Raw genomic sequence first — 57671 nt, forward strand, 5'->3', positions numbered from 1 at the left:
GCCGCCTGGTCGCGCAGCCGCTGCAGCATGGCGGCGGTGGTCTGCGGGTCGAGCAGCGACTGCCCGGAGGCGACCGTGCGTACCGCGCCCACCAGATCGGAGCCGTGGATCTGCTTGAGCACGTAGCCGGAGGCCCCCGCCATCACCGCGTCGAACAGCGCGTCGTCGTCGGCGAACGAGGTCAGCATCAGGCAGGCCAGCCCCGGCAGACGGGAGCGCACCTCCCGGCACACGTCCACGCCGCTGCCGTCCGGCAGTCGCACGTCGAGGATCGCCACGTCGGGCCGCAACGCGGGGACGCGAGCGATGGCCGACTCGGCCGTGCCGGCCTCGCCGATCACCTCGATGTCCTCCTCGGACCCCAGGAGCGCCGCGACACCCCGCCGCACGACCTCGTGATCGTCGACGAGGAACACACGAATCATATTTACGACGCTATCCGACCGCAGGCTTGGAGATGGGCATCGCCGCAGGTCAGATGCGACACTGAGAGATGTGGAGAGCGAGCGTCACCCGTTGATGCCGCAGATGCGGCTCGATGAGCTGCTGGCCGAGTTGCAGATGCGGCTCAATGCCGTGCTGGCCACGCGGGACCGGGTGCACGCGCTGCTCGAGGCGATCGTGACGGTGGGCGGCGAGCTCAGCCTGGAGGCCGTGCTGCACCGCATCACGGAGACCGCGACGAAGCTGGTGGACGCCAGCTACGGTGCGCTCGGCGTGGTCGGCAAGGAGCACACGCTCATCCAGTTCATCCCGGTGGGACTGACCGAGGAGGAGACCGCCAGGATCGAGCACTGGCCGCGCGGCCTGGGCCTGATCGGCCTGCTGATCAAGGATGAGCGGCCGCTCAGGTTGGCCCGCATCGCCGACCATCCGGAGTCGTACGGCTTCCCGCCCGGCCATCCGCCCATGGGCGCCTTCCTCGGCGTCCCGATCCGGGTGCGGGAGGAGGTTTTCGGAAACCTTTACCTGACCGAGAAGCGCGGTGGCGGCGAGTTCGACGAGGAGGACGAGGCCATCGTGATAGCGCTGGCCACCGCCGCCGGCGTCGCCGTGGACAACGCCCGACTGTACGAGGTGTCGCGGCGGCGTGAGACCTGGCTGCAGGCGTCGTCCGAAGTGAGCACGAGCCTGCTGTCCGGTGCCGACCTGGGCCAGGTGGTGAGCCTGGTGGCGGCTCGCGCCCGGGAGATGACCGACGCGGACCTGGTCGAGGTGCTCGTGCCCGAGCCGTCGAGGCAGTCGCTGATCGTGGAGTTCGCGGCGGGTGAGGGCGCGGAAGAGCTGCCGGGCGCCGTCTTCGTGGTGTCGGAGACGCTCGCGGGTCAGGTGTTCACCGAGGGCGAGCCGATGTCCGACGCGGACATGCAGAGCGCCCCGCGTCCCGGCTCGCCGCTGCGGCGGCTGGGGTACGGGCCGGTGCTGATGGCGCCGCTCGGGAACGCGCCGAGCGTGCGCGGGGTGCTGGTGCTGGCCAAGCGGACCGGGCGGTTGCCGTTCAGCGATGCGGATCAGCAGATGCTGCAGGCGTTCGCCTGCCAGGCGGCGATCGCGTTGGAGCTGGCCGAGGCCCGCCGCGACGCCGAACGGCTGGGCCTGCTGGAGGACCGCGACCGCATCGCCCGAGATCTGCACGACGTGGTCATCCAGCGCCTGTTCGCGACGGCGATGACGCTGATGAGCACGATCCGGCTGGTGGAGCGGCCGGAGGCGGCCAAACGGGTCCAGCACGCGATCGACGAGCTGGACGAGACGATCCGGCAGATCCGTTCGTCGATCTTCGCACTGCAGGGTTCCGCCCAGGCCGCACCCAGCCTGCGCGGGCAGATCGTGGCGCTCGTGGAGGGCGCCGCCGGCCACCTGGGCTTCATGCCGGGCCTGCGCATGGAAGGGCAGATCGACACCCTGGTTCCCGAGCCGGTCGCCGAGCATCTGCTGGCCGTGCTGCGCGAGGCCCTGTCCAACGTGGTCCGCCATTCCCGCGCGACCCGCGCCGATGTTCTCGTCCAGGCCGCCGATGCCGAACTCGTCCTCATGGTCACGGACAACGGCGTCGGCCTGGGCGAGACCGGACGCCGCAGCGGCCTGCGCAACGTGGAGGACCGGGCCGCCTGCTTGGGCGGCACCGCGGGGTTCGCCGGCTCCGAAGAGGGCGGCACCCGGCTGTGCTGGCAGGTCCCGATGTGAGGCCGGCTCAGTCGGCGATGCGGCGGCCGGACACCTGCTCCGCCTCGACCACGATGTAGTGGTCCCGGTTCCCGGGCGCCCAGGCCGTCAACGGCAGCTCCGCCAGCCGGTCGCGCTCGGTCGGGTCCGTCACGGCCCGCGCGAGCCCCACCGCGGTGACGGACCAGCCGGTACGCCGCTCCAGATCGAAATTGTCGGCCTCGAACGCCACCACGGCTCTTCTGGTGGCGGCGGCCAGCTTCGATCCGGTCGAGGTGCGGATCACGATGGAATGGCCGTCGAGATGGAAGTTGACCGGCTGCACGGCCGGCAGAGCGTGATCGGTGAACACGATCCGCCCGATCGGTGCCGTGGACAGCAGGTCAAGGCACTCCGCGCGCGAGAGCACCTGAAGTCCGGACGAGTCGACCTGCATACCCTCACCCTCTCTGCTCGGAGCCCGTCAGCGTAGAGGCGAAAGTCCCGTCCTACAGAACAGCCAGTCCGTCAGCCCCGCGTCCATGGCGCCGGGCACGCTCGTCACCATCGACGGGACCGGTGGAGAGGTCGCCGTCGGCAGCCCTCGCAGCGCCGCAGAACGCCTCAGAAGCGCCCACTGAGCAGGTGCTTTGCGGGCTTGCCGAGGAGGCCGTCCAAGCGCGACTCTTAGATGAGCGGGTCATCGCTTCGGGGGAGGTTGCGATGAGCGCATACGGCACGACCATCCCTGCGGCGCGTCCCCGGACGCTGACGGTGGGCGTGGAGGAGGAGTTCCTGCTGCTGGACCACGCCGAAGGCCGTCCGGCCCTCGCCGCGCCGGCGATCCTGGCGCTGCTCGACGGCGACCCTTATGTCAAGGCCGAGGCCATGCGCTACCAGCTCGAGACGGTCACCGGCGTGTGCACGGACCTGGCCCAGGTGGCGGAGGAGCTGTCCCGCCACCGGACGCTCGCCTCGCGTGCGGCGGAGGAGCTCGGCTGCCACCTGGTCGCCTGCGGCATCGCTCCCCGGCAGGTGCCCGGCCTGTCCGCCCTCACGGCCGACGCCCGCTACCGGGAACTGGCCGCCCGCCACGGCTCCCTGGTCGCGAGCTCCTGCACCTGCGGCTGCCACGTACACGTCGGCATCCCCTCCCGCGAGCTCGGCGTGCAGATCCTCACCCGGCTCCGGCCCTATCTGGCCACCCTCCTGGCGCTCAGCGCCAACTCGCCCATCGCCGACGGCGGCGACACGGGCTGGGCCAGCCGCCGCCACCGGCAGTGGAGCCGCTGGCCGACGGCGACGCCTCCCCGCGTCTGGCGGTCGGCGGCCGACTACGACGCCGCCGTGTGCCGCCTGATCCGTCGCGGCCGTGCCATGGACGAGCGGAGCGTGTACTTCCACGCCCGCCTGTCACCGCGCTACCCGACGGTGGAGCTGCGCGTCATGGACACCTGCCTCTCGGTCGAGGACACCCTCCTGATGGCGGCCATGGCACGGGCGCTCGTCGCCCTGGCCATCGCGGACGTGAACCGCGGCGTGCCCGTCCCCGCGATGAGCGACAGGCGGATCGTCGCCGAGCTGGACGCCGCCGCCCGCCACGGCCTCGACGCGCCGGCCGTCGATCCGTACACCTCGCGCGTCATGCCGCACCGCGACCTGCTGGAGAGCCTCCTGCCGCGCCTGCCCGAGCCCGAACCGATCGCCCTGCTCCTGCGGGGCCTCGCCCTCCGAGGCACGGGTGCGGCCAGGCAGCGGACGATGTGGGCCCAGGCGGGCTCACCCCGGCGCTTCGCCCAGCTGCTCGCCGGCGCGACACAGGCTCGAGCGTGAGGGTAGGGGTCGACATATGGGGATACGCACGTGGCGGGCCTGTCGCGAGGGAGGGGTCATGACCGTCGAATCGCTGACCGCCGAACAGGTCATGAGCCGGGTCCTGGTGGCCATCAAGCCGGACGAGTCACCGTTGATGGCCTGGGAGCTGATGCGCCGCGCCGACGTGCATCACCTGCCGGTCGTCGACGGACGGCACGTGCTGGGCATCCTGACGCGGGAGCAGGTGGCGGCGTCCTGGTCGGGCGGGCCGCAGGAACAGTCCGGCCGCCAGGTGCGGACGCTGCTGGGGCGTGAGCGCAGACCGGTGGTCCGGCCGGACACCCCGTTGGCCAGGGTGGCGGGGACGATGCTGGACGCCGGGTGCGACGCCGTGCCGGTGGTCGACGGCGGCGGGCTGGTCGGCCTGGTCACCGCCTGTGACGTGCTGGCGGCCGTCGCCGGACGGGTCCGGCCGGCCGAAGGAGCCGGTGAGATGGTCACCGGGATGTTCCACCTTGAGCCCGTCCTGCCTCCGACGCCCTCGCCGGGAGGCACCTGACGAAGCCGCTCACCTCACCGTGAGCCGCTGACCCGTTCCGGATTCGCACGTTCCGGGTACGGCGGACGGCATGAACACGATCGGCATCGTGCGGGACCGTCTTCTGGCCGCCCTGGCGGACTCGGCGGCCCCCGTGGACGCGCCGGGCCCCGGCGGGACGTGGCCGGACATCGACTACGCGGGCCGGGACGTGGCCGTCTGGGAGCCGTTCGAGCACCTGCGCCGGCTGGCGAGGCTCGCCCGCGACGCCCCCGCCCAGGCGTTACGCGCCCTCGACGTCTGGCTGGAGCTCGATCCCCACTGCCCCAACTGGTGGTACAACCAGCTCGGCGCGCCGCGGCTGCTCGGTGACGCCGCCCTCCTGCTGCACGCGCGCCTGTCCGCAGGCCAGAGCTCCCGTGTGGCGCACGTGCTGGAGCGGGCGGCCTGGGACCGGATGGCGGGCCAGAACCTGCTGTGGGCGGCGGAGGTCGCGATCCGCCGCGGCCTGCTGACGGGCGATCTCGACGTCCTGTCCGACGCGTTCGGCCGCGTGGAGGCAGCGCTGGCCGTCGGGGAAGGCGAGGGCATCCAGGCCGACCAGAGCTTCCACCAGCACGGCGCCCAGCTGTACTCCGGCGGCTACGGCCACGCCTTCGCCAGGGACGCGGCGGCGCTGGCCGCCCTGGCCGCGGGGACGCCGCCGGCCTTCTCCGGCCGGGCGCTCTCCGTGCTCGCCGACTTCCTCCTGGACGGTCAGCGGTGGATGGTGCACGGCGGGCGGTACGACATCGCCTGCATGGGACGCGAGAGCTCCAGGCAGGGCAACTCCGGGCAGGCGCGCGAGCTGGCCGCGGCCGCCCGCGCCCTGACCGACGCGCCCCGGCGGCAGGAGCTCGCCGACTTCGCCGACCGTCTCGACTCCGGAAAGCCGCTGGTCGCCGGTGCGCGCTACTTCTGGCGCTCCGACTACCTGGCGGTGCACCGTCCCGGCTGGTCGGCGGCGGTGAAGACGTCATCGACCCGTACCGTGCTGTCCGAGGCCGGCAACGGGGAGGGGCTGAAGGGCCGGCACCTCTGCGACGGTTTCACGCCCCTGTGGCGTGCCGGGCGCGAGCACGCCGAGCTGTGGCCGGTGTGGGACTGGCGGCACCTGCCGGGCACCACGGTCGTCTACCGGGCCGGCCCGCTGCCGGTGTCCTCCGGCTTCGACGAGGACGCCGGGGGATCCGGCTTCTCGGGCGGCCTGTCCGACGGCGAGTACGGCCTGGCCGCCATGCACCTGCGACGGGACGGGCTCGAGGCACGCAAGGCCTGGTTCTTCTTCGCCGACGAGTACGTCGCCCTGGGCGCCGGCATCAGCTGCGGCGACGCGGACGCGCCCGTGCACACCACGATCGACCAGAGCGCGCTGACGGGCCGGGTCGTCTGCGACACCGCCGTGGTCGCGCCGGGCTGCACCACCGTCTGCCCGGACGCGCGCCGGATCCACCACGACGGCGTCACCTACGTCTTCCCCGAGCCGGCCACGGTGACCGTACGCGCGGGCCTGCGCCAGGGCAGCTGGGCCGAGCTCAACCGCTCCCAGTCCGACGCCCCGCTCAGCGCCCCGATCCTCGAGCTCTGGATCGACCACGGCGTGCGGCCCGGCGACGCGTCCTACGCCTACATCACGGTCCCCGGTGAGGCCGGCGCCCCGGAGGCGATCAGCGTGCTCGCCAACACCCCGCGGCTGCAGGCGGTACGGCACAGCGCGCTGGGCGTCGTCCAGGCCGTCTTCCACGAGCCCGGCGTGCTCCGCGTGCCCGGCGGCCCGGACATCACCGTCGACCGCCCTGTCCTGCTCCACCTCCGGGAGGCCGGGGGCCACCTCGCCCTCGCGACCGCCGGCCCGTACGGGCACGGGCCCGCCGCCGTGGTCGGCATCCGTCACGGCTAGGGGAGCAGGGAGCGTCCCAGATCGACGATGAAGCGGGCGAGCGCGGCCCGCCTGCGGAACAGGTCGTGCAGCTCGGGGGTGGGCTCCTGGCCCAGAAGCTCGATGGGGATCGCGGTCCACGCGCTGCGCAGCACCAGCGCGGCGACGTAGCCGAAGGAGACCTCGCCGGGATCCGCGACGTCGGCCGTCGCGGCGGCGTACGCGGCCTCGATCGCCTCATGGACGGCCGGCAGGTCCGCGGGGTCGAGCTCGCCGGTGTGCGCGCGGCCGACCAGGAGCTGGCCGAGGTCGAAGCCCACGGCCGCCGGGTACGGCCAGCCCCAGTCGACGGCCACGAACTCCGCCGAGCCGTCGGCCGGGACCAGCAGGTTCATGGGGCCGGCGTCGCCGTGGACGTGGGTGTGCGGGAGGCGGTCCAGGGCGTCCAGCAGCAGGTCGATCCGGTCGGCGAGGGCCAGGAGGTCGGCTCGCAGCAGAGGGTCGGCGTTGGCGGCGACCAGCGGATGGCGCCACGTCGCCGGGTCCCGCAGGATCGGCAGGAACAGGCCGGCGACCGGACCCGCGCAGTAGTAGTGGAGGCTGCGGTTGAGCGGCTCGCGCGGCGCGGCCGAGCGGCCCGCCACGGGCCGGGCGGCGGCCAGGTCGCCCAGCAGGCGGGCGGCGACGCGGTAGCGGTCCAGGTCCCACGCGGCGGGAGCGACCGGCACGTCCTCCAGCCACATGACGAGCCGGTCGTCCCCCAGGTCGTCCAGCCGGTACATCCGGGGCAGCCGCAACCCGGCGGGAAGCGGCGGGCGGGCCAGGTAGACGTCCGCGTCGGCCCGCCAGGGGAAGTGCGCGAGCGCCGCGGCCCGCGTCTCCTCGGGTATCGCCGCGAACAAGGCCGAGTGCTTGATCGCGTGGATCGACTTGACGAAGAACGACCAGCTCACGCCGCCGGTCGTCGTGCCGCGCACGCGGTGGAGCGAGGCCGTCGACAACGACCCGGGACCATGGTGAAGCAGCTCGACGTGCTGCTCGGCGATCTCGGCCAGCGGGTCGCCGAGGCTCGCGCGGACGAGGTCCGTCAGGCCGGTGGTCAGCGTCACGGTCATGGGCCCCAGCATGCTGGGTGCGACGGCGCTCTCGCATGAGCATGGCCTACTCAAATACGCTTTCGCCGTGGCAGCCTCCTGGCCGTTCATCGGGCGTGCGACGCAACTCGCGGAGATCAGCTCCGCCTCCCGGGGCGTGGTCGTCGCCGGTCCGCCGGGGACGGGCAAGAGCCGCCTGGCGGCGCAGGCCGTACACGGTCTCGACGGGGTCGCCTGGGCGCGGGCCACCGCGGCCGCCGCGGAGATCCCGCTGGGTGCCTTCGCCCCGCTGCTCCCCGCCACGCCGCCCGCCGGCAACCCGCTGGGCTGGGCGGCCGCCGCGCTGCGCGCGCCGGTGCTGGTGGTGGACGACGCCCACCTGCTCGACCCGGCCTCGGCCGCGCTCGTCCACCACCTCGTGACGCGGGGCGGCACCCGCGTGATCGCGACGCTCCGCAGCCGGACGCCCGTGCCGGACGCGGTCCTCGCCCTGTGGAAGGACGATCTGGTGCCGCGGCTGGAGCTGGAGCCGTTCTCCCTGGAGGAGACGGAGGCCGTCCTGGAGGCCGCTCTGGGCGGCCGGGTGGAGGCGGCGACCGTGGCCCGGCTGTGGCGCGCCAGCCAGGGCAACGTCCTCTACCTGCACGAGCTCGTGCTGTCCGGGATCCTCACCGAGGACGGGGACGTGTGGCGCTGGCGTGGGCCGTTGACGATCACGCCCACGCTGCGCGAGACCATCGCGGGCCGCATCGGCGAGCTGACCGCGCGGGAGCGGGAGGCGCTGGAGCTCCTGGCGTACGGCGAGCCGCTCGGCGCCGACCTGCTGGCCGTCCTCGGCTCCCTCGACGCCGTCCAGCACCTGGAGGACCGGCAGCTCGTCACCGTGCAGGCGGACGGCCGGCGGCTCCAGGTACGGCTCGCGCACCCCCTGTACGGCGAGGTCATCAGGGACGGCTGCGGCGTGCTGCGCGCCCGCACGATGATGCGCCGACTGGCCCAGGCGGTCACCGAGGCCGGGCTGCGACGGCGCGAGGACGTGCTCAGGGTGGCCGTCTGGCGGCTGGACAGCGGCCTGCCCGGCGATCCCGGGCTGCTGCTGGCGGGCTGCGAGCGCGCCCGGGTCGTCCGGGACCTGGAGCTGGCCGTACGGCTCGGACGCGCGGCCGTGGCCGCGGGCGGCGGGACGCCCGCGCTGGCCGCGCTGGGCACCGTGCTGTTCTACACCGACCGGCACACCGAGGCCGAGGAGATGTACGCCACCGCCTGGGCGGCGGAGATGACCGAGGTGGCCCGGACCGACCTGGGCGTCCAGCGGGCACTGAACCTGACCGTCGGGCTCGGCGACGTCCCACGGGCACGAGCCGTCCTGGAGGAGACCACCCGGCTCGCCGGCGGCGACGGCGCGCGGCAGGGCATCCTGATCATGCGGGCCGTCCTCGCCGCACTCACCGGCGACGTCGCCGCCGCAGAGGACCTGCTCGCGCGGACGCGGGACCTGGGCCCGCTCAGCCCGCACGGCGAACGCATGATCGGCGGGGCCGACGCGGCCGTCCTGCTGGCACGGGGCCGGGCCGCGGAATGCCTGGCCCGCGTGGCGGAGGCCCGCGCCAGGCTCGCGAAGGAACCGGACGCCATGCGCAGCCTCTCCGCCGCCCTGACCGGCTACGCCGCGAACGCCGCGCTGCTGCTCGGCGACCTGGACAGCGCCGAGCGGTTCGCGGATGAGGGATACGACCTGGGCGGCCGGTTCGGCAGCTGGACGCGGGCGATCCTGGAGTTCGGCACAGCGAAGGCCCGCGTGCTGCGGCTGCGCGGCCGGCTCACCGACGCGCTCGCCTGGGCCCGCGACACCGTCGCGCGGCTGCCGCCCACCGGCGTGCTGGCCGGAGCCTGCCTGGGCGAGCTCGCGCACGCGTACGCGCTCGTCGGCGACCTGGCCGCGGCCGAGGAGGCCCTGGCGCGGGCGGAGGCCACGGGCATGCCGATCGGCCCGTACGTCGTCCTGCCCCTCCGCTTCGCCCGCGCGTGGACGCTGGCCGGTCGCGGCGACGCGGCCGGGGCCGTCGATCTCTGCCTGGAGACCGCCGAGAGCGCGCTGCCCTGCGACGTGCCGTTCGCGCTGCACGACGTCGTCCGGCTGGGCCGTCCCGACCTGGTGTCCGCCAGGCTCGCCGCGCTCGACGTGGAGAGCCCGCTGGTCGCGCTCTTCGCACGGCACGCCGCCGCCCGCGACGGCGCGGAGCTCGACGCGGTCTCGGAGGGCTTCGAGCGGCTCGGCCTGCTGCTGTACGCGGCGGAGGCGGCGGCGCAGGCGGCCGCCCGCCACCGCGAGGCCGGGCTGTGGCGCGGCGCGCGGGCGGCGGAGACCCGCGCCTGGCGGCTCTCCCAGCGCTGCCAGGGCGCCCGCACGCTCGCCCTGATGGACCTCGACGTCCCGGGCCTGACGCCGAGGCAGCGCGAGATCGCGGTGCTGGCCGCCCAGGGGCTGACGAACCGCGAGATCGCCGAGCGGCTGGTCGTGTCCGTCCGCACCGTGGCCAACACGCTGTACGCCGTCTACGACAAGACCGGCGTCAACGACCGCGCCGCGCTCGCCGCCATCCTGAATCGCTGATCATCTCCTCAAGAGAGGAAGAGCCGGCGCCCGCACGCCGTTGAACGCCACCCCGAAAACACCCCAAAGCACCAGTAACTTGCAAATAAGCCCTTCAGCTTGGATGCGGTGCTGACACGTCGAAATGGGCAGTCAACTTCCTGATGCTTCCCGTATGGGCGGATTGCGATGCTGGCGGCATGGGCCGCCCACCGGCGGCGCACATGCACCTGGAGAGAGCGAGTGAGCATGCCCGATATCAGCCTCTCGCCGGAGGCCAAGTACCCCACCGCGATCGAGGAGAGCTACGCCGCACTCCAGTGGATCTCCGAGCACGGGGCCGAGCACGACCTCGACCCGGCCCGCATCGCGGTGGCCGGCGACTCCGTCGGCGGCAACATGACCGCGGCGACCACCATCCTGGCCAAGCGGCGCAACGGGCCGAGGCTCGCCGCGCAGCTGCTGTTCTACCCCGTCACCGACGCGAACTTCGACACCGGCTCCTACGAGCAGTTCGCCACCGGTTACTTCCTCAGCCGCGACGGCATGAAGTGGTTCTGGGACCAGTACACGACCGACCCCGCCCAGCGAGCGGAGATCACCGCCTCGCCGCTGCGCGCGAGCCTGGACGAGCTCGCCGGTCTGCCGCCCGCGCTGGTCATCGTGGCCGAGGCCGACGTGCTCCGCGACGAGGGCGAGGCGTACGCCGCCAAGCTGCGCGCCGCCGGCGTCCCCGTCACGGCCGTGCGCTACCAGGGGATCATCCACGACTTCGTCATGGTCAACGCGATGCGCGACACGCACGCCGCGAAGGCGGCCACCCAGCAGGGCGGCGAGTTCCTCCGCGACGCCCTGCGCTCCTGAGCGCCGGCACGCCCGACCATCAGGTGATGTGGCGCAGCAGCGCCGCCACGATGTCGTTCACCTCGAACGTGATGGTGCGCCCTGATCATCGCATGTCGTTCTGGATCGTGTACGCCTTGCCGGCACGGGCGTCCCAGCTCAGCACGTCACCGTCGCGGCGTGGGCGCACCTCCTGGCCCTGCTCGTCGCGGACGCGGTAGCGCCCGGCGATGAACGGCGACCTGACCCTGATCGGGCCGGTCCTGCCCGGGCGCACGGTGACGGTGTCCGGGGCGCCGTCCTTCCAGGCGGCGTCCACGGTGACGTCGCCGTGGGCGCGCAGGCCCGACACCGAGCCGTCCTTCCAGGCGGACGGCAGCGCGGGCAGCACGTGCACCACGCCGTGTCGGCTCTGCAGGAGCATCTCGGCGATGCCGGAGGTGGCGCCGAAGTTGCCGTCGATCTGGAACGGCGGGTGGGTGTCCCACAGGTTGTCCAGCGTGGAGCTCTTGAGCTGCTCGGTGAGCATCTTGTGCGCGTGGTCGCCGTCCAGCAGCCGCGCCCAGAAGTTGATCTTCCAGGCCTTGGACCAGCCGGTGCCGCCGTCGCCGCGCGCGTTCAGCGAGACCTTGGCCGCCTCGGCCTCCGGCGTGCCGGCCGCGATCTGGTCGCCCGGGTGCAGGGCGTACAGGTGGGAGACGTGCCGGTGGGTGTCGGTCCTGGAGTCCCAGTCGCTCTTCCACTCCTGCAGCTGCCCCCAGGAGCCGATGCGCAGGCCCGGGTCGAGCGCGGCCAGGGCCGCCCGCACCTCGTCCTGGAACGCCTCGTCCACGCCGAGCTGCTCCGCCGCGGCCAGGGCGTTGGTGAACACCTCGCGGACGATCTGCTGCGACATCGACGCGCCCGCGGAGAAGTCGCCGTGCTCGGGGGAGTAGCTCGGGGAGACCACGAGCCTGCCGTCACGCGGGTCGGTGTGCAGGAAGTCCAGCCAGAACTCCGCCGCGCCCTTGATCACCGGGTACGCGGTCTCGCGCAGGTAGCCCAGGTCGCCGGTGAAGCGGTAGCTGTCGTACAGGTGCTGGGCGGTCCAGGCGGCGGCCTCGGGGAACCAGAACGAGGTGGCGTAGGCGTGCACGCCGGTGAAGCCGAAGGGGTTCGTCTCGTTGTTGACCACCCAGCCGCGCGCCCCGTACATCTCCTGAGCGGTCTTGCGCCCCGGTGCGACCAGGGCCGCGATGTAGCGGTCGTAGGGCCGCGTGGTCTCGTGCAGATGGGTCTGCTCGGCGAGCCAGTAGTTCATCTGCAGGTTGATGTTGACGTGGTAGTCGGCCGCCCAGGGCGGGCTGGTGGAGTCGTTCCACACGCCTTGCAGGTTGGCGGGCAGCACGTCGTTCTCGCGGGAGGAGGAGATGAGCAGGTAGCGGCCGTAGGCGAAGAACAGCGCCTCCAGCGCCCGGTCACCGGGCGAGTCGCCGCCGGTGTAGCTCTGGCGCAGCCGGTCGGTGGGGACGGCCGGCGCCGGGCCGCCGAGGTCCAGCCGCACGCGGTCGAACAGCTCGCGGTAGTCGGCGACGTGCGCCTTCTTGAGCTCGTCGTAGCTCTTGGCGGCGGCGGCGTCCACCGCGGCGGTGACCTTGGCGTGCGGGTCCTCGCCCCTGTAGGCGGGGTAGGTGTCGGCGTAGTCGGTGCCGGCCGACAGCACGAACACGGCGCTGTCGGCGCCGGTGACGGTGATCCTGTCCCTGTCGTCGGTACGGGTGCCGCCCTCGGCGATCACCTGCACCTGGGCCTCGAACGCCATCCCGTTGTCGCTCAGCCGGCCCCGGATGGTGAGCCGGCCCCCTCTGGCCGTGACGGTCTTGTCGTCGCGCGGCGAGGTGTGCCGCAGCGTGAACGACACCTTGCCGCCCTGGTCGGCGGAGAGCCGTCCGACGATCACGTTGCCGGGGTTGGCCGCGAAGCACTCGCGCGTGTGGCGGACACCGTCCGCGGTGTAGCCGACCCGGGCCACGGCCTCCTCCAGGCTCAGCTCCCGGCGGTAGGCGGTGGGGTTCTCGGGCGCGCCGGCGAAGTCGAGGTGGAGATCGCCGAAGGTCTGGTACGCGCCGAAGCCGGTCTTGGCCTGGCCCAGCTTGGCGGCCACGTCGTCCGGCGCCATCCTGCCGTCGCGGTCGATCTGCCGCTGGACCTCGGCGACGGCGTCCGGGCGCGGGCTCTTCCAGTTGCCGTGGTCGTAGCCCGGCGAGCCCGGACCCCCGGTCCATAACGTCTTCTCGTTGAACTGGATCTGCTCGGACGCCACGCCGCCGAAGATCATGGCGCCCAAGGGGCCGTTGCCGATGGGCAGCGCCTGGGTCTCCCAGTCGGTGGCGGGCCTGTCGTACCAGAGGGTCAGGTCAAAGGTGGTGCTCACACCGTCAACCTTCTCAAAACGGACGCCGTGCCCGCCACGGGTGACTACCGCTCCTCGTACGTGATCTCGTACTTGGCGGCGATGCGGTTGAGCTTCTCCGGGTCGAGCTGTCCGTCAGTGGTGGTGGCCTCCGGCCCGGCCTCGAAGAGGTCCTCGAGGTAGCACTCCCATCCTCCGGGCGTGGAGATCTGGATCACCCGTGGGGGCGGAGCCCTTGCGCAGGGCGTGCGGGACGCCGTGCGGCAGCAGCACGAACCCGCCCGCGGCGACGTGCTCGACCCGGTCGTCGAACTCGACCTCCAGCACGCCGTCGAGCACGTAGACGCATTCGTCGGCGACATGGTGGACATGGCGGGGGATGTCGCGGACCAGCCCGGGAGCTGTTCTCCGAGCATGGTCATGACGTGCAGATGTCGGAGGTCGCCCGGGTGGCCGGAGTCGGCGTCGGGACCCTCTACCGCAAGTTCCCGACCCGTGAGGTGCTGATCGAGGCCGTCGCGGAGCAGCGTTCCGCCGAGATGCTCGCCTTCGCGCGGGCGCGATGCCCGGCCGAGTCCGATCCGGTGCAGGCGCTCGACCTGTTCCTGCGCCACGTCGGCGAGGTGCTGGCGGGCGATCGCCGGACGCGACGACCGCGGACGTCAACATGGTCGTTTGCGGCCTGGCGGCCGTCATTCGCAACTCGGCCGGTGACTGGCGGCGGTATGTCGAGATCGCGCTCGACGGCCTGCGCCCTCGCAGACCGTCCAGCAGCCCGGAGATGCCCGACTAGAGCAGCATTTACACGTGCCGTGCCATGGCATTACCCGCCACGGGTAAGTAAACATGTCGCGGGGAATGCGGCGGTGGCCATGCGTGTCATCCCGATAACCAGGTCAAAAAGCCGAAAGATTACGTTACGCATCATCGGCGACTTCCTTGAGTCAGGTGAACTGGGTGCTATGGAGGCGATGACCCGATCTCGTGCGGGGAACCTCCCGCTCGAGCTCACCAGCTTCGTCGGTCGCAGGCAGGAAATAGCCGAGGGCAAGCGCCTGCTCGCGACCGGCCGGATGGTGACGCTCACCGGTGTGGGCGGGGTGGGCAAGACCCGGCTGGCGCTCCGGATCGCCGCGGAGATGTCGCGGGAGTTCCGTGACGGGATCTGGCTGGTCGACCTGGCTCCGCTGACGGCGGGGGACCTGCTCGCGGACACGGTCGCCGGTGTCGTCGGCTGCCCCCAGCCGGACCTGGCCTCGCTCGCCGAGTACCTGCGTGACAAGCGGTCGCTGCTGGTGCTGGACAACTGCGAGCACCTGCTCAGCCAGTGCGCCGCCCTGGCCGGTGACCTGCTGGCGATGGCTCCTGGCCTGAGCGTCCTGGCCACGAGCCGGCAGGCGCTGCACCTCACGGGGGAGCGGATCCTCGAGGTCCCGCCGCTGACGGTGCCGGAGGCGGCCGAGGCGACGATGGACGACGCCCTGCAGAACGAGGCCGTGCGGCTGTTCGAGGATCGCGCCGCGTCCGTCGTGCACGACTTCCGGGTCAACGACGCCAACAGCGCGACGGTGGCGGAGCTGTGCCGGCGGCTGGAGGGTATCCCGCTGGCCATCGAGCTCGCCGCGGTGCGCGTGCAGGTCCTGTCCGTGGAGCAGATCCTCGAGCGCCTCGCCAACCGGTTCCGGCTGCTGACGACCGGGCCCACCACCGCGCCGCCGCGGCAGAAGACGTTGCGGGCGCTGCTGGACTGGAGCTATGACCTGTGCTCCGCCGAGGAACGGGCGCTGTGGGAGCGGTTGTCGGTCTTCTCCGGCGGCTGTCGCCTGGAAGCGATCGAACATGTGTGCTCGGAGGACGGGATCGCCCCAGAAAGCGTGCTCGACGTGCTCGGCCGGCTGGTGGACAAGTCGATCGTGCAGCGCCGTGGGCGGGGCCGTTTCGGGATGCTGGACACCCTGCGCCAGTACGGACTCGAGCGGCTCGCGGCTGCCGGCCAGGACAGATCCCTCCGGCTGCGCCACCGCGACTGGTGCCGCGGGCTGGCCGCGCAGGCCGAGACCGAGTGGTTCGGCGAGCACCAGATGGAGTGGCTGGGCCGCCTCACCGAGGAGCAGGGGAACGTGCGGGCCGCGCTGGAGTTCTGCCTGAGCGAGCCGGGGGAGGCCTGGGCCGCGCTCGAGATCGCCGGCGCGATGTGGAGCCACCGGCTTTCGTGGAGCTCTCCGAGCGAAGGCCACCACTGGCTGGAGCGGGCGCTGGCCCAGGAGGCCGACGCCGGCAGCGTACGGGCCAAGGCCCTGTGGGTGGACGCGTGGCTCGTGCTGCTGCGCGGAGAGGCGGAGGCCGCCAAGCCGCTGCTGGAAGAGTGCCGGGAGCTGGCGGCCCGGCTGGGCGACGAGGCCCAGCTCGCCGGGGCGGTCCACATCACGGGGTTCGCGACGTTGCTGGCCGGCGACTTCGGCCGGGCGTTCGAGCTCCTGGAAGAGGCCCTGGCCCGGCGGCGCGCCCTGGGCCATCGGGGCAATGCCTGGGTGGCGCTCTTCCAGCTGGCCATGACCGCCGTCCTCATGGGCGATCGGCGTTCGGCGAAGCTCTGCGAGGAGGTCCTGGAGACGGCCGAGCAGGCGAACGCCGAATGGTCGGTCTCGTACGCGCTGTGGGTCGTGGCTCTGGACCGGTGGCGGCAGGGCGCGTACCGGCCGGCCGTGAGCATGATGCGGGACGCCGTCCGGCTGAAGCTGCGCTGCAACGACCACCTGGGCCTCGCCCAGTGCCTGGAGGGGCTGGCCTGGATCCTGGCCGACGACGGGCAGCACGAGCAGGCCGCGCAGATGCTGGGCGCCGCCCACATGGTCTGGCGGTCGATCGGCACGTCACTGCCGGGGCTCGGTCACCTGGCGGGCCTGCACGACCGGTGCGAGTCCGCCGTCCGGCAGCACCTCAAGGAGGCGACGTTCAAGGCGGCCTTCGACCGCGGCTCGGAGTTCAGTCTCGACCAGGCCGCGGCGTGCGCGCTGGACGAGAAGCTCACCCGGCCCGCGGAAGCCCTCCAGCCCGAGTCCGACGTCACCTCGATCCTCACCCGCAGAGAGCGGGAGATCGCCGAACTCGTCGCCCAGGGCCTGAGCAACAAGCAGATCGCCGATGCCCTGGTCATCTCGCAGCGCACCGCCGAGTGCCACGTGGAGAACATCCTGCGCAAGCTGAACTTCACGTCCAGGTCGCAGGTGGCCAAGACGTGGACCGCGCGCCAGGCCGGTTGAGGCATCGTGATGATCAGTCCGGGACCGGCGAGCGTCCCCGATCCGCTCATCCGGATCAGGGGTCTGCGCAAGCACTTCGGCGGCATCCGCGCGCTGGACGGCGTGGATCTCGAGCTCCACCGCGGCGACATCCTGGCCCTGCTCGGCGCGAACGGCGCCGGCAAGTCGACGCTGATCAAGATCCTGGCCGGGATCCACCAGGCCGACGGGGGAGAGGTGACCGTGGCCGGACAGCCGCTGGGCAGCCGCGCCGCCGCCGCTCGCATGGCGTTCATCCACCAGGACCTCGGCCTCGTGGAGTGGATGACCGTCGCGGAGAACGTCGCACTCGGCGCCGGATACGCCCGGCGCGGCGGCCTCATATCCTGGCGCGCGGTGGACGACCGCTGCCTGGACGCCCTCCGGATCGTCGCCTGCCACCTCGACCCGGACGAGCAGGTCGCTCACCTGACGCGCGCGGAGCGCTCGCTCGTGGCCATCGCCCGCGCGCTGGCCACGGACGCGAGGATCGTCGTGCTCGACGAGCCGACCGCCTCCCTGCCCCTCGCCGAACGCGGCCGGCTCTTCGACGTCCTGTGCACGCTCCGTGACCGCGGTCACGGCATCCTCTACGTCACCCATCGGCTCGACGAGGTCTACCGGGTCGCCGACAGGGTCGCCGTGCTGCGCGACGGCCTTCTCGTCAGCCAGGGCCCGCTCGCCGGCCGCGATCCGGCCGGCCTCGTACGCGACATCGTCGGACGGGAGAGCACCCGCCACCGGCCCCACGTCCGCAGGCCACGGGAGATACTCCTCCGCCTGGAGGGCGTGCGCACCAGCCAGGCCGGCCCGGTCGGATTCGCCCTCCGGGGCGGCGAGGTGCTCGGCCTTGTCGGGCTCGCGGGCGCCGGGCACTGGGAGATCGGGCGTGTGCTGGCCGGCGCGCGCCCCATGCTGTCGGGCCGCGTGCTGCTCGGCGGCCGCCCGTACCGGCCGGCCTCGATCTCGGCGGCCGTCGGCGCGGGCGTCGGCCTCGTCACCGGCAACCGGCACGAGGAAGGGGCCGCCGAGAACCTGAGCGTACGGGAGAACCTCCTGGCCAACCCCGGGACGCGCGGCCGATCGCCGCTGAGCCCGCTGAGCCCGCGTCGTGAGCGCGCCGAGACGGCCGAGCTCATGACGCGTCTGCACGTCCGCCCCGCCGACACGGAGGCGCCCTTCGGTGATCTGTCAGGCGGGAACCAGCAGAAGATGCTGATCGGGCGGTCGCTCACGGCCCGCCCCCGCCTCCTGGTCCTCGAGGAGCCCACGGCCGGCGTCGACGTGGGCGCCAAGGCCGAGATCCAGCGGTTGCTCGACGAGGCCCTGGCGACCGGGATGGCCGCGCTCCTCGTCTCGGCCGACTTCGAGGAAGTCGTGAACCTGTGCGACCGCGCCCTGGTGTTCGCGCGGGGAGCGGTGACCGCCGAGCTGGGCGGCGCCGCCCTCACCGCCGCAGCCCTCGCCCGCGCGGCCACGACCTGCGGGACGGGCCGTTGCTGATCAACGATCCCGCGCGCCGGCGACGGCTCTCCGCCGACCGGCTGATCAGCGGCTACGGACTGCTCGTGCTGGCCGTCGTCCTGTTCGCCGTGTTCGCGCTGGCGCTGCCGGACACGTTCCCCACCATGGCCAACCTGACGGCCATCGTCTCCGCCTATTCGATCATCGCGATCCTGGCGCTGGGCGCGATGATCCCCATCGTCACGGGGCACTTCGACCTGTCCATCGGGTACGGACTGGGGCTGGGGCATGTCATGACGCTGCTCCTCGTCGTCAACGCCGGATGGCCGTGGCCGCAGACCTGCCTCACCGTGCTCGCCGGCGGAGTCGTGGTCGGCATGGTCAACGGCCTGCTCGTGGAGTTCGTCCGCATCGACTCGTTCGTCGCGACGCTCGGCACCGGCAGCGTCCTGTACGCGATCACGGGCTGGGTGACCCATGGCGCCCGGATCTTCCCGGGCCCCCGTGGCCTGCCGGAGGGCCTGACAGGCCTGTACGAGTCGAGGCTGCTCAACGTGCCCGTGCCCGCCTTCTACGTCCTCGCCCTGGCCGCCGCGCTCTGGCTCATGCTGGAACGGCTCGCCGTGGGCCGCTACCTCTACGTCATCGGCTCGAACCCGCGAGCGGCGGAACTGGTCGGGATCCCGATCCGCCACTACGTCATCCTCGCCTTCGCGATCTCCGGCCTGGTGACCGGCTTCGCCGGGGTCCTGCTCGCCGCCCAGCAGCAGATCGGCAACCCGAGCGTCGGGCTGGACTACCTGCTGCCGGCGTTCGTGGCCGCCCTGCTCGGCTCCACCACGATCAGGCCCGGGCGGCCGAACCCGTGGGGCACGGTCGTCGCCGTCGCGGTCCTGGCCATCGGGCTGTCCGGCATCAGCCAGCTGGGAGCCGACTTCTGGGTGACCCCCCTGTTCAACGGCATCACCCTGCTGATCGCGGTCGGGCTGGCCGGCTACTCCGCGCGGCGCCGGGCGCACGCCCGCGCCCAATGAGGAGCCGGACATGAACCTCATCCGGGCCGGCGCGGCGCTGGCGCTGGCCGCCGTGCTCGCGGGCGGCTGCTCGCGCGGCCCGGAGCACCCCGCCCCCGGCCGGATCCCCTCAGCGAGCCCGTGCCCCGGCGTGGTCGGCACCGCCGCGCGGGAGGTCGCGCGGGCCGAAGCGGTGGACGTCCCCTGGACCGGTCCCACGAGCGGGCCGCGGGCCGTTCCCGGCAAGAGCGTCGTCTTCGTCGCGTCGACCATGACCAACCCCGGCGTGGCCGGCGTCGCCGGCGGGGTGCAGGACGCCGCGCGGTCCGTACGATGGAGCGTCCGCGTGATCGACGGCCAGGGCACCCCCGCCGGGATACGGGCGGCTCTGGGTCAGGCGATCGCGCTCCGGCCGTCGGGGATCGTCATTGGCGGGTTCGACCCGAACTCCGTGGCTCAGCAGGTCAAGCAGGCCAACGCCGCCGGCATCCCGCTCGTGGGCTGGCACGCGACCAGGTCGCCCGGCCCCAGCGCGCGTCCCAAGCTGTTCACCAACGTCACGAGCAGGGTCGAGGACGTCGCGAGGATCAGCGCGTACTGGATCATCGCCAGGTCGAAGGGCGACGCCGGAGTCGTGGTCTTCACCGACTCCTCGATCCCGTTCGCGGAGAACAAGTCCCAGCTCATCAAGAAGACCCTGCTGAGCTGCTCCGGCGTCAAGCTCCTCTCCTACGAGAACATCCCGCTCCCCGACGCGGGCAGCCGCGTGCCGCAGGCGGTCTCGTCCCTGCTGGCACGGTTCGTCGACCGCTGGACGCACTCGGTCGCCGTCAACGACCTCTATCTGGCCGACGCCGCTCCGGCGCTGCGCGACGCCGGCCGGCCAGGCGGCGGGCCTCCCTACTCGATCGGCGCCGGGGACGGCGATCCGTCGGCGTTCGAGCGGATCCGCGACCGCCAGTTCCAGCAGGCGACCGTCCCCGAGCCGTTGAACGCGCAGGGCAGCCAGATCGTCGACGAGCTGAACCGCGCGTTCGCCGGTCGCCCGCCGAGCGGCTACGTCTCGCCGGTGCATCTGACCACGACGGAGAACGTGAACGGCGCCACGTCATGGGACCCGCGCGGCTACCGCGAGGCCTACCTGCGGATCTGGCGAGGAGGCTAGGACAGGTCTCACGAGGCCTGCGCGGGCCGGACCGCGTACATGACGGCGCGACCGGTTCCGAGCCGCGCCCCTTGGCGGAAGGCGGACGTGAACGCCGCTCTCCCGAGAGCGCGGCGGGCCTGGTCCGCGCACCGTACGTGCGAAGAAGCGTGATAGCACAGCCGCTCGGGCGAGGCGCCCGCCGCCTGCCACAGCGCGTGCGCCGCCCCCAGCAGCTCGGCGGCGCGCTCGTGCTCCTGCCGGGCGCCGGCGCACCAGGCCAGCACCTCCAGGCACTGGACGAGGCACCACCGGTCGTCGCTCGCCCCGGCGAACTCCGTTGCCGCCGTCACCAGGGCCTCGGCCCGCGCGCAGTCGCCCAGGTTCCACCACGCCACGCCGAGGACCAGCTGGGCGTACGAGCGGGACACCAGGGAGTGATGGGACTCGCACAGGTCCAGGAGCTCCTCGCCGAACTCCGCGGCCTGGCCGGGGTCCTCGCTCGAGCCGTACGCGGCCGCGAAGTAGAGGCTGAACAGGACCCCGTCCAGGTCGTCCAGGGCCCGGTGGAGAGCGAGGGACTCCCGCAACAGCGCGAGACCGCGCCGCCCCTCGCCGCTGGAGAAGGCCGCCACACCAGCGGTCCGTACGGCGTACGGCAAGATGTCCTCGTTCCCCGGCCGCAGGGCGATCGTGTGGCACTCCTCCAGCAGCGGCAGGGCCGCGTCGACGTCGCCCTGGCGCAGGGCGAGCATGCTGTCCACCCACAGCGCCGTCGCCCGGGCCCGGCCGGCCTCCGGCACCAGGTCCAGGCCGCGTTCGAGCCAGTAGCGGCCCTCGGTGAGCGCGCCGGAGAGCAGCCAGTAGCACCACATCGCCGACGCGGTCTCCAGTCCGGCGGAGGCCAGCGGCGGCTCGCTCAGGCACGTCTCGAGGGCCCCGCGTACGTTGGGCAGCTCCTGCCGCAGCACCCGGTACCGCTCCAGCTGGTCGGGGACCAGCTGGTCGATCCGGTGCGCCTCCGCCAGTTCCCGGTAATGGCCGACGAAACGCCCGCGCATCAGCCGCTGCTCGGAGGGGGTCAGCTGTTCGGAGCCGTACGCGCGCAGGCTCTCCGGCATGCGGAAGCCGGTCTCGTCCCGGGCCAGGACCGACTTGTCCACCAGCCCGGCCAGGAGGTCGAGCACGTCGAGCCGCTCGATGCCCTCACCGGAGCAGACGTCCTCGGCGGTGTCCAGATCAGCCCCGCCGGGGAACATCGACAGCCGCGCCCACAGCCGCTGCTCCTCGGCCGAGCAGAGCTGGAAGCTCCAGTCCATGGTCGCGCGCAGCGTCTGGTGCCGCGGCAACGCGGTGGGGGCGCCGGCGCCGAGCACGTCGAAGCGCTCGTCCAGCTCGTCCGCCAGCCGCTCCAGCGACAGGGTACGCAGCCGCGCCGCGGCCAGCTCGATCGCCAGCGGAAGCCCCTCGAGGCGCCGCACCAGCCGCACCACGCGCTCCACGTTGCCCGCGCCCAGCGCGAAGCCCGGCACGACCTTCGCCGCGCGCTCCAGGAACAGGCGGACCGCGGCGTGCCGGGCGACCTCCCGGACGGTGCGGCCGGTGCACGGCGCCTCCATCCGGTCGTCCGGGGCGCGGCCGCTCTCCGGGAGCCTGGGGCCGGGACCGGGGCCGGGAACGGGCAGCGGCGGGACTTTCAGCACCTGCTCGCCGTACACGCCCAGGCTCTGCCTGCTGGTCACCAGGACCTGCACATGGGGCGCGGCTCGCAGCAGCCGCTCCACGAAGCGGGCGCAGCCCTCGCCCATGTGCTCGCAGCTGTCCAGGACCAGCAGCATGCGCTTGGCCGACAGGAAGTCCACCAGCACGCCCGTGAGGTCGGGGCTCGCGTCCTGCAGGTCCAGGGCCGCGGCGACCGCGGGTTCCAGCAGGTCGCCGGTCTCCAGAGGGCCGAGCTCGACCACCTCGACGCCGTCCCGGTACTTGTCCCGCAGGAGCTCGGCCATCCTGAGCGCCAGCCGGGTCTTGCCGACCCCGCCCGTGCCGGTCAAGGTGAGCAGCCGAGCCTTCGACAGCGCCTTTCGCGCCACGGACAGCTCGTGTCCCCGTCCGACAAACGTTGATTTATCCGTCAAAAGCTTCATAAGGAGCCCCCGGAAAGGCGATCCCCCTGGTCGCCGACCCAGGCCGCGAGTCGAACCCGAGCGTGCACAGCATTCACCACCCAGGTTATGCCGTGGACCGTGGTACGGCTCGCCGCCGCCCTCCGGACGGCGGCTGAGGGTCGAGCGATCGCGGCCTAGAGACCGGTGTCTATCAAACGGCCCAAACATCTTGTCGCTCTCCTAGTTGCGGCCTAATCTCTGGAGGACAACGTTTTCTATCTCTCCGCCCGCAGGCATCACCTCGAGGAGAGGTTCATGTCCCCACGCGATCCCCTCGTCAGCCGCCGTACCGCGCTCAAGACCGCGTTCGACACCGTGCTCGCCGCCGGCGCGGGCGCGGCCCTGCTCGGCCGCGCCGAACCCGCCGCCGCGGCCAGTCACCCCGGCCTGCTGCACACCCAGGCGGACTTCGACCGCATGCGGTCCATGGTCAACGCCGGAGCCCAGCCGTGGAAGGCGGGCTGGGACAGGCTCGTGGCCAACTCCCACTCGCAGAGCACCTGGACCCCCAACCCGCAGGCGACGATCATCCGCGGCGGCGACGGGCAGAACTACGGCATCCTCTACAACGACATTCACGCCGCCTACCAGAACGCGCTGCGCTGGAAGGTCAGTGGCGGCGCCGCGCACGGCGACAAGGCACGTGACCTCCTCAACGCCTGGTCAGGCACGCTCACCACGGTCACCGGCAACGCCGACAGGTTCCTCGCCGCGGGCATCTACGGCTACCAGTTCGCCAACGTCGGCGAGATCATGCGTGGTTACGGCGGCTTCGACCTGGCCCGCTTCCAGCGGATGATGCTCAACGTCTTCCTCCCGCTCAACGAGAGCTTTCTCACCAGCCACAACGACGCCTGCATCACCAACTACTGGGCCAACTGGGATCTGTGCACCATGAACTCCATCCTGGCCATCGGCGTCCTCTGCGACCGCCAGGACCTCATCGACCGGGCCGTCACGTACTTCAAGACCGGCGCGGGCAACGGCTCGATCATGCACGCCATCCCGTTCGTGCACAGCGGCGGGCTCGCACAGTGGCAGGAGAGCGGGCGCGACCAGGGCCACACCATGATGGGCGTCGGACAGATGGGCGCCTTCTGCGAGATGGCCTGGAACCAGGGCATCGACCTGTACGGCTACGACGGCAACCGGTTCGCCAAGGCGTGCGAGTACATCGCCAAGTACAACCTGGGCGAGGACGTCCCGTTCACCGCCTACACCTGGGGCACCGGCCAGAACTGCGCCCAGCAGACGCAGACCGTGATCTCCTCGGCGAGCCGCGGCGAGGTGCGCCCCGTCTGGGAGACCGTCTACAACCACTACGCGAACCGGCGCGGCCTGGCCATGCCGTACTCGGCCGCGTTCGTCGCCCAAGTGCGGCCGGAGGGCGGCGGCGGTGACTACGGACCCAACAGCGGCGGCTTCGACCAGCTCGGCTTCGGCACGCTCACGCACGCCAGGACCCCCGGCACCGCCACCCTCCCGACGGGGACGACCAGGTCACTGCGCTCGGTGAACTACCCCGCCCGCTACATCAGGCACCAGAACAACCTCGGCTACCTGCACGAGGTGAGCGCCTCCAGCGACGCCCAGACGCGGCAGGACGCCACTTTCACGATCGTGGCGGGCCTCGCCGCGCCGAACGGCTACTCCCTGCGCGCCGCCAACGGGCAGTACCTGCGCCACTCCGGATGGCGGGTGCGCCTGGCCGCCGACGACGGGACGGCGCTGTTCAAGGCCGACGCCACCTTCTACGCCGTCCCCGGCACCGCGAGCGGCTCGGCGCGGCTCGAATCGAGCAACTATCCCGGCCGCTTCCTGCGGCACCGCGACTACGAGCTCTGGGTGGACGCCTACGACGGCACCGCCGGGTTCCGCGACGACAGCTCCTTCACGGCCGTCACCGCCTGGGCCTGAACCCCCCCGCGGGCGGGCGGCGCCACGGACCGGCGCGGAAAGTTTAGAAAGTCCAGAACTCCCGGGCGTTCTCCTTGGTCGCCACTTTGACGGGGATCGCCACAGACTTGGCGATGATCTGGCCCCTCGCCGCCTTGATCGCGCCGTCCACCGCCTGCCAGCCCAGCAGCCGCGGCTGCTGGGCGACCGTGGCGGTCAGCGTGCCCGCCTGCACCGCCTTGATGCCCTCCGGCGTGCCGTCGAAGCCGACGACCTTGACCTGCCGCCCCGCCTTCGGCCCCAGGGCCTGGGCCGCGCCCAGCGCCATCTCGTCGTTCTCCGCGAAGACACCCGTGATGTTCGGATGACTCTGGATCAGGCTCGCCATGGCCTGCCGTCCCTTCCCCCTGTGAAAGTCGGCCCGCTGCTTGGCGACGACTTTGATGTCCGGGTACGCGGCGATGCCCGCGGTGAAGCCCCGGCTGCGGTCGCGGGAGGCAGAGGTGCCGGCCGTGCCCTCGAGCACGACCACCTCGCCCTTCCCGCCGAGCTGCTTGGCCAGCTCCTGGGCGCCGAGCTTGCCTCCGGCCACGTTGTCGGAGGTCAGGGTCTCGGCCACCTCGGCGCCTGTGACCGTGCGGTCGGCCGCTATCACGGGGATGTTGACCTGGTCAGCGGCCTTGACCGCCGGGCCGACCGCCTCGGAGCTGACCGGGTTGACGATGATCGCCTTCATCTTCTGGCCGGTGAAGCTCTTGATCTGGTCAGCCTGCTGGGCGGAGTCGTTGTGCGCGTCGGTGACGGTCAGCTTGACCCCGAAGTTCTGGGCGGCCGCCTCCGCGCCGTCTCGGAACTGAACGAAGTAGGGGTTGTTCAGCGTCGACACGGCCATGCCGATATGGAGGTCTCCCGAAGGCTCACGGCCGGCGGACGAACCGCAGGCGGCCAGGCCGAACGCGGCCCCGACTATGAGAGTCGCGAGAATTCGCATGATCTTTCTTCTTGTTGGTTCCTGCCCTGCGCCGCAGGGTGCCGACGAGGGCCGCGGTCGCGCCGGTGTCGTAGCCGGCCGCCTGATGCTCCGCCGAGGCCAGACGGTGGCCGGTACGAGCCGGCCCGCCGCGAAACCGCTGGACAGAGTGTATGTGATGGGTCTCACGCCTGCCGAACTCGCGTTGTGAGGACCCGATCGCGGAGCCGCGTCCAGCCGGTCCAGTCCGTCGTGGGCCGGCCCTCGGGCGTGTCGCGCCCCTTGGGGAACGCTGCCGTCTCCTCAGCGTGGCCCGGACGGTACGAAGCCGAGGCGCTTGTCGACGACGTTCATCAGGGGCTTGCCGTCGAGCCAGCGCAGGGCGTTCTCCGCGAACTGGCGGGCGAGCGCGCCGGGCCAGCCGGCCGCGTCCCCGGCCATGTGCGCGGACACCACCACGCCGGGCGTCCCCCACAGCGGGTGGTCGGGCGGCAGCGGCTCGGTGTCGAACACGTCCAGGGTCGCGCCCGCGATCCGCCCGGCCGACAGGGCCGCGACCAGGTCGGCCTCGACGACGCAGGGGCCGCGGCCGACGTTGACCAGGTGGGCGGTCGGCTTCATCGCGGCCAGGACCTCGGCGTCGACCAGCCCGCGGGTCTCCTCGGTCAGGGGCGTGACCAGGACCACGTGATCGGCCCAGCCGACGTGGGCGGCCAGGTCGCCGCTCGGCACGACGGCGCCGAAGTCGGGGTCGCCGGCGCGTGCCGTACGGCCGGCGCCCCGGACCTGCATGCCGACGGCGCGCAGCAGCCGGGCGGTCTCCCGCCCGATCGCGCCGGTGCCCACGATCAGCGCGGTGCTGTCCGCCACCGTCAAGGTCTCCCGGTGCCGCCAGGTACGCGCGAGCTGCAGGTCATGACCGCGATGGACGTCCTTGGCGAAGGCGAGCACCGAGCCGAGCACGAACTCGGCGATGGGCCGGTCGAAGACGCCCCTGGCGTTGGTGACCACGACGTCGGAGTCGACGAGCGCGTCGAACAGCAGCCGGTCCACGCCGGCCGCCGCCACGTGGATCCAGCGCAGCGCGCCCGCCCGGTCCCACACCTCGCGCACGGCGGTGGAGAAGTAGTCCCACAGGAGCAGCGCGTGCGCCCCCTCGATCGCCGCAGGCAGGCCCGCGTGATCGCAGTAGCGGACGGTCGCCCGCTCCTCCACGGCCTCCACGTGCGGGGGACGGCTGTCCGCGTCGGCGCAGAGCACGGTGATGACGGGACGGTGGGCGGGTCCCGGCACAGGCGCCTCCCGGTCGTTCGCGGTCTTCCGGCGGCTCAGGCCGGACGGGACCGCCCGGCCGCCTGAGCCGCCGACCAACGTAGGAAGGCCGGACCGGGGATGTCAACAATCCATCGATCTCGCGCTTCACGAGATCGGGACGTTCGGCACGGTGCCGAGGCCCTCCGCCTCCAGGGTGATCGACTTCGTCGAGTCTGCGGGCGCGGGGAAGTAGACGTAGCTCCTGTTGACCTCGCCCTTGTCCAGGGTCAGCACGGAGTTCTCCACGAACTCGGTGCTCATCTTCAGCGGCAGGTACCGCGCCTGCGTCGCCGGGTCGACCAGGCTGAACGTGCCGTAGTCGGAGCCGGAGGAGAACGAGTGCGACCCGCCGCTGAACGGCCCCGGCACCGGGACGAACAACTCCGAGCTCTCCAGCGCGACGTCGAAGGTCGCCACCAGGTAGGCGCCGTCGCGGTAGAACGGGTGAACGTCCACCCGCAGCCGGTCGTTGAAGTGCTTCACGCTCAGCGAGCCCACCACCGGACCCGCGTCGGCGCGGAACGGGGCGGGGCCGCGTACCGAACCGCGCACCTTGTCCGCCGACGGGCCGGTCGTGGTGGTCGTGCCGGGCAGGTCCTGCTTGATCTGGTAGGAGATCTCGACGCGGCGGTTGCGGGCGCGGCCCTCGGGGTTGTCGCTGCCGTCCTGCTTGGTGTTGTCGGCGATCGGCTCGCTCTCGCCCTTGCCCGTGGCCTTGTAGACGTACGCGTCGCCGAGCTTGCCCGCGAGGTACCCGCGCACCGCCTCCGCCCGCTTGACCGAGAGGTTCTGGTTGTAGGCGGGCTCGCCCTTGCTGTCGGTGTGCCCCTCGATGAGGATCGGCGGCTTGGCGGGGTCGGCCCGCAGGCGGGTCTCCTCGACCACCTCGTCCAGCACGGCGGCGGCCTTGTCCGACAGATCCGCCTTGTCGAAGCGGAACAGCACGTCCGTGCGTAGCCCGATCGTCTCCTGGGCGCCCTGCTGCTCGGTCGTCTTCTGCGGGGTCTCGATCATTTCGTGCACGTCGGAGACCCCCGACCAGATCTTGCCCGACGGCGGCACCACGGGGAACTGGAACGTCGAGCCGGCAGCGGGCGTGTCCGTCTCGTCGCGCTGCCTGGCGACGGGCGGGGCGGCGCCGTCGGTGACCGGGACGCCGGTGAACGGGGCCATGGCCATGTCCGGCACGATCGAGACCTGCCGGACCCCGGCCGGCAGCGGCGGGAAGTACACCTCGACGGGGTAACGCACGCCGGCACGGAAGTCGTCGGGATAGTTCTCCGTGGTGGGCGTGGCGTGGCGGGTGCCGAACGCCCTGCCGTCGGCGTCGTTCTCCCGCAGCGTGAAGTAGACCTTCCTGCCGACCGGGTCGAACAGCCGGAACTTGCCGAAGCTCACGCTCTGCGTGGGTAACCCGTCGTAGCCGAAGTCGCCGCTGGAGCCGCCCTCGCCGGTGGCCGTGATCTCCATCTTGAGCACGGTGAGGTCACTGTTGCGCTCGAGCGCCTTGACCTCCACCTTGAACGGGTTCGAGCCGTGCAGGCCGACCAGCCCCTCCCGTACGAGGGTTCCGGCAGGGGTCGCGCTCGCCGGCGGCGAGCCGGTCACGGCCGGCGAGGCCGGCGGGGACGCGGGCTGCCGCGGGGGCGTCGTCGCCGTCCGGCTTCCGGTGTGCTGGGAGGGCGCTCCGCACGCGCAGAGCACCGCGGCGGTGAGCAGGAGGACCGTCGTTCGGGTGGTACGCATCGACACAAATCTCCGCGAGGCGATCAAGATCGGTCAGGTGTAGGAATTAGACGCAGGGTCCCACGTTCTTGTTCGCCTCATGTGATCTGCGGTCGCCGCATTCCCGGCCGGACATGGCGAGAGCACGGTCGCCGGGGTCGTCGCCTGGCGATCGTGCTCTCCGTCCGGGCCGGGGCCCGTGTCCCTCACTGGGGCATCAGGACCTTGTCGACCACGTAGACCACGGCGTTGCTCGTGTGGATGCCGCCGCAGACGATCTTGGCGCCGTTGATCGTGAGGTTCTCACCGGAACCCTTCACGGTCAGCTCGCCGCCCTGCAGCGTCTTGAGCGTGGCACCCGAAAGGTCGGCCGGCTCCTTCTTGCCCTCAACCACGTGGTAGTTGATGGCCTTGACCAGTTTCTCCTTGTCGGCCATGACCTTGTCGCGGGCCTCCTTCGGGATCGCGTCGAACGCCTTGTTGTCAGGCGCGAAGACCGTGATGTCCTTGGCGGAGTTCAGATTCTCCTCCAGCCCGGCCTTCTTCACGGCGCCCGAGAATGTGGAGAGCTCGGTGACCTGCGAGAGGGCGGTGGCGACCGGCTTGTCCGCGATGCCGGACAGTTCGCTCTCCATCGCGGAGCAGCCGGGCCCGGACGGGGTCGCGGCGACGCCAGGCGACATCTCTCCAGGTGACGGTGAGACCTCGGGCATGGTGGAGGTCTCCTCCGGTGCCGGCGAGGTTTCCGGCATGGACGTATCCGTCGGTTCCGGCGTGGGCGTACGAACGTAAGCATGGGCGACGGTGCCGGCGGTGCTGGCGGTCAGCGCCAGCGCCGCCGCGAGAAGCACTCGTTTCACTGTGATCCCCCCGTTTTCGATCGGTCCCGGGCTCGCGCCTGGGTCCTTCTCCAGTTTCGGGGGCCGTTGAGAACACAGGAGTTACATTTCGCCTAAGACGGCACAAAAGTGATATGTCACAACTTTGCGGACTGCGCAGTGTGGCCCGCTTCGAACGGACCCGGGACGGGCTCTGTTCGCGCTGCGACCGCCCAGAGCCCGTCGTCTCACTCGACGTCCGGGGACCTAGCAGTTGGGCGCCACGGCGTCGATCTTGCCGCCGAAGTCGTCCTTGTACACCCTGCGGTAGTCGCCGTCACGGACGACGCGGGTCTCCTTCCTGTCGGGGACGCTGATCCAGTTGATGAAGCAGCCGTCGGCGTGGGCGATGAAGGACCCCACGTTGTCGTGGAGCGCCGGCGGCACGTCCACGTAGCCGTGGTCCGGGCTCCAGCACCACGACGCGCCGGAGTAATCCCGCCCGCTCCACAGGCAGATGTCACCGGACGCCCTGGAGGCGGGGGCGGCCGCCGTGGCCGGGGCGGCGCAAGCCACCATGGCGAGCGCGATGGCGCCGGCGCCCGTTGCGATCCGCATGCCGCGTGTCGTCGACCTCATTGCCGTGTCTCCTTGTGTTCGTGCTGTTCGGGGGGAGCCGCCTGAGCAGCTCACATCACAGCATGTAACAGATCCAACACGTTCCGCTTCTGCGCGTCGGATAGAAGATCCCGGACCTGCGGTCGTGGAGAACTGGCGGCCGGGTCATAGCGGCACGCCCGTACAGTCAGGCCGGCTTGTGGCGCTGGTAGTGGCGGGCGACGCGGGTGCGGTTGCCGCAGCGGGCGGCCGAGCACCAGCGGCGGCGCGGATGGGCGGGCAGGAACAGCAGCACGCAGTCGTGGGCCTCGCACTGGCGGACCCGGGTGACCGCCGGGTCGGCCAGCAGGCCGGCGGCGGCCTCGGCGAGCCATGCAGCCAGCCGGGCCCCGGGGGAACCGGTGCGGCGGAGGGTCGCCGTGACTGCCTCGCCGTTCCAGGCGAGCTCGCTGATGGCGGGTGCGTCGAGCTGGGCTTGGTTCAGGTGCTTCAGGTCCTCCGCGGGGGGCGGAGTGGCGTTGCGGGTGTGCTCGACGGCGCGGGCGGTGTGCTCGCGTACGGCGTGGACGGCGGCCAGATCGGCAGCGGTGAGCTCGGCGGCGGCGAGCTCTCGAGCCTCGGGGAACCGGTCGGCCTGCAGGCCCAGCCAGGCGCGCAGGTCGTCGGGCGTGGCCAGGAGGTCGCCGGTGGCCGGGCGGGTGTTGATCAGGTCCAGCGCCAGCGGCTCCCCGGTCAGGGGAACGAGATCGCTCATACCTCTAATGGTATCAAGCCGGGTTGACGCATTAGGAAGTCATGGGCTATATCTAATGCATCTTCTCGCTTGAAAGGCATTAGAGATGTCGATCGCCCGCATCGTCCACCGTCACCTCGACGTCGGCGACGTCCGCGTCTTCTACCGGGAGTCGCTGCCCGACCGGGACGACGCGCCCGTGCTGCTGCTCCTGCACGGCTTCCCGTCCGCCTCGCACCAGTTCCGCCGCCTCATCGACGCCCTCGGCGGCCGCTACCGGCTGATCGCCCCCGACTACCCCGGTTTCGGTCACACCCAGGCCCCGGAGGGCTTCACCTACTCCTTCGACCGCCTCGCCGACGTGATGGAGGGCTTCGTCCAGCGGCTCGGCCTGACCCGGTTCGCCATGTACGTCTTCGACTTCGGCGCCCCTGTCGGCTTCCGCCTCGCCGAGCGGCACCCCGAATGGATCGCGGGACTGGTCGTCCAGAACGGCAACGCCTACGCCGAAGGCCTGTCGCAGGCGGCCCGCGACTTCATCGCGCTGCGCCCCGAGACGCCGGGCGCCGAGAAGGCCGTTCGCGACCTGCTCACGCCGTCCGGCACCCGCTTCCAGTACGAGAGCGGCGTCGCCCACCCCGAACTGCTGGCCCCCGACGGGTGGACCCTCGACCAGCACTTCCTGGACCTGCCCGGACGCAAGGAGGCCCAGGTGGCACTCGCGTTCGACTACCACACCAACGTCGAGAGCTACGACCGCTGGCAGGCGTGGCTGCACCGGCACACGCCGCCCACCCTCATCGCCTGGGGCACCGGCGATCCGTTCTTCCCCGAGCCCGGAGCCCGCGCGTACCTGCGCGACGTGCCCGACGCCGAACTTCACCTTTTCGAGGCCGGCCATTTCGCCCTGGAGACGCATCTGTCCGAGATCGCTCCGCTCGTCGCCGGCTTCCTCGACCGCGTGTGGTCGGAGAAGTACTGAAAGTGCTGCGCCGCGTCTTCACAGGCACTGACTGTCAGAAATGAGGCGCGTACTGACCAGATGACAAAACGGCAGCTCATAACCCTTAGTGGGTCAATTGGTTTATATTTCAGCCATACCCATAGATGACAGTATGTCTGATATATACCCGCTTCTGGTGGTAAGTGAGTATTGACGGTGGCGAGGCGGCCGTCATAGCCTGCGGGTGCATCGAAGCTGATCTTCCTGAGCGATCCGGGGGGCCCGCTCGGAGGCTTTTTAATGCGGGGGGCCATACGTGTTTTTTTCGGCTGTCGTCCAACGCAAAAAAGATAGTGAGAAGACCATATGAGGCGCCCCGCTGTGGCCATTACCGGCGGCGCCGGTTTTCTCGGTTCTCATCTTTGTGAGCGGTTTCTGGCTGAAGGTTACCGCATTTACTGTGTTGACAATTTTCTCACGGGAGCGGTCGCCAACGTCGAACACCTCATGGCCGACGACCGCTTCCGGCTGATCCGCACCGACGTGTCCCAGCACCTGGTGCTCGCGGACCCGGTCGACGCCGTCCTCCACTTCGCCTCGCCGGCCTCGCCCACCGACTACCTTCGGCTGCCCATCGACACGCTCAGAGTCGGCTCCAGCGGCACCTTCAACGCGCTCGAGCTGGCCAAGGAGAAGGGCGCCCGGTTCGTCCTCGCCTCCACGTCGGAGACGTACGGCGACCCGCTGGTCCACCCGCAGCCGGAGACCTACTGGGGCAACGTGAACCCGGTCGGCCCGCGCGGCGTCTACGACGAGGCCAAGCGCTTCGCCGAGGCCATGACCATGGCCTTCCGGCGGGCCTGCGGCGTCGACACCGCGATCCTGCGGATCTTCAACACGTTCGGCCCCAGGATGCGGCCGTTCGACGGCCGCGCGATCCCGACGTTCATCAGGCAGGCGCTGCTCGGCGAGCCGATCACCGTGTCGGGCGACGGCAGCCAGACCCGGTCGATCTGTTATGTGGACGACCTGGTCGAGGGCGTCTTCCGCGTCTTCAACTCGGACATGGACGGACCCGTCAACCTGGGCAACCCGCATGAGATCTCCATGCTCTCCCTGGCCGAGTGGATCATTGAGCTCACCGGCTCCGCATCGGAGATCACGTACGTGCCGCGGCCACAGGACGACCCCAAGATCCGCCGTCCCGACATCACGCTCGCGACAACCCGTCTGGGCTGGTCGCCCAAGACGCCCATCGAGGACGGGCTGCGGCACACCATTGCCTGGTTCCAGGAGCATCCGCAGCTCTGGACAGCCGGCAACCTGGCACGCACGGCATCCTGAGACGACGGACGACGGACGACGCACATGAGCACCACTGCGGGGGTCGGCTACACCGACCTGTTCAAACAGGACCGTTCCCAGCCGCATTGGGCCTACGACTACGCGCGGCGCCTGATGGAGCGGCACGGGCCGGAGCGGCGCGTGGTGATCCAGACCAGCATGTCGCCCAGCGGGTGGTTCCACGTCGGCAACTTCCGTGACACCGCCTGCGCGTACCTGGTCCACCGGGCGCTGCGGCGGCTGGGACAGGACTCGCTGATCCTGCTCAGCTTCGACGACTACGACCCCATCCGCCCCAGTCAGGCAGCCCGCGACCCGGAGCTGGCCGGGTACGGCGCCCGCCCGCTGGGCGCCGCCACCGAGCGCAGCAGGCGGATCTGCCGCCGCTACATCGCCGAGTTGAAGCGCATGGGCATCTGCCCGGCGGAGGCCGACGCCGACGGCCGCACCCCGCCGGACTCCGACTGGCAGACCCACTACCAGCACGGACGCTACCTCGCCGGCACCTACGTGCCGCTCCAGCGGCGCTACCTCCGCGCCGCGGGCAAGCTCGGCAAGCTCCTCGGGCAGGCGCCCGAGCACCTGTTCAGCGTCTACTGCGAGCAGTGCGGCCGGGGCGGCACGCGTACGCTCAAGCTCGGCCGCGGCCGGGTGCGCTACGCCTGCGACTCCTGCGGCGCTCTCACCAGCACGCGGCGCACCGAGCTGGTCAAGCCGGCGTGGGCGCTCGACTGGACGCTGCGCGTCACCCACGAGCGCATCGACTGCGAGCCGGCGGGCCAGGACCACTGCAGCGCGGGCAGCACGATGGACCGCACCCGGGCGATCTACCGCGAGTACCTGCGCGCGTACCAGCCGGTGATCGTGCCGTACGGCCTGGTCCGCCAGTCGAGCGACAGCGGGAAGGTGTCGGGCTCGCGCGGCGGCGGCATGACGCTCGCCGACCTCATGCGGGTGATGCCGCCCCGGCTGATCCTCTTCCTGTACGGCAGGCCCAACTGCCTGTCCGACTTCCGCATCAGCCTGGACTTCGCCCCGTTCGTCGCCGCCTACGACGCCTACGACCGCTTCCTGGCCCGGGTGCGGGCGGGTGAGCGGCGGGCGACGGCGCTGCACGATCTCATCGCCGGCGAGGGCGAGGAGACCGGCCCGCTGCCGGGGATGCGGCACGTGCTCGGGCTGCTCCAGTCCCACTGCTACGACGTGGAACGTGTCATCGCCCTGCTCGGCCCGGCCGCCGCAGAACGGGTGCGCCACGCCCACGCCTGGCTGGCCCGCGGCAGCAGCCGCCGCTGGATCGACCGGACGTCCGAGGCCGAGCCCGGGGCCCTGCTCGTGGATGGGGACCTGCCGGAACGCTGGACGCGCGCGTCGTACCGGACGCTCTATCTGACCCTGTTCGGCACCGAGTCGGGGCCGCCGCTGCGGCGGCTGGAGGAGAGCTTCGGCCGGGCCGGGCTCGTCGCCGCCGTGCGCGCCTATGCCGACCGCGCCGAGCGCCCGCTGCGTGAACGGGTGCTCGCCCAGCTCAGGCCGGGTGATGCCGATGTGGGTTGAGATCGTCGACCCCACGGTGCAGCCGGTGCCCGCCGACTGGGAGCTCTTCCGCAAACAGCAGGGCCTGATCGCGGCCTGGCAGGCGGACGCGCTGACCACCGTCGCCTGGTGCTCCACCCGCCCCATCCGGCTGGGGATCGTGCGTGACGGGGGCCAGGCGGTCGCCCTGTTCACCGGCGAGGTGGCCGGGCTGCCGCCCCGCCGGGGCAGATACGCCGAGCCCGGGGCGCTGCCGCCGGCGGGGTGGTTCAACTGCCGCCTGCCCATCGGCTTCACCAGCGGGTTCTCCTTCGCCGCCGAGCTGTCCGAGCGGGACAGGGCCGCCGTGCTCGCCGCGTTCGAGAAGGCGCTGCGCCGCCTGCTGGGCCGGCGCTGCCTGGGCATCGTCTACCGGCAGGTCACGGCGGACCTGCTGCCGGTGGTGGCGCGGCGGTCCCGGCCCCGGCTCACGACCGCGCCCAACACGCTGCTGCGCAACCGCTGGAGCGACATGGACGCGTACTTCGCCGACCTGCCGCGCGACCGGCGCCGCCGGCTACGCAAGATCCACGCCGAGGCAGGGGAGAGTACGCGGGTGCTGGCGGGCGCGGGCGAGATCGACCCCGCGCAGGCCGGCACGCTGGCCCGGGCCACCCTGCGCAAGCACGGGAGCTCCGACGCGCCCCTGCCCGCACGCTACTTCCACGTGCTCGGCGGCGAGGAAGGGGTCCGGTACTTCGGCCACCTGGACGGAGACCGGCTGCTCTGCTTCGACCTGGCCTTCGACGACGGCCGGCACCTGGTCACCACGGTGACCGGGTCGCTGGACGTGCGCGACGGAGGCCGCCGCAACCTCTACTTCGACCTGTACTTACGTGAGATCGACTACATGATCAGGCACGGCCGCGAGGGATGCGAGTTCGGCAAGGGGATGGCCGAGCTGAAGCAGCGGTTCGGGTGCGAGCTGATTCCCCAGACCGCGGTGCTGGCCGCGTGGTGACCATCCGACATCTCGAGAGGCGAACGACCGTGGAGTTCTCACAGGCGCTCGACGCGCACCTGAAGGCCATAGAGGCCCGTGACCTGGAGGCGTACCTGGCCACCGTCCACCAGGACGCCTCGGTGATCCTGCCGAACGGGACGCTGCTGCGCGGCAAGGAGGCGATCGCCGAGTTCCACACCGCCTGGTTCGGCGATCCGGACTGGTCGCTGCGGGCCGAGACCGTACGGGTGGAGGCCGCCGGGGAGGCCGCCTTCGCCCTGCTGTCGGTGGAGTACGACGACCTGGACCCGGAGGGCAAGCCGTACCAGAAGGTCTACTACCTCACCCTCTACTTCACCCGGGCGGACGGGCGGTGGCTTCTCGTCCACGACCAGAACACCTTCTGCTGAGATGGCCCGATCGGGGTTCTCCGAGCGAGCCTGGGAACAGGCGTACCGGGCGGCGGTGGCACGGGCGTTCGGCACCGTGCCGTACTACCGCGAGATGTGGGCCGAGGCGGGCGCACGGCGGGAGGATCCGGCGCCGACGCCGGCGACGCGGCTGCAGGAGGTGCTGGCCGGGCTGTACCCGCTGGGCGCGCCGTACGAGCGGCGGCGAGAGGAGCCCGGCTGGATCGGCGAGCCCGCCGAGCTGCTGGAGGCACTGAGGCTGACCGGGGCGTACCGGGGTGAGCGGCCGCTGTTCGAGGTGCGCCGCGCACTGCTGGACTGGCGGCGGATCGGCAGGGCGCGCTACCACGTCGTGCTGAGCGCGGACGCCGAGGTGGCCGACCCCGAGACCAGGGCGGCGGGGCTGCGCGCCCTGCGCGCCGCCCGCGAGCCCGCCCTGCTGGGCGACCCCGGCCAGCTCGCCGAGCTGCCCGATCATCCGGGCCGGGCACGCCTGCTCGTGCGCCTGCCCCTGACGGACCTCGAAACCCACGAGCGTGACGCCCACGGGCATGTGGTGCACGACGCGCAGCTGGGCTATCTCGGCGGCCGGGACCGGGGCTGCGGCCAGGTGCACGTGAACTGGCGGCGCGTCCACGTGCGCCAGACCCCGGCGGGACCGCTGTTCACCCTGCTGCGACGGCGCCGGCCGACCCTGGTGGGCATCAGCGTGCCGGGCGCCGCCCACCTCGCCGTGGAGCGCTGCGGCCGGCACGGCACCCCCGTGCTGGCCGCCCGTGAGGCGGTGGCCTCGTGAGGGGAGCCACGTTCAGCCTCGCGCCGGTCGCCTATCACCTGGCCGCCATCCGCCGCAGGGAACGTCTCGGCCACGAGGAGCAGCTGCGGCTCCAGGCCGAGCGGCTGCGCGCCCTCGTCCGGCACGCCTACGCCAACGTCCCCCACTACCGGCGCACGTACGACCCCGCCCTGGTCGAAGCACTGCGCACCGCGCACGACCTGGCCGGCTTCCCGGTGCTGGACCGCATGGACCTGCACCACCACGGAGCCGCCCTGCTCGCGGACGGGTTCACCGAGGCCGGCACCCGCTCCGCCACGACCAGCGGCTCCTCCGGCATCCCGATCACCATCCGCAACTCCGAACGCGACCTCGGCTACCTGCGCGCCACCTACCTGCAGGACATGCTCTCCAGCGGCCTGCGCCCCACCGACCGGATCGCCTATTTCCGGGTCAACCCGTTCCTGCGCCATCCGCTCGAACGCCTGGGAGTGCTGCGCAACTTCCACATCCCGACCGACCGGCCGCTGGACGAGCAGGTGGCCGCGTTCCTGGCGGCCAGGCCCACGTTCCTCGTCGGGTTCCCCAACGTCATCGGCAGCGTGGTGGACGAGCTCAAGCGGCGCGGCATCGCCTACGACGGCGTCAGGACCGTGCTGTTCGGCGGCGAGCGGCTCACCCCCGTCGCCCGGGCGCACATCCTCGACTACTTCGGCGCGGCCCACCAGGAGGTGTACGCCTGCGTCGAGACGTTCACCATCGCCCGCGCCTGCCCCCGGGGCAGCCTGCACCTGCGCACCTCCGACCTGGTCGTCGAGGTCGAGCACGACGACGGCACCGTCTCGGTCGAGGACGGCCGGGGAGAGATCCTCCTCACCAGGCTGCGCGGCCAGGCCATGCCGCTGATCCGCTACCGGCTCGGCGACCGGGTGCACATCACCCCGAACGACTGCGCCTGCGGAGTGGCCCGCACGCCCATCGTGCGCGAGGTGCTGGGCCGCAGCCAGGACCGCATCGCCGCCGCCGACGGCCGGCGCTACTACGGGGACTTCCTCACGTACGTGGTCCAGGACTTCCCCGAGGTGACCCGGATGCAGCTGATCCAGCACCGTCCGGGGGCGATCGAGGTGGTGATCGTGCCCACGGCGGACGCCCGCCACGACCTCACTACCGACATCGAGCAGGCGCTCCGCCGCAAGGCGCCCGGCCTGGAGGCCACCGTACGGACGGCGACCCACATCGCCCCGGAAGCCAACGGAAAGATCAAGATCGTGAAAGTCCACGGAGACCCCGTGCTTTCCGGTGACTCGTCCACAACCTAGAAAGGTCACTGCCACATGTCGCTGAAAGCAACCATCGACCAGCGCATCGCCGAGCACCTCCAGAGCACGTACACCGATGACCACGCCGTCCGCAAGCTGTCGCAGCACTTCCGCCGCGAGGGCTACGTGAAGCTGCCCGGGTTGGTCCCGCAGTCGCTGTTCACGGAGGTCACCGACGAGGTCCACCGACTGCTCGACCTGCACGAGAAGCGGATCGACATCCACCTGGCCGAGACCGGCAACTCCCCCCGCTACATGAGCACGATCAGTCAGCAGGCCATCGCCAAGGACAGCGAGCTGATCCCGGCCATCTACGAGTCGCAGGCGCTCATGGACTTCCTGTCGCGGCTGGCGGCGCAGCCGGTCATGCTGTGCCCGTGGGAGGAGGAGAAGTACATCGCCATCCGCCAGCACAAGCAGGGCGACACGCACGGCTGGCACTGGGGTGACTTCAGCTTCACGGTGATCTGGATCATCGAGGCCCCGGAGGCGAAGTACGGTGGCCAGCTCCAGACCGTCCCGCACACCGACTGGAACAAGCAGGACCCGCGCGTGGAGGAGTACCTCCAGGAGCACCCGATCAAGACCTGGGGCCACGTCACCGGCGACCTGTACTTCCTGCGTTCGGACACCACCCTGCACCGCACGATCCCGCTGAACGCCGACCGGACGCGCATCATCCTGAACACCTGCTGGGCCAGTGAGTCGGACACCAAGAAGGAAGCCACCCACGAGACCATGCACGCGATGTTCGACTGACAGATGTCCGAATTAATCCATCAGACAGGGGCGCATGCGGGCACCAAAGACGTCCGCATGCCGCCCCCCGGCATCACCGCGATCATCCCGTGCTACAACGAGATCGCCTGTGTCGAGCGCGCGTACCAGGAGATCCAGGCGGAGCTGAGCACGTACGACGACGTCGAGCTGCTGTTCGTCGACGACGGCAGCACCGACGGCACCCTGGAGGCGATCAAGGGCTTCGCCGCCGTCGATCCCCGGGTGAAGTACATCTCCTTCGCCAGGAACTTCGGCCTGGAGGCGGCCTTCTCCGCCGGCTTCAAGTACGCCTCCAAGGCCTGGACGGTGCAGTTCGACGCCGACCTGCAGTCGCCGCCACGCGAGATGCACCGGCTCGTGGCCAAGGCGATGGAGGGCTACGACGTGGTCTTCGCCGTGCGCGAGAACCGCCAGGACGCGTGGTACCGCAAGCTCGGCACCTGGGCGCACCAGACGATCGCCCAGCGCTGGCTCGGCATCGAGCTGCCGCAGGGCGCGTCGGTGTTCCGGATCGTGCGGACCAGCGTGGCGCGCAAGGTGGTGGACAGCAAGCTGTCCACTCCCTACTTCATCGCCACCGCCCCGCTGCTCGGCGCCCGCTACACCACGCTGCCCACGGCGCACCAGCCGAGGGTGGACGGGAAGGGCAAGTGGAACCTGCGCAAGCTGTTCACGCACGCCGTCGAGCTGTTCGTCGGGTTCTCGTTCCGGCCGCTGACCTGGCTCATCGGCCTGGCCGGCGTGGCGGTGGCCGGGGGGATCGCGATCGCGGCGCTGGCGCTGGCCGGGCGCGTCGCCCCGCTCGCGGTCGACCTGGCGGCCCTGCTCACCGCCCTGGTGACGCTCGTCATGCTCGCCGTGGTCGCACGTTACCTCGTACGGGTGATGCGCGTGCAGGCGATCGGCGTGCCGCGCTATCAGATCCGCGAGGCCAACATCCCGATCCGGGCGGACGAGGCCCTGTACGGCCACGAAACGCCCTATGTCGTCGCCGAAGTCTGGGAGAACGTCAGTTGAGAAACCTCATCGTGCTCGGCGGAGGCGAGGACCAGATCCCCGCCTACCGGGAGGGGCGCAGGCTCGGCTACCGGGTGATCGGCGTGGACCAGCGCCCCGACGCGCTCGGAGCCGCGGAGGCCGACCAGTTCCTCTGCATGACCAGCAGGGATCCGGAGGGCATCGCCCGCGCCCTCGGCCCGATCGACGTCGCGGCCGTCATCTCCCCGGCCAGCGACGCGGCCCAGGAGGCGGTGGCCGAGCTGCGCCGGATCTACCGCACGCCGCACCAGACCGCGCCCGACGCCCTGCGCTGCACGGTGGACAAGGGCTTCTTCCGGCAGGTCATCGACCGGCTGGGGCTGCCCGCGTACCGCTACGCGCAGGACGACGACATCGAGAAGCTGACCGCGGCGGCGGCGGACCTCGGCTATCCGCTGATCGTCAAGCCGGCCGACTCGTCGGGCAGCAAGGGCATCACCGTGCTGAACGACCCAGGAGATCGGCAGGCCGACCTCCTGGGCGCGATCGAGCACGCCCGCAAGAACTCCTTCTCCCGCCAGGTGATCCTGGAGCAGCTGATCGAGGGCAGCCACGGCGCGGTGGAGTCGTTCTTCGCCGACGGGCGGCTGGCGTTCATGGCCGTCACCGACCGGGTCATCACCGGGCCGCCGGCGATGATCAGCCTGGCGCACGTGGTGCCCGCCGCCCTCGACCCGTCCGTGTACGCGCGGTTGAGCGAGGCGATCACCGCCATCTGCGCCGAGGTCGGGCACCGGCATGGCCCGGTGAACTTCGACTTCGTGCTCACTCCCGGCGGCGACCTGTTCTTCATCGAGATGGGCGCCAGGCTGGGCGGCAACGGCATGCCGCTGATGGTCCGGCACGCCTTCGGCCTGAACACGGTCGAGGCGGCCATCCGCCTGGCCCTGGGCGAGCCGCTGACCATCGATGTCACCCACCGGCGCACCGCCGCGCTGCGCATCCTGGCCGCCGAGACCGACGGCGTGCTCACCGCCGTCGAGGGGCTCGCCGAGCTGAGGCGGATGCCCGAGGCGGTGGACGTGCAGGTGTTCAAGTCTCCCGGCGACCACGTACGCGCCTACACGCAGGCCGGGCACAAGCTCGGCTACCTGGTCCTGGTCGCCGACACGCGGGAGCTGCTGGAGGACGCGCTGGACCGGGCCCTGCGCACCCTCCAATTCAAGATCGAGCCCGATGTGAAAGGTTCCCCATGATCCCCCGTAAGCCGCTCGGCTTCCTGATATTCCTGGCGCTCGCCGTCGCCGCCGCGGCGTTCGTCTGGTTCGGCCTGCCCCATGACCGGGAGGTGAAGTCGCTCGGCGTCTTCCTGGTCAAGCTGCTCCCGTTCGTCTTCGCCACCGAGGCCCTGGCCAGGCTGGACGTCGAGTGGGCCAAGCGGATCAGGCTCGCGCTGTGGACGGTGCCACCGGCGTTCCTGGTGTACTTCCTCTACTTCGTGCCGAAGATCTTCTTCTTCGGCGGAGTGGAGGAGCGCAGCCGTGAGTCGTTCTACGGCCTGTACTACCACGTCCTCACGGTGACGCCGTTCCTCATCCTGGCCATGGTGCTGGCCTTCCGGCTGGGCGGCGGCTCGGCGTCGCTGGTGCGCAGGCTCTCCTACGGCATGCTGCTGCTGATGCTGTCCGGCCTGGAGGACTTCGCCTTCCTCACGGTCAACGACCACACCGACCCGGCCTACGCCACCATCCCGGAGGTGTGGGACTGGGCCTCGCACATGACCGTGTTCCTCGGCCACGAGCCCACCAAGTACGAGGCGTACGCGTTCATCATCGTCCACGTGGTGCTGGCACTGGCGGTGTTCTTCAGCCCGCAGCGCTGGTGGGACGGGCTCAGGCTGCGCTTCGTCCGTACCCGGACCGAGAGCGCGTAGCGATGCTCGTGCGCGAGGCGGCGTACGTGCCGCTCACCATCGCGCGGCAGTACGGCAGTGCGGCGGCCCTGCGCCGCCGCCAGCTCCGCGGGCTCAACCGGGTGCTGGAGCTCGCCCGCACCCGGGTGCCGTACTACCGCGACGACCCGCGCTACGCCGGGGGGCCGCTGGGCTCCCTCGCCGAGCTGGCCGAGCTGCCGGTGCTGGACAAACAGGTGCTGCGCGAACAGCCACTGGAGCGCATGCTCGCCGACGGGGTGGACCCGGAGCGGTGCCTGTCGTTCCAGACCAGCGGCAGCACCGGGCGGCGGGTCAGGATCCTGCACGACCAGGACAGCCACGACTACCACATGGCCGCGTGCGTGCGCAGGTTCCTGGCCACCGACCGCTACCTGCCCACCGACCGGCTCAGCCACATCCGGCCGTTCGCGCCGCCCGCCCGCATGTTCGAGCGGTTCGGCCTGTTCAGGCGGCACGTCATCCTCTCGCACCGGCCCATGGCGGAGATCAAGGCGGAGCTGCTGGCCAACCGCCCCAAGGTGCTGATCGGCTACCCCGTCCACCTGCGGGCCCTGCTGCGGTCGCTGACCCCGGACGAGCTGGCGCGGCTGCGGCGGACGCTGCGGATCGTCATGACCGAGTCGGAGCTGCTGCTGCCCGAGCACCGCGCCATGTTCGCCACGCAGTTCGCGGCGCCGGTCTTCGACGAGTACTCGGCCTTCGAGGTGCTCAACGTGGCCTACGACTGCCGCCACGGCCGCGCCCACCTGGGCGAGGACCGCGTGTACGCCGAGATCGTGGACGACCGCGGCAAGCCGGTCCCGGACGGCGAGCCCGGCCGGGTGGTGGTCACCTCGTTCCTCGAACGGGCGATGCCGCTGCTGCGCTACAGCCTGGGCGACATCGGCGTCATCGAACCGGGCCGCTGCCCCTGCGGCCGCCGCTTCCGCACCCTGCGCCTGACCACGGGACGCAGCAACGACTACGTCACGCTGCCGTCGGGGGAGCGGCTCTACCCGGACGCGTTCCTGCACCTGGCGGCCACCCACCCCGGCATCAGCGAGTGCTTCGTCCACCAGGAGGCCGACGGGCTGGTACGCCTCCACGTCGTGCCGAGCGGCGAGGAGGAGGCCGAGCGGGTGTTCGCGACCGCGCGGGAGAAGCTGTTCGGGCTGGCCGGAGGGGAGTTCCCGCTGGAGGTGGTGCAGGCGGAGTCCGTGCTCATCACGCCTGGCGGCAAGGGCAGGTTCGTCACCTCCGACTACTCCGCATGAAACTCCCCGCACCGGCCACCACCAGGCGGCTGGCGGCGCTGGTCGGCGGGCGGGCGGCGTTCCGCGGGACGCTGCTGGTGGCCAACGTGGCGCTGCTGGCGGCCTGGGGCTCGCCGGTCTACGCGGGATACGCGCAGGCCATGGGCGGCGCGGCCGTCCTGGCCCTGATCGCCTCGACCGGGATCGAGAAGTGCGCGCTCAAGCTGATCCCCCGGCTGCGCCACACCGTGCCCCTGCTGGTCGGCGTCTTCGTGGCGCTCGCCGGGCTGCTGCTCGTGGCGGCGCTCGCCGTCCTCGGCGGCATGCTGGCGCTCGGGCGCAACGGGCCGTGGCCGCTGGCCGCGCTCGCCGGGCTGAGCCAGATCGGCGTGGGGCTCAACCAGGTGCTCGTCGGCCTGACCAGGGCCATCGGCAAGCCCGCGCGCGACGTGGCCAACCACCTCGTGCTCTCGGCGGCCCTGGCCTCCGGCACCGCGGCGGCGCTGGTCCTGAAGATCACGCCGGTGACGTTCCTGGCGCTGTACGCCGGCACGGTGGCCGTGCTCAGCCTCGCGCTGCTGGCCGGACTGCGGCCCGACTTCCGCGGGCTGCGCCGCCGCACGCTCAAGAGGGCCGCGGTCGGGACGTCGCTGCGGATGGCCGTGCCCGACCTGGCCGGCGGCATGACGATGAGCCTGATGTTCCTGGCCCTGTCCGTGGCCGGCGCGCAGGCCGAGAGCACCGGGCTCTACATGGCCTCCACCGCCTCCTCGACCCTGCTCAACGCCTTCTCCTACCTGCTGCGCATCCTGCAGCCCGACGTGTCCAGAGCGCTGCACCAGCGGGACCTGACCGCCGCCTACCAGCGGCTGTCGCGCTGGCTGCGCCTGCTCATGCTGACCGGCACGCCGTACGTGCTGGCCGTGCTGGTGCTGGCGCTGACCGTGCTGCGGCCGCACGGGGACGCCGGGGTCGTGATCCTCTACATCGCCTGCGTCCCCGTCATCTTCGCCGTCGGCAGCGCCAATTACGTGATGGAGAACGCCACCCGCCAGGCGCTGCACGCGACCGCGGTCGGGGCGGCCCTGTCGCTGGCGGTGATCGGGGCGCTGGCGTTCGTCGTCGTGCCGTGGGCGGGGGCGCTCGGCGCGGTGGTCCTGATCGCGTTCGGTGAGCTCATCCACGCGGTGGCGATCCTCCGCTGGCTTGGACCGCACTCTCGTCAACCCACAGGGGTGGAACATGCGCGTTGAGCGACCGATGGAGGAGACCGAGCAGCGGCTGCTGCCGGCGCCGGCCCGCGGCCTGGTCCTGGCTCTCGTGCTGACCGGGGCCGCCGTGGCGCTGGTCTTCGTGGCCTTCGGCGGCGCCGTGGGAGGTTCGGGGCAGCCGGTCGCGCGGGCAGGTGCGGAGGCGGTGACGCGGGCCGAGTTCGCGCTGCGGCTGTTCGTCGCGGTGGGGGCGATCAGCGGGCTGGCCTCGCTGGGCGGGGTGCTGGCCCGCAGGCTCGGCCAGCCGACCGTGGTGGGGCAGATGGTGGCCGGCCTGCTGCTCGGGCCGTCGGCGCTGGGCGCGCTGGCACCCGGCGCGATGAACCTGCTCACGCCGGACTGGATCAAGCCCGACCTGAGCCTGATCGCCCAGGGCGCATTGGCGATCTTCATGTTCACCGTGGGCATGGAGTTCGACCCGCAGGTGCTCGGCCGCCAGCGGAGCGTGATCGGGGCGGCCAGCGTGGCGATGATGGCGGTGCCGTTCGCCCTGGGCCTCGTGGCGGCGATCCCGTTCGCCGCCACGATGGCAGGGCCGAAGGCCGGGATGACCGAGTACGTGCTCTTCGTCGGCACCGCGCTCAGCGTCACCGCCTTCCCCGTGCTCGCCAGGATCGTGCAGGAGTCGGGGCTGACCGGCACCAGGCTGGGGTCCCTGGCCATGGTCTGCGCGGGCGTGGCGGACGTGCTCGCCTGGTGCGCGCTGGCCGTGGTGCTGGCGATCACTCAGGCGCGCAGCCCGGCCGGGGTGCTGACCGCGGTCGCCCTGACGGCGGGACTGGTGCTGTTCGTCCTGCTCGTCGTACGCCCCGCGCTGCGCGCCCTCGCCGCCCGCCACGCCGGGTCGAGCCTGCCGACCCCCGCCGCCCTGGCCCTCGTACTCGGACTGATCTTCGCGCTGGCCGCGGCCACGGACGCCATCGGCGTGCACGCCATCTTCGGGGCCTTCCTGGCCGGGATCGTGCTGCCACGCGAGTCCGCCCTGCTCGGCAGCGTCCCGGAGAAGCTCGGGACGCTCAACCGGGCCATGCTGCTGCCGGTCTTCTTCGCCTCCATCGGGCTGCAGACGAACGTCCGGCTGGCCATCGACCATCCGGCCGTGCTGATCGGCGGGGCGGTGCTGCTCGCCGTCGCCGTGCTCGGCAAGCTCGGCACCGCCTCCGTGGTCGCGCTGGCCGGAGGCATGCCCAGGCGGCTGGCGCTCGGACTCGGCGTGCTCATGAACGCCCGCGGCGTCACCGAGATCGTCGTGCTCAGCACCGGGCTGAGCGTCGGCGTCATCAGCGACGGCGCCTTCGCCATGCTCGTGCTGATGGCCCTGGTCACGACCGTGATGGCGGTGCCCGCACTCCGCCTGCTCAAGCTCTTCAACCCTGCCGGGCCCGCATCCGGGCCGGAGCAGCACCACGCCGCCACAAGCGGAGTCACCATCAGCGGAAAGGAACTTTCATGACCTCCACCTCACTCGTCACCGGGGGCGCCGGGTTCATCGGCTCCCACGTCGCGGCCGACCTGCTCCGCGCGGGCCACCGCGTCGTGGTGCTCGACGACCTGTCGGGCGGGTACGCGGCCAACGTGCCCGAGGGCGCCCACTTCCACGAGGGCAGCGTGTGCGATCCGGAGACCGTGGACGGGCTGTTCGCGACGTGGAAGTTCGACTACGTCTTCCACCTGGCCGCGTACGCCGCAGAAGGGCTCAGCCACTTCATCAAGCGCTACAACTACACCAACAACGTGATCGGCAGCGTGAACCTGATCAACGCGTCCGTCAACGCCGGGACCGTGCGCTGCTTCGTCTTCACCTCCTCCATCGCCGTCTACGGCCACGCCAGTCCTCCCATGACCGAGGACCTGACGCCCGCCCCGGTGGACCCGTACGGCATCGCCAAGTACGCGGTCGAGCAGGAGCTGAAGGTCAGCCATGAGATGTTCGGGCTGCCGTACATCATCTTCCGGCCGCACAACGTCTACGGTGAGCGGCAGAACATCGGCGACCGCTACCGCAACGTCATCGGCATCTTCATGAACCAGATCCTGCGCGGCGAGGAGTGCACCGTCTTCGGCGACGGCGAGCAGACCCGCGCCTTCAGCCACATCGACGACGTGGCGCTGCCGATCGCCCGTTCGATCGGCAACCCGCGCGCCTACGGCGAGGTCTTCAACATCGGCGGCGACACCCCCTACACCGTCAACGAGCTGGCCAGGGCCGTCGCGGAGGCGATGGACGCGCCGCTGCGGGTGCGGCACCTGGAGGCCAGGCACGAGGTGGTCCACGCCTTCTCCGCGCACGACAAGGCCAGGGAGATCCTGGGTGTGGGCGCGGACTCGGTGCCGCTGGACGAGGGGCTCGCGCAGATGGCCGCCTGGGCGAAGAAGCACGGACCGCAGGAGCCGTCGGTGTTCTCCGGGATCGAGGTCAGCCGCAACATGCCGCCCTCCTGGCAGGCCCTGGTCAGATGACCTCCCGTAGTCCCGGTGATCAGGGGCGGATCGCGCCGGCGAGGCGGTTGCGCCAGTAGTCGTCCAGGTTGACGACCTTGATGACGTCTCCGGTCTGCGGCGCGTGGACCATCTTGCCGTCGCCCGCGTACATGCCCATGTGTCCCAGGCCCTTGCTGAAGAGCAGGTCTCCGGGCTGCAGCCGGTCGAGCGGGACGCGGCGGTTCGCTCCCCAGCTCCACTGCGTCCAGGTTGTCCGGGGCAGCTGGACTCCCGCCGCGCGCCAGGCGGCCTGGGTCAGGCCGGAGCAGTCGTACGAGCCCGGCCCGGTGCCGCCGTACCGGTACGGCTTGCCCACCTGGGCGAAGGCGAACCGGAGCGCCGTGCGGGCGCTGCCGGAGGCCGGGCCGGTGTACTGGATGCCCGGGCTGTTGGGGTTCCCGGTCTTGAACGTGCCCAGCCCGCGCAGGAGCTTGGTCTGCTCGGCGATCAGCTTCTCGATCTTGGCCTGCTCGTCGCGTACCTTGTCACGCGCCGCCTCGGCCTCCGCCAGGGCTCTCTTGGCGTCGTCGCGCCGATCGCGCAGCTCCTTGGTGGCCGCCTGGTAGGCGCGTACCTTCGCCGCCCTGGCCTCGGCGATCTCCTGGAGCGAGGCCATGCCGGCCATGATCGCCTCGGGGTCGCCCTGCCCGGCCAGGCGCTCCCACCCTCTGAAGGGGCCGAGCTGGTAGTCGCCGACCGCCACCCTGACGACGTCCTCGCGCAGGGTGCCGGCCGAGGCGTCCTTGCGGCCGAGCTCGGCGTCGAGGGCGTCGTACTTCCTCTTGGCCTTCTTGTACGTCTCCGTGGCCTGGTTGAAGCGCTCGACCACCTGATCGGCCCGCTCGTTCAGCTTCACCAGCCTGGCCCTGGCCTGGGCCGGCGACGGCTCGGCCACGGCGGCGCCCGGGCTGGAGGCCAGCGCGGCCGAGGCCAGGGTCACGGCCGCCGCTGTCCGCCCGAGCCATGTCGGCACGGTCACCACGATGCCTCCTCGCGAAGTCCCGGCCTCATGGCCGACTTCACGTGGGGATACGCGTGGCGGCGCTCCGGCGTTCAGTACGCGGACCCAGGAGGTGGACGCGTCACAGCTTGGAGACGTAGTACATGTTGCCGGCCGGCTGCAGGACGTCGGCCAGGGCGGAGGCGCTGATGACGTGGGTGCCGCCGGTCGGCTTCCACGGGTCGTAGACGGTGATGGTGCGGGCCGACTTGTCGTAGCCGTACGCGAGGATCGCGTGGCCGATCCTGGTGCCCTTGACCTTGCCCTTGTTCCAGGGCAGCTGGTCCATCCACACCGTGAGCACCGGCGCCCGATGCAGCTCGCCGATGTCCTTGGAGACCCGTTTCATGAGGACGGCCGGGTTGCCGTCGGCGTCGGTGGGCATCGTGACCTTGTAACCGAGGAACCTGATGTAGGTGTTGATCACCGGCACGGCGTCCACGCCCTCGGTGCCGTAAGGCGGGGCGGTCTTCATCTTCTTGGCAAGGGTCGCCTGGCTGACCATGATGCCGAAGCTCGCCAGGCTCATCGACGACGAGGCGGGCACGCAGAAGTAGTTGGTCTGCTGCCGCTGGGCGTCCAGGCTGAGCTGGTACTTCAAGGGCCTGACGATCTGGTCGGACCTCGGGTCGGCGACCGGGGCCCCGGCCGCCGGGGCGCCGGGGGAGGCGTAAGCCGGTGACAGAGGGGTGAGGCAGAGCGCTCCCACCGTCGCAGCCATGGCGAGGGCGGTGCCGGTCGCCGGTCCAGGGTTTTTCACGTGACCACTCCACATAAATGCACACAAATGGAGCAAAGAGTAGTAAACGACGGCGCGTAATCCGTCAAAGGTGTGCAAAGAGGGATTGGTTGTGACTTATGGGGCAAAAGAGGATGGCAGATTTTGCCATGCGCAGCGGGCCGCCGCCCCGGCGGCCCGCTGGGGCCGGCTAGAGCTTGGAGATGTAGTACATGCCGCCAGGCTGAAGGATGCCGGCCAGCGTGGAGGCGCTGATGGTGTGGGTGCCGCCGGTCGGCTTCCACGGGTCGTAGACGGTGATGGTGCCGGCCACCCTGTCGTAGCCGTACGCGATGATCGCGTGGCCGACCTTGGTGCCCCTGACCTTGCCCTTGTTCCAGGGCAGCTGCTCCATCCACACCCCGAGCAGCGGTGCCCGGCGCAGCTGGCCGACGTTGTTCGCGACCCGGCTCATGAGCAGGGCCGGGTTGCCGTCCGTGTCCGCGGGGACCGTGTACCTGTAGCCGCGGGACTTGACGTAGGAGTTGACCACCGGCAGGGCGTTCGCCCGCTGGGTGCCGTGGGCCGGGGTGGTCTTCATCTTCTTGGCGAGGGTCGCCTGGCTGACGTTGACGCCGAAGGTCGACAGGCTCATCGACGAGGAGGCGGGCACGCAGAAGTAGTTGGTCTCCTGCCGCTGGCCCTTGAGGGTGAGCTGGTACTTCAGCGGAGCTACGAGACTCTGGGCGGAGGCGGTCGGGGAGGGGGTCGTGGTGGGGGTCGGGGACGCGTAGGCCGGTGACAGAGCGGTGAGGCAGAGGGCCGTCACGGTCGTGGTGAGGGCGATGCCGGTTCCCGTTCCGGGGTACTTCACTTGATCACTCCACGCATGCACACAAAAAGTAAAGATCAGTCAAGGACCGTAGTTGATCTGCTAAATGTGTGCAAACGCCAGCTCAGCGTGACAGGGGGGGACAGGTGAGCCGTCAATCCAGCATCGAGTGCCGGCGGCTGTAGGCGAAGTAGACGATCAGCCCGATCACGAACCACACGGCGAAGCGCAGCCACGTCAGCGGGTTCAGGAACGTGATCAGCCAGATCGAGAAGAGCGCCCCGAGACCCGGCACCACCGGCATCCCCGGCGTGCGGAACGAACGCGGCAGGTCCGGCTGCCGGTAGCGGAGCACGATCACCGCCACGCACACGACCACGAACGCCAGCAGGATCCCGATGTTCGTCAGCTCGGCCGCCTCACGGATGGGCAGGAATCCGGCGATCGCCGCCGACGCGACGCCCACGATCCACGTGACCCGGGTGGGCACCCGCCGTACCGGGTGGAGCTTGGCGAACCACTGCGGCAGCAGCCCGTCGCGGCTCATCGAGAACCAGACGCGGGTGACGCCGAGCATGAACGTGAACATCACCGTGAGGATGCCGATCACGGCCCCGGCCGCGATCAGGCTCGCCAGCCCGGACAGCCCGACGGCGGCGAACGCCGAGGCGAAGCCGCTCTCCGGGTCGATCTGCCGGTAGTTCTGCATGCCGGTGAGCACGAGCGTGGCCAGCACGTACAGGACCATGGAGATGATCAGCGAGTACATGATCGCCCTCGGCATGTGCCGCCGCGCGTCCCGTGACTCCTCGGCCGCGGTGCTCATCGCGTCGTAGCCGAACACTGCGAAGAACACGGTGGCGGCCCCGGTGATCGCGCCGCTGACCCCGAACGGGAAGAACGGCGTGTAGTTGGCCGTGTTGATGTGGAAGAAGCCGACCACGACGACCAGCAGCACCACGGCGACCTTCACGGCCACCACGAACGTCTCGAACCGGGCCGCGGCGCGGATCCCGAGGTTCAGCATGAAGGCGATGAGCAGGCACAGCAGCACCGCGAACAGGTCCACCACGTGCCCATGGCCGGTGCCGGGCGCGCCGAGCATCCACGCGGGCAGCGTGAAGCCGAGCTGCTGGACGAGGAAGCCGAAGTAGCCGGAGATGCCGATGGCCACGACCGCGACGATGGCGGTGTACTCCAGCAGCAGGTCCCAGCCGATGAACCAGCCGACGATCTCCCCCAGGACCGCGTACCCGTACGTGTAGGCGGACCCGGCCTTCGGGATCAGGCCCGCGAACTCGGCGTACGAGAACGCGGCGGCGGCGCTGGCGATCCCCGCGATCAGGAACGACACGAGCACGGCCGGCCCCGCGGTCTGGTTGGCGACCGCGCCGGCCAGGGCGAAGATGCCCGCGCCGATGATGCCGCCCACCCCGATGGCGGTGAGCTGCCACAGGCCGAGCGACCTGGACAGCTCCCCCTCGTGCTCGGTGGCGATCTGCTCCACCGGTTTGCGCCTGAAGACGCTTCGCGACATGGCCATGACGCCCCCACATGCTCCGTGGGAGCGACCCTGCCCACCTGCGACTCCTCTATGCCGGGCGGTCCGCCGCCTGCTGGTTGAGACGCCCCGGGAGTGGAAAGGCACACGACTGTACGCCGTGATACGCACCGTTGCGGGATAGGTGACCGATGCTTGCCTGCGAACCGACGACATGAGACTCGCGGACGCCCACGTGCTGGTCACCGGGGCCTCCTCGGGGATCGGGGCGGCCACCGCGCGGGCGCTGGCGGGCACCGGCGCGCGGCTGACGCTGGCCGGGCGCGATCGCGAACGCCTGGCGGCCGTCGCCGCGGCGACGGGCGGGCGCGTTCTGGTGTGCGACGTCGCCACGCAGGCCGGCGATCTCGCCACGCGGGCCGGACACGTCGACGTCCTGGTGAACAACGCCGGCGTGGGGTGGGCCGGGCCGTTCGTGCGGATGCCGGCCGGCAGGGTCGAGCAGCTGCTGGCCGTCAACCTCGCGGCGCCGATCGCGCTCACGCGGCTGCTGCTACCGGGGATGGTGGCGGCGGGCCGGGGACACGTCGTCTTCGTGGCCTCCATCGCCGGGGCGGTGGGCGTGGATCAGGAGGCGGTCTACTCGGCGACGAAGGCGGGGCTGATGGCCTTCGCGGAGGCCCTGCGCCATGAGCTGCGCCACGTGCCGGGCGTCGGCGTGTCCGTCCTGCTGCCGGGCGTGGTGGACACGCCCTTCTTCGTACGGCGCGGCGCCCCGTACACGCGCGGCTGGCCGGCGCCGATCGCGCCGGAGCGGGTGGCGCGGGCGATCGTGGCGGCGATCCGGCACGGCCGGCCGGAGTCCTTCGTACCGGGCTGGCTGAGGGTGCCGGCCAGGCTGCGCGGAGCGGCGCCCGGCCCGTTCCGGGCGCTGGCGCGGCGCTTCGGGAGCACCCCAGGATCAGCCGCTCCTGATGGCCCGCAGTGACTCCTTCAGGGAGCCGAGCGTGGCCAGGACGGCGGTCGGCTCGTAGCCGCAGTGCGCCATGCAGTTGTCGCACCGTGGGTCGCGGCCCCGGCCGTACGCCGACCAGTCGGTCTCCTCGATCAGCTCGCGGTACGTCCGCGCGTATCCGTCCGCCATCAGGTAGCACGGCCGCTGCCAGCCGAACAGGGAGTACGACGGGATGGCCCAGGCCGTGCACGGCAGCTCGATCCGGCCCTCCAGGAAGTCCAGGAAGAGCGGCGAGTGGTTGAACCGCCAGCGGCGCCGCCGCCCGCCGGCGAATGCCTCGCGGAAGAGCGCGCGCGTCTCCCGCACGCCCATGAACCGGTCCTGCACGGGCGCCTTGTCGTACGCGTAGGCGGGGGAGACCATCATCTGGTCGACGGCGAGCTCGTCGTTGAGGTAGTCGAGCACCTCGATGACGGTCTGCGGGCTGTCGGTGGAGAAGAACGTCGTGTTCGTGGTGATCCGGAAGCCGCGCCGCCGGCACTCCCGCACGGCGGCGACGGCCTCGTCGAAGACGCCCTCCTTGCACACCGCGGCGTCGTGGCGCTCGCGGACGCCGTCGATGTGCACGGTCCAGGTGAAGTACCGCGAGGGCTCGAACTCGTCGATCTTCTTGGGGATCAGCAGCGCGTTCGTGCAGAGGAAGACGTACTTCTTCATGTCCACGAGGCGGCGGACCAGCTCGCCGATCTGCGGGTGCATGAGCGGCTCCCCGCCGGCGATCGAGACCATGGGGGCGCCGCACTCCTGGATGGCGGCGACGGCCTGCTCCACCGGCATGCGCTGCTTCAGCACGTCGGCGGGGTGCTGGATCTTGCCGCAGCCGGCGCATTTGAGATTGCACGCGAACAGCGGCTCCAGCTCCACCAGCAGCGGGAACTTCGTCCGTCCCCGGAGGCGCTGGCCGAGGATGTAGCCGCCGATGCGCAGGCTCTGCCGAAGCGGGATCGTCATGGCAGCGATTCCTCCGATAGCGGGAACGGCACGGTCTCCGGGATGGTTGCCGCCGCCCAGCGGACCAGCACGGGGCCGAGTGAGCGGAGCGTGCGGCGGGCGGCGAGGCCGCGGGCGAGCGTCGCCGGGCTCAGCAGCGGCGCCTGCGGAGTGTCCACGATGACCCGCACGGCGGCCAGCGGTCGCCCTGCGGCGGCGCGGGCCAGGGGCCCGGTCTCCATGTCCACGGCGTGCGCGCCGAGGGCGGCCAGGCGCCGACGCTCAGCGCCTCTGACGACGCGATCGGCGGTCACCAGCGGCCCGACCTTGGCGGGCAGGCCGGCGCGGGCCAGCTCTTCCGCGAGGAGGGAAGCCGTCGGACAGTCGTGCACCTGCCCTCGGAACCGGACCTCGCTCGCCACCAGAACGTCGCCCGGCCGCAGGCTCCCGCCGACCGCGCCGCCGAACCCGACCACGGCCATCGCCGCTTGATCGCCCAGGTACGCGGCCGCGCGGGCCGCCCGCCGCGGGCCGATCCCGGTGACGATCACCCTGGTGCCGGTGAGGCGAGGAGGCAGGCCGCGCCTGATCGCACGAGCCTCGATGCGGAGCGCGGCACAGATCAGCAGACCGGTCATGAAACCTCCCGACGAGCTGCGTAGCGTCCCAGGGCGGTGATCGGGAAGACCAGCCGGTAGAGGTGGTAGTTGATGTAGAAGTCGCCGGGGAAGCCGGTGCCCGTGAAGTGCGGCTCGTCCCACGTACCGTCCGGCCGCTGCCGCTCCACCAGCCAGCGCACCCCGCGCTCCACCGCCGGCGAGCGCTCGCCGGCGGCGAGCAGGGCCAGCAGCGCCCAGGCCGTCTGCGACGGGGTGGAGGCGCCGCGGCCGATCCAGGTGGCGTCGCGGTAGGAACGCAGGTCCTCTCCCCAGCCGCCGTCGCCGTTCTGGTGCCGTTCCAGCCAGGTCACGGCACGCCGTACGGACGAATGCCCCGGACGGACCCCGGCGGCGACGAGGGCGGGCACCACGGCCCCGGTGCCGTAGACGTGGTTGGCGCCCCAGCGGCCGAACCACGATCCGTCCTGCTCCTGCGCCTTGAGCAGCCAGACGACGGCTCTGCGCAGCACGGGGGAGTGGGGCCGCTCCTTGGCCAGGGCTTCGACGACGTGCGCGGTGACGTCGGCGGACGGAGGGTCGATCACCGCGCCGAAGTCGCAGAAGGGCAGCCTGGTGCAGAGCGCGCGGTCGTTGTCGGCGTCGAACGCCGCGAAACCGCCGTCGCGGCTCGCCATGCCGGCCATCCAGCGGAGCCCGCGCTCGACCGCCGGCCGGATGCCGGGACGGTCGAGCCGGCGCAGCGCGAGGATGACCTCCGCGGTGTCGTCGGTGTCGGGATAGCCGTCGTTGTCGAACTCGAACGCCCAGCCGCCGGGCGGAAGCCCCGGCTTGCGCACGGCCCAGTCGCCCGCCCTCGTGACCTCCTCGCGCAGCAGCCAGTCGGCGGCCTCCGTGATGGCCGGATGATCGGCGGGGGTGCCCGCGTCGAGCAGGGCGTTGACCGCCAGCGCGGTGTCCCAGACGGGAGACTGGCACGCCTCCAACCGGCGCCCCTTCTCGTCGCGGATCGTGAACCGGTCGAGCCCCCGGATCGCCCGGCGCATCACCGGATGGTCGACGTGGTAGCCGGCGAGATGGAGCGCGATCATCGAGTACACCCATGGCGGCTGGATGCCGCCCCAGGATCCGTCGGCCTCCTGACGTGCGACGATCCACTCGACGGCGCGCCTCAGGGCGGCCCGCCGCAGGGCCTGCGACGGGCGCCGCTCGTACCGGTGCAGCGCCTTGTCCAGCGCGCCGAAGACGGCCTCCCAGCCGCCTCGCGCGGCGCGGCGCGGCGCCCGGCCGGTCCGCAGCTCGGACAGCTCGAACGGCAGCCGCCGCACCGGCCGGTACGCGGTCACGACGGTCAGCGGCACGATCGTCTGCCTGGCCCAGCACGCCCAGTCGTAGATGTTGAGGGGGAACCACGACGGAAGGAACATCATCTCGGGAGGCATGACGGGCAGGTCCCGCCACGGCCACTCCCCGAACAGCGCCAGCCAGACCCGGGTGAACACCCGGCTCGCCTCGATGCCGCCCATGGCCCTGACCTGCCCGGCGGCGGCGCGCATGTGGGCCGCCTCGGGCGGGTCGCCCGCGAGCCGCAGGGCGGTGTACGCCTCGACGGTGGTGGACACGTCGGGGGGTCCTTCGTGGAAGTTGGCCCACGTGCCGTCGGCCCGCTGCTCGGAACGGATCCACCGGGCGGCCTCGGCCGTCTCCGGCTCGGTGCGGATGCCGAGGAACTCCCGCAGCAGCAGGTCCTCCGCGTCCATGGTCACGTTGGTCTGCAGCTCGCCCTTCCACCAGCCCTCCGCCGACCGCAGGCCGATCAGATGGTCGCGGGCGGACTCGAGGGCGTGCTCGACGGCGTGCTCGACGCCGGCGAGCGGGCTCTGGGTCTCGAGGGTGGTCATGTCAATGGTCCCTGGATGCGAGGAAGCGGGCGATGTGCAGAAACGAGTCCCGCACGTCCGCGGGCATGTCCGCGTCGGCGAGGTGCCGGGTCGCGGCGTCGAGACGCCGCTCGGCCTCCAGCTCGGCCCACGCCCGGCCGCCGGCCTGCTCCACCAGGCGCGCGGCGTCGTACAGGTCGGGCTCCGTCAGCGGCTGCGGCCGGGCCAGCAGTTCGGCGAGGCGGCGTCCTGCCTCCGTCCGGCCCGTGAGCGCGGCGACCACGGGCAGGCTCTTCTTACGGGTCCGCAGGTCCGACAGCACCGGCTTGCCCGTCGCCTCGGTCCTGCCCCAGATGCCGAGGAGGTCGTCGGCCAGCTGGAACGCCAGCCCCGCCTCGGTGCCGAACGCGGCCAGGGAGGCGGCCAGACCGGTAGGGCCCTCGACCGCCGTGACGCCGATCGAGCAGGCGCAGGCCAGCAGCGCGGCGGTCTTGCGCCGCGACATCCGCAGGCACTCCTCCCTCGTCACGTCGTCGCGGTCCTGGAACGCCAGATCCTGGGCCTGGCCCGCGATGAGCGAGAGCGTGGCCAGGTTGAGCGCGCGGGCCGCCGCCACGTAGCCGGGGGTGCCCTGTTCCAGCAGGAGGTCCCCGGCCAGCGTCAGCAGGGCGTTGCCGCAGAGGATCGCCGCCGAGCGGCCGAAGACGGTCCAGGCGGCCGGCCGGTGCCGGCGTACCGGGTCGTCGTCCATGACGTCGTCGTGCAGCAGCGAGAACGCGTGCACGAGCTCCACCGCGGCGGCGGCGGGCAGGCACCGCGCGACGTCCGCGCCGGCCGCCCGGCCCGACAGCACCGCGAGCGTGGGCCGCAGCGCCTTGCCGCCGCCGGCGCGGGGCTGCCCGGAGTCGTCGGTCCAGCCGAAGTGGTAGCGGGCGACGCGCGCGGTGTGCGGGTCGAGGCGGCCGACGGCCTCGCGCAGCACCGGCTCGACGAGCTCGCGGGCCGCCTCGGCGGGTGGCAGGGTCAGGGTCATGGCGCGTTCTCCTGATCTCGTATGTGCCGCCTGACCAGGCGAGCCGCGTGGAGTCCGCTGCGCACGGCCCCCTCCATCGTGTCGGGCCAGCCGGTGTCGGTCCACGCGCCGGCGAGGTAGAGGCCGGGCCACCGGGTGGCGCTCTGCGGGCGGAGCGCCCCGCTGCCGGGGGCCTGGCGGAACGTCGCGCGCCGTTCCCTGGTGACGAAGAAGTCCGTCATCCGGGCCCGCCGCGCGGCCGGGAACACCGATCGCAGTGCCGGGACGAAGACCTCGCGGAGGTCCGCGGTCGGCCGGTCGATCCAGGTGTCCGCCACCGACACGGACACCGCCAGGTACTGCCCTCCGCGCAGCCCCGCGACGCGGGTCTTGTCGAACACCCACTGCACCGGCGAGCCGGTGACCGCGACGAACGGCACCCGCATGACCGGCCGGTCGTAGACCGCGTGGACATTGATGATCGGGCTCGCGTCCAGGCCGCTCCACCTGTCCTGGCCGGGCGCCGCCCCGGGCGGGACCAGATGCGCGGCCTGCTCGTGACGCGTGGCCACGACGACCGCCGACGCCTCGATCCTGGTGCCGTCCACGATGACGGCCGGTCCCCGCTCGATGGCCGTGACCTTCGCCGACAGTCGTACGGCGCCGCCGCGCCGCATGATGGCGGCCCTGGCGGCGGTGTCGTGCAGCTCGCCGAGCGGAACCAGGGGGATGCCCAGGTCCGCGGCGTCCGGCCGGCCGAGCAGGGCGGTCTTGAACACCTTCACCGCCGGGCCGAGCGCCGCGTCGTCGACCCCCGTGTTCAGGGCCGCCACCGCGAGCAGCTCCCAGAGCGCCTGACGCACCGGGGCCCGCTGGCCGTGCGCCGCCAGCCAGCGCCCGAACGTCACCGTGTCGAGCAGCGGATCGGCCGGATCGAGCCGGCCCAGCGCGATCGAGCCGCGCAGGGCCTGGATCCGGTCGCCCGGCCCGAGCAGGCGGTAGCCCGCGAGCGCGGGCACGAAGTGGAGCGGCCCCGGCAGCGCGGCGCGGCGCAGCCGCCCGGCCCGGCCCGCCGTGCCGAGCACCCGCACGTCGAACCGGCTCTGCAGGTCCACCAGCGCGGTGCCGCCGATCCGTTCCAGGAGTCCCCGGTACGCCGTGCAGCAGCGGAGGAAGACGTGCTGGCCGTTGTCCACCGTCAGCCCGCCGCGCTGGAACGAGTACGTGGCGCCGCCCAGCCTCGGGCGGGCCTCGTACAGCGTCACGGGGCAGCCGGCCTCGGCGAGGGCGATGGCCGCGGAGATGCCGGCCAGGCCGCCGCCGACGACCGCCACCGGAGCGATGCCCATCGGCGGAGCCCGGCGCGGCTCTGGTGTGATGCTCATCGCAGGCTCCTCGCGGGTATGGCCCGATGCTCGTCGGACCCGTCGGCGGCCACCGCCCGGCTCTCAGGCCGACGGCAGGCGTTGGAGACCCGCACCGGGGCACCTCATGGTCATCAGGACACGGGTCCACTCCGCGAGCAGGCGTGCGCGGCGTGGCCGGACGGCACGGCCCAGAACGTCGTAGCGGGCGCTTCTCAGCGCCGCCAGGGTCGCGTGGCCGCCCGCGACGTAGCCCGCGACCGCCGTACGGGCGAAGCCGGACAGCGAGGCGACGATCGGCTCGCCTTCCGCCAG

The 57671-nt window shown here is 71.6% G+C and carries 49 protein-coding genes and 1 pseudogene (1 of these 50 running past the window's edge); 28 read left to right on the plus strand and 22 right to left on the minus strand.

The genetic code is table 11. From position 1 onward, the window contains the following. Positions 1–425, minus strand: a 425-nt coding sequence (locus AB0J64_RS37065; RefSeq protein ID WP_364037954.1) for a response regulator transcription factor, incomplete at its 3' end; no start/stop codon positions are given. Between the two features lie 70 nt (positions 426–495). Between AB0J64_RS37065 and AB0J64_RS37070 the strand changes: the two genes are divergently transcribed. After that, complete coding sequence (locus AB0J64_RS37070; protein ID WP_364037957.1) at positions 496–2187, plus strand: GAF domain-containing protein; 1692 nt, start codon at positions 496–498, stop codon at positions 2185–2187. A gap of 7 nt (positions 2188–2194) precedes the next feature. On the opposite strand, the gene AB0J64_RS37075 is transcribed toward AB0J64_RS37070, so the two are convergent. Continuing rightward, positions 2195–2602 carry a pyridoxamine 5'-phosphate oxidase family protein gene (locus tag AB0J64_RS37075; protein WP_364037960.1) on the minus strand — a complete coding sequence of 136 codons (408 nt, stop codon included), beginning with the start codon at positions 2600–2602 and terminating at the stop codon, positions 2195–2197. Positions 2603–2868: 266 nt separating this feature from the next. Between AB0J64_RS37075 and AB0J64_RS37080 the strand changes: the two genes are divergently transcribed. The 3 genes from AB0J64_RS37080 (at position 2869) to AB0J64_RS37090 (ending at position 6437) form a co-directional block, all read left to right on the plus strand. Next, positions 2869–3978: a YbdK family carboxylate-amine ligase gene (locus AB0J64_RS37080; protein ID WP_364037963.1), complete on the plus strand. Its 1110-nt coding sequence runs from the start codon at positions 2869–2871 to the stop codon at positions 3976–3978. 58 nt (positions 3979–4036) lie between these two features. Beyond that, a complete protein-coding gene (locus AB0J64_RS37085; RefSeq protein WP_364037966.1) occupies positions 4037–4519 on the plus strand; it encodes a CBS domain-containing protein in 483 nt (160 codons plus the stop codon). 70 nt (positions 4520–4589) lie between these two features. Beyond that, complete coding sequence (locus tag AB0J64_RS37090; protein WP_364037969.1) at positions 4590–6437, plus strand: polysaccharide lyase family 8 super-sandwich domain-containing protein; 1848 nt, start codon at positions 4590–4592, stop codon at positions 6435–6437. Here AB0J64_RS37090 and AB0J64_RS37095 read toward each other — a convergent pair. Continuing rightward, the gene (locus AB0J64_RS37095) at positions 6434–7531 is read right to left on the minus strand and encodes a hypothetical protein (protein WP_364037972.1); all 1098 of its coding nucleotides are present in this window, start codon (positions 7529–7531) and stop codon (positions 6434–6436) included. The genes AB0J64_RS37090 and AB0J64_RS37095 overlap by 4 nt on opposite strands. Before the next feature lie 67 nt (positions 7532–7598). Between AB0J64_RS37095 and AB0J64_RS37100 the strand changes: the two genes are divergently transcribed. Both AB0J64_RS37100 and AB0J64_RS37105 read left to right on the plus strand, forming a co-directional pair. Next, on the plus strand, positions 7599–10124 hold the full coding sequence (locus AB0J64_RS37100) for a LuxR C-terminal-related transcriptional regulator (RefSeq protein WP_364037975.1): 2526 nt from the start codon (positions 7599–7601) through the stop codon (positions 10122–10124). A 231-nt stretch (positions 10125–10355) separates the two neighbouring features. After that, positions 10356–10967: pseudogene (locus AB0J64_RS37105) on the plus strand (alpha/beta hydrolase); the annotation flags it as partial. Between the two features lie 85 nt (positions 10968–11052). Here AB0J64_RS37105 and AB0J64_RS37110 read toward each other — a convergent pair. After that, positions 11053–13359, minus strand: a complete 2307-nt coding sequence (locus AB0J64_RS37110) for a glycoside hydrolase N-terminal domain-containing protein (protein WP_364037978.1) — start codon at positions 13357–13359, stop codon at positions 11053–11055. A gap of 44 nt (positions 13360–13403) precedes the next feature. After that, positions 13404–13556, minus strand: coding sequence for a hypothetical protein (locus AB0J64_RS37115; protein WP_364038126.1), 153 nt, complete (start codon positions 13554–13556; stop codon positions 13404–13406). A gap of 449 nt (positions 13557–14005) precedes the next feature. Between AB0J64_RS37115 and AB0J64_RS37120 the strand changes: the two genes are divergently transcribed. From AB0J64_RS37120 to AB0J64_RS37140, 5 genes are all read left to right on the plus strand, one after another. Continuing rightward, entirely contained in the window at positions 14006–14131 is a 126-nt protein-coding gene (locus AB0J64_RS37120; RefSeq protein WP_364038129.1) for a hypothetical protein, read from the plus strand. A gap of 178 nt (positions 14132–14309) precedes the next feature. Beyond that, positions 14310–16601, plus strand: coding sequence for a LuxR C-terminal-related transcriptional regulator (locus AB0J64_RS37125; RefSeq protein WP_364038120.1), 2292 nt, complete (start codon positions 14310–14312; stop codon positions 16599–16601). Between the two features lie 9 nt (positions 16602–16610). Beyond that, positions 16611–18122, plus strand: a complete 1512-nt coding sequence (locus AB0J64_RS37130) for a sugar ABC transporter ATP-binding protein (protein ID WP_364038123.1) — start codon at positions 16611–16613, stop codon at positions 18120–18122. Then, a complete protein-coding gene (locus AB0J64_RS37135) occupies positions 18116–19117 on the plus strand; it encodes an ABC transporter permease (protein WP_364037981.1) in 1002 nt (333 codons plus the stop codon). The genes AB0J64_RS37130 and AB0J64_RS37135 overlap by 7 nt, the downstream gene beginning before the upstream one ends. Before the next feature lie 10 nt (positions 19118–19127). Next, on the plus strand, positions 19128–20261 hold the full coding sequence (locus tag AB0J64_RS37140; protein WP_364037984.1) for a substrate-binding domain-containing protein: 1134 nt from the start codon (positions 19128–19130) through the stop codon (positions 20259–20261). A gap of 8 nt (positions 20262–20269) precedes the next feature. Here AB0J64_RS37140 and AB0J64_RS37145 read toward each other — a convergent pair whose 3' ends face one another. Continuing rightward, entirely contained in the window at positions 20270–22330 is a 2061-nt protein-coding gene (locus AB0J64_RS37145) for a LuxR family transcriptional regulator (protein ID WP_364037987.1), read from the minus strand. Between the two features lie 330 nt (positions 22331–22660). Between AB0J64_RS37145 and AB0J64_RS37150 the strand changes: the two genes are divergently transcribed. Next, positions 22661–24322, plus strand: a complete 1662-nt coding sequence (locus tag AB0J64_RS37150; protein ID WP_364037990.1) for an AbfB domain-containing protein — start codon at positions 22661–22663, stop codon at positions 24320–24322. 43 nt (positions 24323–24365) lie between these two features. On the opposite strand, the gene AB0J64_RS37155 is transcribed toward AB0J64_RS37150, so the two are convergent. From AB0J64_RS37155 to AB0J64_RS37180, 6 genes are all read right to left on the minus strand, one after another. Beyond that, positions 24366–25292, minus strand: a complete 927-nt coding sequence (locus tag AB0J64_RS37155; protein ID WP_364037993.1) for a substrate-binding domain-containing protein — start codon at positions 25290–25292, stop codon at positions 24366–24368. Between the two features lie 282 nt (positions 25293–25574). Then, positions 25575–26564, minus strand: coding sequence for a D-2-hydroxyacid dehydrogenase (locus AB0J64_RS37160; RefSeq protein WP_364037996.1), 990 nt, complete (start codon positions 26562–26564; stop codon positions 25575–25577). Between the two features lie 126 nt (positions 26565–26690). Continuing rightward, a complete protein-coding gene (locus tag AB0J64_RS37165) occupies positions 26691–28331 on the minus strand; it encodes an OmpA family protein (RefSeq protein WP_364037999.1) in 1641 nt (546 codons plus the stop codon). 185 nt (positions 28332–28516) lie between these two features. Next, on the minus strand, positions 28517–29170 hold the full coding sequence (locus AB0J64_RS37170; protein ID WP_364038002.1) for a fasciclin domain-containing protein: 654 nt from the start codon (positions 29168–29170) through the stop codon (positions 28517–28519). Between the two features lie 225 nt (positions 29171–29395). Beyond that, on the minus strand, positions 29396–29767 hold the full coding sequence (locus AB0J64_RS37175; RefSeq protein ID WP_364038005.1) for a peptidase inhibitor family I36 protein: 372 nt from the start codon (positions 29765–29767) through the stop codon (positions 29396–29398). 166 nt (positions 29768–29933) lie between these two features. Then, complete coding sequence (locus AB0J64_RS37180; protein WP_364038008.1) at positions 29934–30500, minus strand: CGNR zinc finger domain-containing protein; 567 nt, start codon at positions 30498–30500, stop codon at positions 29934–29936. A gap of 85 nt (positions 30501–30585) precedes the next feature. On the opposite strand from AB0J64_RS37180, the gene AB0J64_RS37185 reads away from it, so the two are divergent. The 15 genes from AB0J64_RS37185 to AB0J64_RS37255 all read left to right on the plus strand — a co-directional run bounded on the left by AB0J64_RS37185 (position 30586) and on the right by AB0J64_RS37255 (position 46466). After that, a complete protein-coding gene (locus tag AB0J64_RS37185) occupies positions 30586–31461 on the plus strand; it encodes an alpha/beta hydrolase (RefSeq protein WP_364038011.1) in 876 nt (291 codons plus the stop codon). Between the two features lie 327 nt (positions 31462–31788). After that, a complete protein-coding gene (locus AB0J64_RS37190; protein WP_364038014.1) occupies positions 31789–32766 on the plus strand; it encodes a UDP-glucuronic acid decarboxylase family protein in 978 nt (325 codons plus the stop codon). A 24-nt stretch (positions 32767–32790) separates the two neighbouring features. Beyond that, positions 32791–34323, plus strand: a complete 1533-nt coding sequence (locus tag AB0J64_RS37195) for a hypothetical protein (RefSeq protein WP_364038017.1) — start codon at positions 32791–32793, stop codon at positions 34321–34323. Then, positions 34313–35302: a hypothetical protein gene (locus tag AB0J64_RS37200; protein WP_364038020.1), complete on the plus strand. Its 990-nt coding sequence runs from the start codon at positions 34313–34315 to the stop codon at positions 35300–35302. The genes AB0J64_RS37195 and AB0J64_RS37200 overlap by 11 nt, the downstream gene beginning before the upstream one ends. Positions 35303–35331: 29 nt before the next feature. Continuing rightward, positions 35332–35694, plus strand: coding sequence for an SgcJ/EcaC family oxidoreductase (locus AB0J64_RS37205; RefSeq protein ID WP_364038023.1), 363 nt, complete (start codon positions 35332–35334; stop codon positions 35692–35694). Between the two features lies 1 nt (position 35695). Beyond that, complete coding sequence (locus AB0J64_RS37210; RefSeq protein WP_364038026.1) at positions 35696–36490, plus strand: hypothetical protein; 795 nt, start codon at positions 35696–35698, stop codon at positions 36488–36490. Then, positions 36487–37791 (plus strand): hypothetical protein, encoded by a 1305-nt coding sequence (locus tag AB0J64_RS37215; protein ID WP_364038029.1) that lies wholly within the window; start codon positions 36487–36489, stop codon positions 37789–37791. Before AB0J64_RS37210 ends, AB0J64_RS37215 begins: the two co-directional genes overlap by 4 nt. Positions 37792–37806: 15 nt before the next feature. Further along, positions 37807–38550, plus strand: a complete 744-nt coding sequence (locus AB0J64_RS37220) for a hypothetical protein (RefSeq protein WP_364038032.1) — start codon at positions 37807–37809, stop codon at positions 38548–38550. A gap of 57 nt (positions 38551–38607) precedes the next feature. Further along, on the plus strand, positions 38608–39588 hold the full coding sequence (locus AB0J64_RS37225) for a glycosyltransferase family 2 protein (RefSeq protein ID WP_364038035.1): 981 nt from the start codon (positions 38608–38610) through the stop codon (positions 39586–39588). Next, entirely contained in the window at positions 39585–40805 is a 1221-nt protein-coding gene (locus AB0J64_RS37230; RefSeq protein WP_364038038.1) for an ATP-grasp domain-containing protein, read from the plus strand. Before AB0J64_RS37225 ends, AB0J64_RS37230 begins: the two co-directional genes overlap by 4 nt. Then, positions 40802–41482 carry a hypothetical protein gene (locus tag AB0J64_RS37235; protein ID WP_364038041.1) on the plus strand — a complete coding sequence of 227 codons (681 nt, stop codon included), beginning with the start codon at positions 40802–40804 and terminating at the stop codon, positions 41480–41482. Before AB0J64_RS37230 ends, AB0J64_RS37235 begins: the two co-directional genes overlap by 4 nt. A 2-nt stretch (positions 41483–41484) precedes the next feature. Beyond that, positions 41485–42756, plus strand: coding sequence for an AMP-binding protein (locus AB0J64_RS37240; protein WP_364038044.1), 1272 nt, complete (start codon positions 41485–41487; stop codon positions 42754–42756). Then, a complete protein-coding gene (locus AB0J64_RS37245; RefSeq protein ID WP_364038047.1) occupies positions 42753–43988 on the plus strand; it encodes a hypothetical protein in 1236 nt (411 codons plus the stop codon). Before AB0J64_RS37240 ends, AB0J64_RS37245 begins: the two co-directional genes overlap by 4 nt. Continuing rightward, positions 43978–45459, plus strand: a complete 1482-nt coding sequence (locus AB0J64_RS37250; protein WP_364038050.1) for a cation:proton antiporter — start codon at positions 43978–43980, stop codon at positions 45457–45459. The genes AB0J64_RS37245 and AB0J64_RS37250 overlap by 11 nt, the downstream gene beginning before the upstream one ends. Continuing rightward, positions 45456–46466: an NAD-dependent epimerase/dehydratase family protein gene (locus AB0J64_RS37255; RefSeq protein ID WP_364038053.1), complete on the plus strand. Its 1011-nt coding sequence runs from the start codon at positions 45456–45458 to the stop codon at positions 46464–46466. Before AB0J64_RS37250 ends, AB0J64_RS37255 begins: the two co-directional genes overlap by 4 nt. A gap of 19 nt (positions 46467–46485) precedes the next feature. Here the strand turns inward: AB0J64_RS37255 and AB0J64_RS37260 are convergent, their stop codons facing one another. The 4 genes from AB0J64_RS37260 to AB0J64_RS37275 all read right to left on the minus strand — a co-directional run bounded on the left by AB0J64_RS37260 (position 46486) and on the right by AB0J64_RS37275 (position 50580). Next, positions 46486–47466 carry an NlpC/P60 family protein gene (locus tag AB0J64_RS37260; protein WP_364038056.1) on the minus strand — a complete coding sequence of 327 codons (981 nt, stop codon included), beginning with the start codon at positions 47464–47466 and terminating at the stop codon, positions 46486–46488. A 103-nt stretch (positions 47467–47569) separates the two neighbouring features. Then, complete coding sequence (locus AB0J64_RS37265; RefSeq protein ID WP_364038059.1) at positions 47570–48247, minus strand: C39 family peptidase; 678 nt, start codon at positions 48245–48247, stop codon at positions 47570–47572. 169 nt (positions 48248–48416) lie between these two features. Next, positions 48417–49079 (minus strand): C39 family peptidase, encoded by a 663-nt coding sequence (locus AB0J64_RS37270; protein ID WP_364038062.1) that lies wholly within the window; start codon positions 49077–49079, stop codon positions 48417–48419. Positions 49080–49191: 112 nt separating this feature from the next. Further along, entirely contained in the window at positions 49192–50580 is a 1389-nt protein-coding gene (locus tag AB0J64_RS37275) for an amino acid permease (RefSeq protein ID WP_364038065.1), read from the minus strand. 172 nt (positions 50581–50752) lie between these two features. On the opposite strand from AB0J64_RS37275, the gene AB0J64_RS37280 reads away from it, so the two are divergent. Beyond that, a complete protein-coding gene (locus tag AB0J64_RS37280; RefSeq protein ID WP_364038068.1) occupies positions 50753–51526 on the plus strand; it encodes an SDR family NAD(P)-dependent oxidoreductase in 774 nt (257 codons plus the stop codon). Here AB0J64_RS37280 and hpnH read toward each other — a convergent pair. The 6 genes from hpnH to hpnC all read right to left on the minus strand — a co-directional run. Then, a complete protein-coding gene (gene hpnH, locus AB0J64_RS37285) occupies positions 51500–52504 on the minus strand; it encodes an adenosyl-hopene transferase HpnH (RefSeq protein WP_344994097.1) in 1005 nt (334 codons plus the stop codon). The two genes, AB0J64_RS37280 and hpnH, sit on opposite strands and share 27 nt — an antisense overlap. Beyond that, on the minus strand, positions 52501–53121 hold the full coding sequence (locus AB0J64_RS37290; protein ID WP_364038072.1) for a hypothetical protein: 621 nt from the start codon (positions 53119–53121) through the stop codon (positions 52501–52503). The genes hpnH and AB0J64_RS37290 overlap by 4 nt, the downstream gene beginning before the upstream one ends. Further along, complete coding sequence (gene shc, locus AB0J64_RS37295; RefSeq protein WP_364038075.1) at positions 53118–55001, minus strand: squalene--hopene cyclase; 1884 nt, start codon at positions 54999–55001, stop codon at positions 53118–53120. Before shc ends, AB0J64_RS37290 begins: the two co-directional genes overlap by 4 nt. A 1-nt stretch (position 55002) precedes the next feature. Continuing rightward, entirely contained in the window at positions 55003–56013 is a 1011-nt protein-coding gene (locus tag AB0J64_RS37300) for a polyprenyl synthetase family protein (RefSeq protein ID WP_364038078.1), read from the minus strand. Beyond that, the gene (hpnE, locus tag AB0J64_RS37305) at positions 56010–57377 is read right to left on the minus strand and encodes a hydroxysqualene dehydroxylase HpnE (RefSeq protein ID WP_364038081.1); all 1368 of its coding nucleotides are present in this window, start codon (positions 57375–57377) and stop codon (positions 56010–56012) included. The genes AB0J64_RS37300 and hpnE overlap by 4 nt, the downstream gene beginning before the upstream one ends. Positions 57378–57440: 63 nt before the next feature. Further along, positions 57441–57671, minus strand: the final stretch of a protein-coding gene (gene hpnC / locus AB0J64_RS37310; RefSeq protein WP_364038084.1) for a squalene synthase HpnC. It continues 648 nt past the right edge of the window; only the last 231 of its 879 coding nucleotides appear in the window; its start codon lies beyond the right edge, outside the window; the stop codon is at positions 57441–57443.

The sequence above is a fragment of the Nonomuraea sp. NPDC049695 genome (assembly GCF_040674955.1).
In the GTDB taxonomy this organism is placed as follows: domain Bacteria; phylum Actinomycetota; class Actinomycetes; order Streptosporangiales; family Streptosporangiaceae; genus Nonomuraea; species Nonomuraea helvata.

What these genes read in the sequence shown, in the direction of transcription:
- AB0J64_RS37075 (WP_364037960.1), bottom strand. Translation starts at nt 2,602, where the DNA reads ATGCAGGTCGACTCGTCCGGACTTCAGGTGCTCTCGCGCGCGGAGTGC.
- AB0J64_RS37080 (WP_364037963.1), top strand. Translation starts at nt 2,869, where the DNA reads ATGAGCGCATACGGCACGACCATCCCTGCGGCGCGTCCCCGGACGCTG.
- AB0J64_RS37085 (WP_364037966.1), top strand. Translation starts at nt 4,037, where the DNA reads ATGACCGTCGAATCGCTGACCGCCGAACAGGTCATGAGCCGGGTCCTG.
- AB0J64_RS37090 (WP_364037969.1), top strand. Translation starts at nt 4,590, where the DNA reads ATGAACACGATCGGCATCGTGCGGGACCGTCTTCTGGCCGCCCTGGCG.
- AB0J64_RS37095 (WP_364037972.1), bottom strand. Translation starts at nt 7,531, where the DNA reads ATGACCGTGACGCTGACCACCGGCCTGACGGACCTCGTCCGCGCGAGC.
- AB0J64_RS37120 (WP_364038129.1), top strand. Translation starts at nt 14,006, where the DNA reads ATGGTCGTTTGCGGCCTGGCGGCCGTCATTCGCAACTCGGCCGGTGAC.
- AB0J64_RS37125 (WP_364038120.1), top strand. Translation starts at nt 14,310, where the DNA reads ATGACCCGATCTCGTGCGGGGAACCTCCCGCTCGAGCTCACCAGCTTC.
- AB0J64_RS37130 (WP_364038123.1), top strand. Translation starts at nt 16,611, where the DNA reads ATGATCAGTCCGGGACCGGCGAGCGTCCCCGATCCGCTCATCCGGATC.
- AB0J64_RS37140 (WP_364037984.1), top strand. Translation starts at nt 19,128, where the DNA reads ATGAACCTCATCCGGGCCGGCGCGGCGCTGGCGCTGGCCGCCGTGCTC.
- AB0J64_RS37150 (WP_364037990.1), top strand. Translation starts at nt 22,661, where the DNA reads ATGTCCCCACGCGATCCCCTCGTCAGCCGCCGTACCGCGCTCAAGACC.
- AB0J64_RS37155 (WP_364037993.1), bottom strand. Translation starts at nt 25,292, where the DNA reads ATGCGAATTCTCGCGACTCTCATAGTCGGGGCCGCGTTCGGCCTGGCC.
- AB0J64_RS37165 (WP_364037999.1), bottom strand. Translation starts at nt 28,331, where the DNA reads ATGCGTACCACCCGAACGACGGTCCTCCTGCTCACCGCCGCGGTGCTC.
- AB0J64_RS37175 (WP_364038005.1), bottom strand. Translation starts at nt 29,767, where the DNA reads ATGAGGTCGACGACACGCGGCATGCGGATCGCAACGGGCGCCGGCGCC.
- AB0J64_RS37180 (WP_364038008.1), bottom strand. Translation starts at nt 30,500, where the DNA reads ATGAGCGATCTCGTTCCCCTGACCGGGGAGCCGCTGGCGCTGGACCTG.
- AB0J64_RS37185 (WP_364038011.1), top strand. Translation starts at nt 30,586, where the DNA reads ATGTCGATCGCCCGCATCGTCCACCGTCACCTCGACGTCGGCGACGTC.
- AB0J64_RS37190 (WP_364038014.1), top strand. Translation starts at nt 31,789, where the DNA reads ATGAGGCGCCCCGCTGTGGCCATTACCGGCGGCGCCGGTTTTCTCGGT.
- AB0J64_RS37195 (WP_364038017.1), top strand. Translation starts at nt 32,791, where the DNA reads ATGAGCACCACTGCGGGGGTCGGCTACACCGACCTGTTCAAACAGGAC.
- AB0J64_RS37200 (WP_364038020.1), top strand. Translation starts at nt 34,313, where the DNA reads ATGTGGGTTGAGATCGTCGACCCCACGGTGCAGCCGGTGCCCGCCGAC.
- AB0J64_RS37210 (WP_364038026.1), top strand. Translation starts at nt 35,696, where the DNA reads ATGGCCCGATCGGGGTTCTCCGAGCGAGCCTGGGAACAGGCGTACCGG.
- AB0J64_RS37220 (WP_364038032.1), top strand. Translation starts at nt 37,807, where the DNA reads ATGTCGCTGAAAGCAACCATCGACCAGCGCATCGCCGAGCACCTCCAG.
- AB0J64_RS37225 (WP_364038035.1), top strand. Translation starts at nt 38,608, where the DNA reads ATGCCGCCCCCCGGCATCACCGCGATCATCCCGTGCTACAACGAGATC.
- AB0J64_RS37235 (WP_364038041.1), top strand. Translation starts at nt 40,802, where the DNA reads ATGATCCCCCGTAAGCCGCTCGGCTTCCTGATATTCCTGGCGCTCGCC.
- AB0J64_RS37240 (WP_364038044.1), top strand. Translation starts at nt 41,485, where the DNA reads ATGCTCGTGCGCGAGGCGGCGTACGTGCCGCTCACCATCGCGCGGCAG.
- AB0J64_RS37245 (WP_364038047.1), top strand. Translation starts at nt 42,753, where the DNA reads ATGAAACTCCCCGCACCGGCCACCACCAGGCGGCTGGCGGCGCTGGTC.
- AB0J64_RS37250 (WP_364038050.1), top strand. Translation starts at nt 43,978, where the DNA reads ATGCGCGTTGAGCGACCGATGGAGGAGACCGAGCAGCGGCTGCTGCCG.
- AB0J64_RS37255 (WP_364038053.1), top strand. Translation starts at nt 45,456, where the DNA reads ATGACCTCCACCTCACTCGTCACCGGGGGCGCCGGGTTCATCGGCTCC.
- AB0J64_RS37275 (WP_364038065.1), bottom strand. Translation starts at nt 50,580, where the DNA reads ATGGCCATGTCGCGAAGCGTCTTCAGGCGCAAACCGGTGGAGCAGATC.
- AB0J64_RS37280 (WP_364038068.1), top strand. Translation starts at nt 50,753, where the DNA reads ATGAGACTCGCGGACGCCCACGTGCTGGTCACCGGGGCCTCCTCGGGG.
- hpnH (WP_344994097.1), bottom strand. Translation starts at nt 52,504, where the DNA reads ATGACGATCCCGCTTCGGCAGAGCCTGCGCATCGGCGGCTACATCCTC.
- AB0J64_RS37290 (WP_364038072.1), bottom strand. Translation starts at nt 53,121, where the DNA reads ATGACCGGTCTGCTGATCTGTGCCGCGCTCCGCATCGAGGCTCGTGCG.
- shc (WP_364038075.1), bottom strand. Translation starts at nt 55,001, where the DNA reads ATGACCACCCTCGAGACCCAGAGCCCGCTCGCCGGCGTCGAGCACGCC.
- AB0J64_RS37300 (WP_364038078.1), bottom strand. Translation starts at nt 56,013, where the DNA reads ATGACCCTGACCCTGCCACCCGCCGAGGCGGCCCGCGAGCTCGTCGAG.
- hpnE (WP_364038081.1), bottom strand. Translation starts at nt 57,377, where the DNA reads ATGAGCATCACACCAGAGCCGCGCCGGGCTCCGCCGATGGGCATCGCT.